This window comes from Pseudomonas sp. NMI760_13, from assembly GCF_021283245.1.
GTDB classification, from domain to species: Bacteria; Pseudomonadota; Gammaproteobacteria; order Pseudomonadales; family Pseudomonadaceae; genus Aquipseudomonas; species Aquipseudomonas peradeniyensis.
Genome location: NZ_JAJSRC010000003.1, coordinates 268,780 through 324,351 on the forward strand (window position 1 = coordinate 268,780; position 55,572 = coordinate 324,351).

A 55,572-nucleotide genomic window follows, 5' to 3' on the forward strand; every position below is an offset into this window, starting at 1 on the left:
GCTGTTGATGGCCGGCGGCCTGGTGTGGCGCTCGGCGCAGTCCATCGTGACGCCCTATGTCATCGAGGTCGATCAAGCCGGGCAGGTGCGCGCCGTGGGAGAGGCCGCCACGCCGTACCGGCCCGGCGACGCGCAGATCGCGCACCACCTGGCGCGCTTCGTGACGCTGGTTCGCTCGCTGTCCATCGACCCCATCGTGGTGCGGCAGAACTGGCTCGATGCCTACGACTACACCACCGACAAGGGCGCGGCGGTGCTCAACGACTACGCCCGCACCAATGACCCATTCGCCCGCATCGGCAAGGAATCGGTAACGGTGCAAATCACCAGCGTGGTTCGCGCGAGCGACACGTCTTTCAACGTGCGCTGGACAGAGCAGCGCTATGTCAACGGTGCGCCCGCCGGCACCGAACGCTGGAACGCCGTGCTTTCGACCGTCCTGCAAACCCCGCGTACTGAACAGCGCCTGCTCAAGAACCCATTGGGTATCTACGTCAACGGCCTGTCATGGAGCCGCGAACTGGATTCTTCCGAAGGAGCCAAACCATGAAACTTCGTTTCCGCCTTTACGTTGTTCCTTTGACGCTGCTGGCCCTCGCGGGCTGCGCCTCGCAGGGGAAGCCGCCGCCATCCATCTCGCTCGACGAGACGGTGCTGGCCCAGCCGTTGCCCGAACCGCCCAAGCCCGTCGAAGTCGTCGCCGTCCCTGAACCGCTGGCGCTGCCGGCGCAGTTGAAGCCCCTGCCGGAACTCGATGAGGCCCCCGTTGCGCCGGAGCCGGCCGACGAAAAGGTGCGCGTTTCCCGTGCCAATGCAGAAGCGCGTATCGCGCCTACCCGTGAGGGCTACGTCAACGCGATTCAGGTGTGGCCGTTCACCGATGGCGCGCTTTATCAGGTCTATGCGTCGCCGGGGCGCGTGACGGTGGTTTCGCTTCAACCGGGCGAGGAACTGGTAACGGTCGCCGCCGGCGATACCGTGCGCTGGATCGTGGGCGACACGTCCAGCGGCGGCGGGGCCGATCTGCGCGTCAATGTGCTGGTCAAGCCTATCCGCTCCGGTCTGAAAACCAATCTCGTCATCACCACCAGTCGGCGCACCTACCTGCTGGAGCTGACCTCGACCGAGAGGGCATGGATGGCGTCGGTGTCCTGGGACTATCCGAAAGACCGAATGCTCGCGTTGCAGCGCCAGGCGCAGGCAGCGCAGGCAACAACGCCTGTCGATACGGGCCTGTCGCTGGACAAGATCCGCTTCCGCTACGCGGTATCGGGCAGCAACCCGCCGTGGAAGCCTCTGCGCGCCTTCGATGATGGAGAGAAGGTCTATATCCAGTTCCCGCCGGGCATCGCCCAGGGCGAGCTGCCGCCGCTGTTTGTCATCGGCGCGCAGGGCGACGGGCAACTGGTGAACTACCGTTTTCGCTCGCCGTACTACGTCGTGGATCGCCTGTTCGGCGCGGCCGAACTGCGGCTGGGCGGCGATGGCGGCGACGTGGTGCGGATCGAGCGCACCGATGGTGTTGCACGGAGGAACTGACCATGAGCCAGGATGACACTCCCGACCTTGCCGCGCCGCAGGCGGACAAGGTGGCGCCGGAGGCAGTGGCGCTGCGCGCCCAGCCGCGTCCAGTCACACGCCTGAACCGGCGCTCGCTGGCCAACCTTGCCGGCGTCCTAGCGGTCGCCGTGCTCGGCGCGCTGATGTGGTCGCTGCAACCTCATCGACGCAGCACAGGCGAGCAGACCGAGCTTTACAACGTCGATCGCGTGTCAAAGTCGGAAGGACTGGATGCGCTGCCGACGGACTATTCCAAGCTGCCGCCGGCGTTGCTGCCTGCCGTTCCCGAACTAGGGCCACCGCTGCCGGGCGATCTTGGCCCGGCTATCGTGAAGTCGCAGCAACCGGCGACGGCTGCCTACGCGGCCCCCGGTCACGACCCGAACGATGCCCTGCGAAAAGAAGCCGAGGCGGCCGCGGCCTCGTCCGTGTTCTTCCGCTCGGGTGGGCAGAATGCGGCGCCGGTAGCGCAGACACAGGTGGCCGCTGCGCCGGGCTTCGCCGCCAATGCGGCGTTTGACCCGCTGGCGGCCGGGCCGGCCTCCACGGCGGCCCAACCTGCTGACCCGACAGCGGTGCAAAACCGGCAAGACCAGAAAGAGGCTTTCATGAAAGCTGGCCCCACTGAAACCCGTAATTCCGGCAATCTGACTCTGCCAATTTCGCCGTATCAGGTTATGGCCGGAACAGTGGTCGCAGGTGCCTTGGTGACGGGCATCAAGTCGGACTTGCCCGGCGACGTGATCGCCACGGTGACGGAGCCGGTCTATGACACAGCCACCGGGCGCTTCCTGCTGATTCCGCAGGGTTCGCGCATCCTGGGCAAATACAACAGCCAGGTCAGCTACGGGCAGAGCCGCGTTCAAGTCGTCTGGAACCGGATCATCCTGCCGGACACGTCTTCGCTCACGCTCGACAACCTGGCCGGCACCGACCCAGCCGGCTATGCCGGGCTGGAGGACGATGTGGACTACCACTGGGGCCGCATCTTTGCCGGTGCGGCACTCACCACGCTGCTGGGCGTCGGTGCCGAGCTGGCCGCGCCGGAGAACCGGCAGGATGGTGATCGCGTCATCATCGCTGGGCGCGACAGCGCGCAGGACAGCATCAATCAGGTCGGCCAGGAGATGACCCGGCGCAACCTCAACATCCAGCCGACCTTAACGCAACGGCCGGGCCTGCCGGTTCGCATCATCGTCAACCGGGATCTGGTGCTGCGGCCGTACCAGCCGCTGTTCTTCAACCGGGGGACTTCACGATGAGCACGACCAAGAAGCTGCGGCTCGGCCCGCTGCCGAAGACCGAGAGCACCAAGCTGACTTTCGTTTGCCCGACCAGCTTGAAAGTCGACCTCGACCGCTACGCCGCGCTACACGCGCAGGCGTATGGCGAGGCCGTTGATGCGGCGACGCTGATCCCGCATATGCTGGAAGCGTTCATGGCGGGGGATCGAGGATTCAGGAAGGGCACGGCGACCCGCAGCACACCACCGAAGCCGCCATGATTGCACCGCATGCTATTCAACGGCATCCATCGAACGCGCAGCCCAGGCTGCGCGTTCTTCATTCTGGATGCCGCCGAGCCTGTTGGGCTATGATGATGCGACAGGCCCGCCGTTCCTCGGCAATCCAGCACTACACAGTGCGATGCGGCTTTCTCTCCCAACGCTCCTATGTCGCTCCTAGCCGACAACGCCGCTCTTCTTCTAAGCGGCCCCGAAAGGAGCTAACCTACTGTCCCATATACGGTTTCAAGTCCTTCTTGATTTGCGCGAAAGAATTGACACCGGCACTTTTTTGGGGGATATCAAAAAAAACCCCGCCGAAGGGCGGGGTTGTCTTGCGATGGAGCGATCAGTTGATCGCGTCCTTGAGCGCCTTGCCCGGCTTGAAGCCAGGAATCTTCGCAGCAGCAATCTGGACAGGATTCCCGGTTTGAGGATTGCGACCCTCGCGCGCAGCGCGCTCCTTTACCAAAAATGAGCCAAAGCCCACCAGCGTCACAGTGTCACCGGCCTTCAGCGCGGAAGTCACGGACTCGATCACCGCATCCAGTGCTTTCCCAGCGACAGCCTTGGTGATGTCCGCGGACTCGGCGATTTGGTTGATAAGTTCTTGTTTATTCACGCATTTCTCCATGTAAATCAGGGGATGAAGTAAGCAGTATAACGGCGGCCTGGTGGCCTCCAAGTGAATCTGGTCTTCTGCAGCGATTGGATTCCATGGACGCGCCGCACAAAAAGAAAACGGCTCGGCAATGCCGAGCCTAAGGGGAAATCAGATCAAGCTTGCGCCCAGCGCGCCGGCCAAGAAGCCTGCTCCAATAAGGGGGAGCATTCCGGCAAGGGCCTTAGAGCCGGCTCTGTGGCACAGGAAACCGCCCACACTGGTGATTGGTACGATCAGGTAGGCAGCGATCATCTGCACTGACAGCATGCGTGTGCCCAAGGTGGCATCGCTCGTGGGGTGACTCCCGAGCATCGATGCCAACGCCAGCGCTCCGATGGCCAGGCAAAGCAAGGTAGCTAGGAAGGCTCGTTCGGTATAGCGGAATGGGCCGACTTCGATTTCTGCAGCGCTTTTGACGGTGGTTTGCATAGCGCGTTCCTCTTGACTCTCACGACAAGGGTAGCAGCCTCTTTCAGCGCTAAACAGCGGAAATCAACTCCTGAATTTGCCCCTCTGCCGCTGTTAGCAAACAGAGCACCTCATCGGAGCAACCATGCGCGCTCAGAGCTTCCATCGCTCTGGAGAAAGCTCTGGCATGCGCGGCACAGAGATCCACTTTGTCGAATGCCTCCTGGATAGCCGTGTCAGTAGCCACTGGCGCCATTGCTACCAGGCCGTTCTCATAGATACGGCTTTCCCAATGGCTCGGCTCGATGCCGGTTGAGCGAAAGTAAATGAAACCGAGCTGATCGCCCAGGGAATAGGCTGCCGCCCCGTAGTGCTCATCGAATGTGGAACGGCCAGTGCCCAACGCTTTGAATTCCATGAATGTCCTCCTGCTGGTGTGGACGGTGACCATAACGGTGCAGTCCTGTGGTTCAAGACTGCGTAGCCGGGGATTTAGCGGAGGCATTTGAGTTGAAGAGGGGAGAGGCCTCGTTAAGCTCGGGCCATCCACCTCTTCACAAGGAATCGCCTATGTCCACCTTACTCACTCAGCAGCAACTGCTTTCCGCGCCGGAGTCGGATTACATGTCCGACCAGCAACTGGCTTTCTTCAAGGAACTTCTTCTCAATCGAAAACTGCATCTACAGGGCCTGCTCGCTCAACGAGCAGAGGCGTTCCGCGATGACTCCGAGGCGCGTCTCCCGGATGCGGCGGATACTGCCTCCGCGGAAGAGCAGCGCGCGATGGAAATGCGGATGCTGAAGCGGGACCAGGCAGAGTTGTTGGACGTGGAGGCTGCACTGAAAAGGATCGAAGAAGGAGATTATGGCTACTGCGCTGAGTTTGGGCAGCCGATTGGGCTCAAGCGCCTTTTGGTCGCGCCGACTGCAAGCCTTTGCATCGATGCTCAAGAGATTCAGGAACGTCGTGCGCAGCGCCAGCGTGTAGCATGACCTCCAGCGAGGGGGCATGCCCCCTCGACTCTCCTTTCGATCTTCCTACTTCCTCACTCCTCAGGTTCTATGATCAGTCAAAATGCAGGCTGAACATCTCTTACCTAGGAGCTGCATCATGGAAGTCGGTCCCCGCATGTACTTTCTCGTTTCAGGGTTGCTTTACCCGGCAGCGCTGGGAGCCGCTCTTGTCTGGACGGTTAGTGCCTTGCATGCCAGGGTATTTCTCGAGAGCGCGTCCCCAAACGGCTGGTCTCTGTGTATGGCTGCCTGGTTCATTGGCTACCACTGCCTGCAATTCAGCAGGCTGATGGTCAGGCACTATGATCTTGGGAAGGGCTACACCAGGCGCGCCTTCGTCTCTGACCTGGTGGACTGCTTGACGCTGCTACTGGGTTTCGCTGGTCTTCGCTTCTTAAACGAGCCGATCCCTTCGGAGCAGGTCTGGGTTGTCTATTTGGCACTGCTTGGAGTTCCCCTCTCTGCTGTTATTGCCCATCCACTTCGCATGATGAAGGGGCCCAGGGGGCTATTGGTCCTTGGCATGCTATTGGTATGCCTTCTTGGAATCGACTACTTCAAACTGGGTTTCCTCTTGCCATTGTTCAAGCCAGAGGTAACCCACTGGGTATTGCTGGTCGCGATGTTTTCCATGCTTTGGGCCTTCTACCACCGCGTATACCGCTTCGAACCTTGACAGCAGGGGTGCCGACCATGCGAGGGCTATCGATCGTACTGGGATTGAGTTTGCTGGTCGGCTGTACTCATGAGCCGCTTTCAGAAGGGTTACCGGTTCAGAATCACCATTGGGGCGATGAGCCGAAGATTCAGTTTCTTGGCGTAGGTGGCTGGCTCATACATTGGCGTGGGGAGGGGCTATTGCTGGCGCCTTCGTACACCAACCCGGCCAGCCTCGGCATTCCTGGGATACCCCCGGCCCGAGTGGTAGCCGACAACGAGAAGGTCGACAGACACATGCCGCCTGCAGCAGACGTGACGATGCTTCTGGTGGGTCATGCGCACTACGATCATCTTCTCGATGTGCCGCGGGTCGTAGATAAGCACTCTCCGAAAGCGGTCGTATACGGGTCTGAAACGGTTAAGCACATTCTTCATGCAGCAAAGAACAGCTCAGGACAGCGGATCTTTGGCGCTGGCGCGGTGGTGGTGCCAAGTCAGCAGCAGATAACCGACCATCGTGATCCCTCCCGACCTGGTACATGGTTTTACTCCGACGGGAAGGTCATCACTGATGGGGACGTAAACGGAGCAAATTCCGTGGGTTCGATCCGTGTGATGCCTATTAGAAGCATGCATGCCGGGCACCTCTTCGGCCATAACTTCATCCCAGGTGAGTACGACTGGGAACTCGACGATTTGCCGACTGGTCTGCTGGACTGGAGACTTGGTGAAGTAACTCTGGCCTGGATGATTGACCTCCTCGGGGAGGATGGTCGGCCGGTTTACCGCATTCACTATCAAGACAGCGCCGCTGAACCTCCATGGGGCTTTCCACCCATAATCTCTGACTCAAAGCGCGTCGACGTCGAGATCCTTTGCGGGGGAGGGTGGAATCAAGTCAGTTACTACCTCACAGGGCTCCTCAGGGTGACCAAACCGCGTCTTGTGCTGTTGGGGCACTGGGAAAACTTCTTTGGCAACGACCTTGGTGAACCTGCTCGAACCATTCCGTTGCTCGGCTACAAAGGGCTCCTCGAACAGCTGAAACCCTACAATGTGGTGGTGCCTGAGCCCTTCTCTGACATCCTGCTCCCCCCGCCGATGGAGTGATTCTGCCCCAGCGGAGGCCTTCAGTTTCATGCGGACTCCTGCAGAGCAGACAGCAAGGGACAAAGCCCCATCGTAGGCCGTGTAAGCAAGGGCACTTTGCACGAAATGTGGGATTTCGCCCTGGTGCCGGCCCTATTTTCCGCCTTCCGCAAGGCGTTGCATCAATGCGCGTGCTTCGCTGTACCCATAAGCCCGCAGGAACCCGTCATAAGTATCAGGAAATGACATGACGCGCCCGGCGTAATACTCCAAGGGCACAGCAATGTCGGCTTCGTGCAGGTAGTCCTGATCAAGGAAGTGCTCGAGCACCAGCATGTGATCGAAGAAGGCCTCAAAGCAGTCACGAATGAACTCCTGCTGCTTGCTGAACCCCATCCCCTTCTCATGCACGACAAGGGCTGGTTTGAGGTCCCTCCAGTGAACGACGTAGGTCTGGCCTTCATGGGTGAAGGTCCGGCCTGACCAGTCCATCATTCGCATCGCAGAGCGGGCGAGTGGATCTGTGAAAATCTCCTTCATCATGTCCCGTGCAGCGGCAAGCTGCTTCTGACGGTGTTCCTTTCGCTTCTCTTGGATCGCATTTCGGGCTGACCTCAAGCCGCTCCAGATACCCCAAATCGCCAGGGCCATGGTGATCAGGGTGCTGATGACTGATACCCAGTCCTTGAGTGTGGTTGGTGAGAATGGGTCGCCCTGGGTAGGGTTCTCTGCCGCCATTGCAGCGGTAGTCATCAGCATCCAAGCCGTAGAGATCAACCAGGCAGCGCTGTGCCTCTTCCTTGTGGCTGTCATCTGGAGGTCCTCTGAGGGATGGTTAACCTCAAAGTAGCTTGATCCGTTTCTACCCGCACGTGACCACTCGGGGAATTCGCCTTTGAATTTGCCCGGCGGTCGTTAGACTGCCTGTTCCCCAAACAGCCGCGACACGAGAGGTAGCTTTTGACCGGCAAGCTTTCCAGTGATCAGTTGCAGCGGATCTACAAACTGCTGACGGAGAAGCGCCCCCGGCTTGATGATCGGATGAGATTAACTCCGGCCGAGCGTGCACTGTTGGAGTGTGGCGGTATTTCGAGATCCGACTTCGATGATTTGATTATCGCGACTGAGTACCGCGGGTTTGCTGCGGCCGGCCGATACGCAGAGGCACTGGCTGCCTACTTCAGAATCCCTAAAGTCAGCTTGTGCCGGAAGCCCAGGCGCCTCGACGACGATGTGTTGTGGTTGGATGGCTATGCCGTTGCCGATGCCGTTGCTCTGCTGATCTTCATGGAACGCCTGGGCTTCGCTGTCTCACCTGGTCAGCTGGTGCAGGCGATAAAGGGCAACCTGGCAGGCAAGCCCATGCTGACGGAGTCGGAGTACCTCATCCTCACCTATGAGGTTTCCCGCGGCTGTACCACGACAGTCCTCCGGTCAGATGTGGAGCGCCAGCCGGCATTTCCAACGACCAAGCGCCACCGGGATGAGTTAGGAAACCGCTTCACATTGGTGCTCCAAGGGGAGGATGTGTTGTCGCTGGAAGTAGCCGGGCCCCGATATCGTGACGTCAACTCGGCACTAAAAACCTGTGCCTACTGCGGTACGACCTACCTGCCCAGCAGTCGTAATGATCGTGAGGCACATCGTCAGGTTCATAGAGAAACACAGCGGTTACTGGACCCGGGCCCGAACAAGCGGTTTGCGGCCAGGCTCAAGTGTGGCGCTGGCGCCGAGCGGGTAGTTGCATCGGTGCCCATGTGGATGCATCAGGAGGTATTGAAGCGCGCCCAGCGTTTCCGCTCGGACTTTGCCTACGACTTTGTCCAGTGGCCCGGAACGATGTCGACTAAAGCAACGGCTGACTGGCACGGCTACCTGATTCCAGCTGGTGCTGACGGCACGATCGCAGGCGCTTGTGCATTCCTTTACGAGACGGAAACGAAACCATCAGGCAGCCCCTGGACTTTATCCTGGATCTGGCTGGCGCCTAAATACAGGCGCGGCGGGCTGTTGCGAGAACGGTGGGGGAGATTTCTTGAGGCCTATGGAGACTTCAGGATCGAGAGTCCGCTGTCTCCTGAAATGGAGGCCTTTGTACGAATTCACGGCACGGACTGGCAGAAGAGCTGCTTGTCGAATCATGGCGAGTGAGCAGAGTGCTCACCGCCTCTAGGAGTTTTTGTGATCAAGACCAATACATCTGCCCCCCAGCTGGACAAGCCGATGATCTTCCCTGCGGAGGACTATGCTCGTGCGTGGGTCGGGTGTCTGGCCGGATTCCTTCCAGGCCTGAAAGATCGAAGTCGTGAAGTGTTCCTGAGGCTGTCAGGGTGGCATCACTGGAACGCAATGGTCGAGGCCTGCAACCCAGAACAGAACTGCGTGTTCATGACTGAGGATTTGAGTCCGGAACTTCGGCTTTCGACTCTTGCAGAACATCGCTCAATCCTGATCCACGAGTTCGGTGTGAAGCCGGCGACCGCCAATTTCTTCCTATGGGCAAATCCCCTGGGCTCATTTGAACTCGTGCCGCTTCGCGCGGCCGTCAAAGAGGCCCTTTATCAGGAGGGTGAGTCGCCTTCCTCGAGGTTGGACAAAATCCTCATCGCTCTGGATCAAGAAAATCGAGCGCTTGTTCCTGGTACTGAAGAAAACTACCGCCGCGGCTGCCACTTCACCAATGAGCGGGTGTACATGGCGATGTTCCAGCATCTCGGCTGGAACCTGGAGCTCAGCGACGGGCGTGACTACGACGTACCATTTGGACTACCTGTCGCACGGTTGGGCTATTTCAGCGACTCCGAACTCGGCTCGGTCCCTGTGTTCATGACTGGCTTGGCGCCTGACCCTGAGCTGAACCCTGATCAGACCAGCTATGCGATTTATGAATGGATCACTTCACCGCAGGGAGCGAAGGCACAAACCGCAGTGGTCTTTTTCAGGGAGCCACAGCTTCGAGTGCTCGATGACGTCGAAACCTCGATCTTCGGCAGCTTCCTTGAAGGGCAGAGCGCATGGCATCTCACCTTGTCGTCTAACTCCAAATCGTTGGGGAGTGTGGTGGTCGACATTGTCTCGGGCCAGACTCTTCCTGTGCCCGAGCAGCGCGACAATGGCTTCGAGTTGGCCATGCGATTTGCCCGTGCAATGGAGCGCTACTGCGACTTTCCTGAATTGCACCTTCCCAACATTGACCGGCCAGTGGTCCTCGCCGGCGGCAGTGGGTGGGGAGTAGTGAAGCTGCCCCAGGCCTGAGGCTCTGCAGAACGAGTGTCTCCCATCAGGTCAGAATGGGAGACATGCACCATAAACGTCACATGACAGCTGGTGCTAAGGGGAAGCTCTGCTCGACCTGCAACCATTCGCCTTTCGGCTGAAATGCCTCAAAGATGGTGCAGAGGGTGTCCATTGGCGGTTGAATGAACCCCGGCCATTCTCGGTGCGGATCGAAGACTGCGATTTCAAACTCGGGGTGTCGAAACGCCACCGCCCAGTGCCATCGTTCCCTTTCTCCGGGACGTATGTCGCGCAATTTGACTATCGCCAGGCCGTGAAGATCGGCCCATCCCCGCCACCGGCGAGTCACTGTCAGAAGTCCTGCCGTGGCCACCGCCATCCTCATCTCGCCCGAACTCGTAGAGAAGGGCGGTCGGCCATGCCTCCTTTTGCCAAGCCCCTGGCTTACGAAATGCTCCCGAGCTCGTTGATATGTCCAGCCGGTAACCATCGCTAAACACGCTACCCCGCAACCATAACGGTCGGTTTGCACGCTCTTCTGTACACCGCATCGGGCTTGCCAGTCGTCTTCAGTCGCTGCCGGCGGATGATGTATGTCTAGGTGATCCATGGATTCAGTCCTCATCCAGTTCAGGACTGATCGTACTGTGAAAGGGCGCTGGCCCAGGCTGGTTTCGCGGTCCGCTTTCCAGCCTCTCCTTCACCAAGGTGGGAAGGATTATCAATAGGTTACGTTGCAAACCCTACCTGGGGCGCAGGGGGCCGCAGCCATGAAGCTCTACCTTGCCTCTAGCTCGCTGTAGAAGCTCTCTGACCTGGTCTTCCGTCGCTGAGCGGTCATCGTCTAGCCACCAGCCATCTTCATCCCTTGTAATCCAAACATCCCCGGCCGACCAGGTCACAGGCCCCCAGTAATCAGAAAGCCTGCACCACACGAAGTCTGCATGCAGTTCGGAAAGTGGATCATCCATAGGTGCCTCGCTGGAAATGCACTGGAGTTGGGTTAGTATCGCAGTGGAGCGCTGGCCAGCGCTCGCACGCCCACCTTGGGCGAAGGCCGGATTAGGCCATGGCTTCAATACTTCTCTTCCTCCAAGCATTGCCCTAGGCAATGTGTCTAGTGGGCGTGGCACAAGATTGCCGCCAAGGAGCATGCTTTGACCATTTCTAACCGTTTCCCCTCCGGCGCATCCCTCGACCAGGTGAAGAAGGATGCCAAAAAGCTGGCCAAGTCAGAGGGGCTCAGTCTCCATGAGGCTCTGGACCAAGCTGCCGCCGCGCATGGCGCTCAGGTCCCCTGGCATCGTATCCAGGAGTTCCTCGCCTGCGATGATGACGAGACTTTGCTGGCCAGGTTTGCTCTCCCGCTGTACGCCGGCGGCGTATTCACTGTATCTCTTACTGAGACACGCCCCATGATTTCGGTAACGGGGCGAACTCGAGCAGGAAAGTCCACCTCAGCATTGCTAATTGCTGATCGTTACCTGTCTTCCTGCCGCGGCCGGGTGCACCTGGTAAGCCTTCTTCACCACCAACCGACATCAGTTGTCGGAGAGGTCTCTGAGTGCGGCTGGCAGGATGTCTGGGATCGAATTTCGCTGAAGTATCCTGGACGTTGCGCTCTTGTCGTTTGCCCAGAACGTATGGCTCAAACACACATGGTGGGGCCTCTTGATTTGAGCCCTACGAAACCTGAAAGGGGAGACCTGGTTGTGCTCGATGAGCGCTACCACTGCGCTAAAGGGCAAAGTCTGATCGACGTGGCAGAGATTGCTCGCATGTGGCGTGTTGGCCTGATCCTATGCAAACAGCCGGGGCCGTGGGAGCACGAGACCATTCCCGATGAACCAGTTGGCGATCCATTTTCCCTGCACATCAAATGCAGCCGCGAACTGCGTTCGGATGATTGCAGACTCCAGCTGGAAGAAATGGTGAATGGACGTCGGGGCGAATGCCTGATCGTGCCAGGCGCTCCCTACGGATCTTCGAAACGGAAGTTCAGGTTCCAACGAAGTGCGCTGGGAGCCCTCAAGAGCCATTTCGCTCGAGAGTGAGGGCGTTAATACGCAAACCCGACATCCACCCTCGCTTGGTTGTCGGGTTTGTTCTGGAGGCTGCCGCCCACACTGGTCAGCTCCGCGTTGAGCTGGCCCGCTTGGGCAAACAAATCGGCCCTTATGACCAGATGATCGCCGGGCACGCCAACTCTCAGGGGCTGATCGTTGTCACCAACAACCGCCGAGAGTTCGACCGCGTACCCGGCTTGAGGATTGGATCGTCCCAATCGCGTAACAGAGGAACACACGATGGCTACTGACTACACACCGCTTTCTCCTCAAAGCCTAGCGACCCTCCCCGGCGTCCAGGAGGTCGACGTTGTTGGAGGTATCTTGGTGGTGCTCTTCACTGATGACTCTTCTATGGCTGTCACCAGTGCAGCACTAGCCGAAGATCTTGGGCTGGAAAAATGGAGCGCACTTTCCGGCGAGGATCAGGTTTTTTCTCTGTCCACTACCGAGATGCTTGACCTCATCACGCGGACTGCTTCAGCAGCATCCTCAAACTGTAAAAGGAACCCACGACGGAACCCGCCGCTATGAATACCGAGCAGCCCACGAACATGCCCGCGCCGAGCACATGCGTCGGGTGCGCATTGCCGAGATAGGCCGCTAGCTGGAGGGCGACGAACTGGACGTCGAGCAACTGGCCGTCCTGGGCGTCGAGTTGCAGCAGTTGAGTGGCGTTTGCCAGGCCTGTGCCGGCGAAGGCGGAGAGCATGACGAACCCGAATGGAGCCGCTGCCCAACCTGCGGTGGAACCGGCCAGGGCAACCCCGTCGACTGGGCATAACGAACTTAAAGGAAATCACCATGAGCAGAAATGAGCTTGAGTGGGGGCAGACTCCATTCGATGAATGCACGCGCGAAGAACTGATCCTGCACTGTGCCCGCCTTTACAGCGCCACGTCCGCCTTGTCATCGGCAGCTCAGATGGTTCAAGACAAGAGCCTATTCTGGACTCAAGGAAGCGGAGCTGAGGCATTGGAGAAAGGCCGACAGGCCCTTGAGGGCGCACGAAATGGTTTCGATGCTGATAACATTTACCGGGCATATTTCCGCTATGCCGGCGATCTTCTGTTCGCAGACGCTTCAGGTCTTCAACTCCGTACAGGATGGGCAGTTTGTCCTGTCTGCGAGCAGATGGCGTCCACCATAGGTGGGAGCAGTTATGCTGGAAAGACGTGTAGTGAAAAACTCCTTGGCAAGTGTTCCGGGATTCTGAGAGATCTGTCCTGGGATGACCTCAAGCCCGTTACTGCAAAGTCATAGGGAAAGTGTCATGACCAGACAGAAGCTTGGCGGGCTTGAGAACGTGGTATCCATCCGTCCTGGTATGGATGAACGCACAACCCTGCGAGATTTTGAAGAGCACCTGAGTTCGATGGAGCAAATTCTCAAGGTGTTCGATGGCAGCGAACCGGAGGCCAATATTCACACTGGACGCTATTTGCTCCGGGAGGCGTTGAAGAACACGCCCATTGTCGCCGCCGAAATTCCCGCCCTCCTGAAAGGTCGACTGGCGAAGCTGTTTCAGGACTTGGGCGCCCTTGACCAGAAGTTTCAAGGTATGTCTGTAGCCCAGGTTCTGGAAGAAGACCCGGCACTCGCGACCTTCCTCCGTGAGCATGGCTTCGGTCCTGAGAACATCTAGGAAATTCCCGGTAAATCTCTAGCCCCCGCATTAGAGGGGCTGAGGCCGCAGAGGACGCCGCATTGGCGTCCACTTCACCGAAAATAGGGAGAGATAAACATGACTCCAAAGGGGAGGTCATTCGTAGGTAACTTTGGTTCTCTTCCTCAGATTCTCCCTCGTGCTCTCCTCGTTGCCGTTGTCCTTGTAATAAATCACTCCATATGGAGGACCGTGCTGGACGAGCACCGGGGCAACACTGACGACTGTCGCCTCACCTTTGCCCAAGACTTCATCAATGAAGTCTTGGGCAGGAACAGCAGGTAAGTCACCCGTGATCGACTGACAGACTCCTTTGGTGATCTTGTTCTTCGACCAGAACATATCTTCTGGTTTGACGAACCCAACAGAAGCCGGGCAATACACCATCCGGCCCCCTGAATAGCCCACTCCATCAACAAACAGATAGCCCGTAGCGCCGAATGATTGTCCAGCGACCAAGGGTTCCTTGTCGGAGAGTGCTGCAGCCGCAGCACTCGCTATGGCCGCGGCCGCAGCAGTGCCGCCGGCATGGGCTACTAACGGAGCGGTGAGAAACACGAATGTGAGGGCCAGTTTGAAGGGGGTACGGAACGGTATGACGCGGAGCATGCTGCTCGATCCTTCTATCGATGTATGCAGTGGGATTCTAACTGGAGGGGAGGGCAGATCCAGCGGAACGGCTACTCCTGCGCTCGTTCCCTATGTTCGGACTGGAAGGCTTAGTTTATTCCGCGCCGGCCAAGAGAAAATCCAACTCCTGGTCGAGATTTCGCCGTACCTCTGCGATGGCATGCAGCAGGTCTACGGTACCCAGCACATCTCCTGCAGCTGAGTGTGCGGGGCCCCGCCAGGTTACGCCGGCCAACGACATTGCTGCTGCAAGTGAGATGGTCCCATATCGGTTGGTTGCCCCATACATGGCCACCGCGAGGCCCATAGCGCAATGCTCCTGACACGTCGCAAGCCAGCTATGGTCATCCTGGAATGCGTTCGCAGTTTGAATCAGCAGGCGTCGATCGAACTCGGAATTGAAGGTCACGATGGGGCGATCGGCAAGGAGAGCTTTGACTTTGCCGGCAACCTCGAACCAGGTCGGAGCATGCTGGAGCTCTTCAGCTCGGATTCGGTGCACATCGGCAGCACCTGGGTCGATTGGAACAGTGGGCCGAAGCCTGGAGTTGAACAGAAGGTTCCCGTCGACGTCGGCGATCGCCAGTTCGATGATTTGGGCCTCGGTACCAAGACCGGTGGTCTCGGCATCAAGCACGAGAGGTGCTGTGGCCAGCCATTGCACCGCGACATGAGAGGCCTTGGCCACCTTGCTTTGCATCCGGCCCTTCAGTGCAAGTATGGCCGCCGCCCGGACTTGCTTGGGGGAGGGGGCAGCAGCCTTGCGCTCCCGCATTGGGAGGCAGTCCGCGATTCGGTACACACCGAAGGTCCCACCATAACCGTTCTTGTAATGCGCCACCGGCGTCGCATCAGGTTTCGGCTTCATCCGGAACTCGTCCCGAAGCCGACCTTTGGAAAAGGACCTGTCGGCCGCTATTGCTTCAGCTCTGAGTACCTCGAGCTGGACTTGATCCATGGCCTCACCTCGTCGGATCTGGGTTACCGACCAAGCACATACGGCTCGAGGAAATCTCTCAGGCCAGTGCGCTCAAGCGTCGAATCATTCACCAGGTCCTCATGGTAACCGGCGAGGACAGCCGTTGCTCGTACCTGGTAGAGGTCGACTATGGATAGGGTTGCTGGGCTCTTAATTTCTCGTAGCCGTAAAGCGCCGATAGCGCCTCAGCTATTCCGCTGGTGCTCACCTGCACTGCGCTACCGAACCACATTTCTGCCTTGAGCTGGCAATACAGCGCGGCTCGTCTTGCCAGACTCTCTCCAGTGATGCTCTGCAGGTACTGTTGCTGCTCACCGACGTCGTACCTGTGACAGATACAAACGATCTCGCGCTCGCTGTCCCCTAGCGGATGAGCCAGTGACTCACTGGAGATTGGCATTTCAAAACCCTCAAGGTCGATTGTTCGGATCACTCATAATCTTTGTTGTCGCCAGGCCGCCGTCGAGCAGCCTTTTTCATGCGCGGTTCAGGGACCGTTCTTAGTCATTCTTGTTTAATAGAATCCCCAACAAGCTCGTAAGTTGTCCATGCGGCATTCAACTGGCGGTCAAGTTTAATAATATCCAACGACTCTAGTGATCCCACTCCGATGACAGTTATCGAATATGGTTCTCTGCCAAGCGACCTCAAAAAGGCGAGTGCAAGCTTTACTTCGCGAACAATAAGCAAGCCTATGTCCTGGAAGTTATCCACGACCAAGGAGTCCCCGCAACACTTGGGCGCTAACAATGAAACCTCATACCCTAGCCGCTTTTGATCGTAGTATCGAACGCCATAAATTTGCATTACCATTTCCGAAATATGCTTTCCTTGAGGTTCAGCATTGAAATCTAAATACCTGAAGTAATCTATCCTTTTTAGGTAATTGACTGCTGAATCTCTAACCGCTTCGTCATCACAGACAAGAAGATAACCGCGACTAGACACCCTCGGTCGCAAAACAGAGCCTTTCGAATCTTCATCTACAAAAATTTTACCAAGATCACTTAGCCTTACTTGCTCCATTGTTTGCCTCCGCGCCAGAGTGGCTTCTTCGTATGCTGTAACGATAGACAGGTTGCTGGAATGCGCTCCCCGCCCAAGCATGAACTAATAAAAAGTGTCGCACCCGGCACCGGTACTCGCAGGCGCATGGCTCATTTCCCAGGCCACTGTGCCCTGGCTTAGGCAACGCCCCCCCAATTCTTGCGACAGTTTTTATTGTTTGACAACGGAGTGGTTCCGCAATAGGACTTCTACCTATAACAACATAACGCACGACGCTACAACCGCCATCCTGAACCTCCTCTGTAAAACCTCACCCTTTAAGGCGGCTTCCCTCGATCGAAGGGCGCTACCTGTCCACCTCCTATAACAACATAACCTAGGAGGTTCAGGCCATTTCTGCGTTCCTCCTGCACCATCTCCACCCGCCTGGACCTCCGCATCGCATAACCCACCCCCATACCTGTCTAACCCTTTCCCTTTTTCTTTCCTTTCTTTTCTTTCCTTTTCCCCATTTCTTTCCACGCGCGGCGTAGGCAACCCGGCACCGGCAGGTAGGCCCTTTAAAGGGTTGGACAGGGTAAGGGGGTATCAGGAGGGGCGCCGCCATCAGGCCCACCGCAGGTTATGTTGTTATAGGTCACTCCGGATTCGACCGAGCTGCCAAGGGCGAGGGTAGTAGGCCAGGTTGGGCTTTTGCAGAGGTGACGCCGGCGCGGAAGGAAAAGGGAGCACCGCCGGGCCGGAGAGCGCCGACGGCTATGTTGTTATAAGTTTGCCTCAGTGCGGCCAGCTCAGCGCTCACTTCCCGCCAACATAAGGCGAGGAGGGAGGCGCGACCGGCAGGTCGACCGGCTTACGGCCGGGGAGTAGGAGCAGGATGGCCAGGATTGCCAGGCCAACGAAGGGGATGAACCACAGCAGAAGCATCCAAGGGGTGACGCCGGCGTCTTTCAGACGCTGAATGGCATTGCCGGCGATGACCAGAAGCGCGAGGAGGATCAGAAGTCTGCCGAGCAACCCGAAGGGGCTCAAAGCGACCAAAACGGATACCAGGAATACGTCGGCAAGCAGGCAGAGCCAGAAGAAAGTCCGACCCTGTCGGTTCTTGAACTTGAAGGCGCCGGTGAAATGCCGGCAGTAGTGGGAGAGAAGATTCACGCGGGCTCCTTTGGACATGTCGAGCCGCTGCTCTGCAGCTCGGACACTCATCCTATCTCAGAGTCCGCATGCTCCCCCGGCAAAACACAGGATGTAACGCCAGGCACCAACTACCAGGGTTTCTGCCACCTCCTTTGGGATGAGCAGATGCCCTAGCATGATGAGGCTGAAGAACAGAGTGAATTTCAGGAAAAATTGGCGTAGGAACACCTGGTCGACCTCGATGTATTGAGGCGAGGGAGTATACCTCCCCAGACGGCCGCAGCCACTGAGGTACCGTTTGGCTTACCGACATTGGGCGGTGCGGTACCCTATAGGGACATCAGCCGCTGTGTGTGAAAATCAGCGGCGACAACCACTACTAGGAGAAATGAGCATGCTGCAGTTCATTCGCCGGATGCTCGGTATGGAACAACTGAACCTCATGGAGGACAATTCGACTGGCTCCCCCAGAGCGATGAGTGATGCTGAACTGCGCGAGTGGGCACAACAGTTGTACGTGAGGTGTAATACCGAAAGACTTTCCAGTTATGGAATCAACCCCTGGACACTGCTACAGGCACAGCTGGATGATCAAGCACTAGCTGAGGTCCGCCGTTGGTCAGGTAGCCCACGCCCGGATATGTCGTAGCTGCAGGCAACTCGAATCTCAGTCCAGCCGACCTCACCTTCTTTACCTGCTAGGCTTGGGAGTTACCTGCAATCTGCAGGCCGATCGGCTTCACGCCATAGCGCTATGGTCGACAGCATGACCTCCACCATCCCCAGAAGTAGCAAGCTCTGGTTCCACGAGTGGCCCTGGATGAGGTTCTCCAGCCAGAAGTTGATGGCGGCCAGGCCCGGAGGCCCAATATCGATTTCGCCAAGCGTCTGATGAAGGCACTCCGACAGATCTGGTGTGTCTGCCGGTGATCCTCGCGGGATGGCCAAGATGTTCAGCCACACATCGTCGTCCAGGGCAAAGACGCGAAACGATCCGTGGTACGGTCCACCGACCAGCTCAGCACAGCAGCGCTCATCACCACCCCCACCGAGCAGGTTCAGCGAATCACAGAACGCATCCTCGCTTTCCGGAAAAAGCACCAAACCCTTTCGCTCCATGCTGCGCTCCAGCAAGGACTCCAGTCGATCCGCGGTCGCGCCATTGATGGCCAGGCTTCCGTTCAGAAAAGGCGGCCATTTCCCTGGCTCCAGAGCAGAGCCGAACAGTTCTTGAGGCGGGAAGGGCAGCCCCCGGACCACCGACCTAAACCAGAGCAGATCTTCTATGTCGTAGAGCCCTGCAGGTTCACGGTCACCGGTCATCATCACGGTGCGAAATGCCTCACGGAGCATCTCAGTTGCAACGGGTTTCTTGGTCACGGAAACCATCCATCCCGTCTGGTATTTGATTTTGAGCTCCTCATGAGGGGCCATCGGTGGTACCGATCGCGCCTGGCGCTTCATCCAATCGGCAATATCCAGCCCCACCAGGTGCTGCGGCCAGTGCGGAAGGTGCACCGGTCTCAGGCGGTGGTTCTGGAAAGCATCCTCTGCATGTCCAGGCCTCGGCGAGTTTTCCCATACCCGGTGATAACCCTCCAAGCCCTGGTTCAAGCGAGCCAATACCGCCTCTTGACTCTCCAGCCGGTGCTCCGTCAACTCCTCCAGGGAAACCATGCTGTGCTTGACCAGGTTCTGTGATTGCCTCCTGGTTGATCCAAATGGGTGCCCATGGCCGATGGCCACTTTCTTGATGACTTTCTCTTTATCCATCTGCCCCAGGACCCGCCGCAACGGGTAATCGTCCAGCAATTCCGATTCCACAAGAAGGTGGCCAGGCATGCCCCCGAGGGTGTGGAACTCTGTCCATGCCAAGTACAAAAAAGACTCGAGTGGGATGGGTTCATCACCGAAGTACAAGCGCTGCCAGTAGATCCCAAGCCCCTCAACGCTGAGCGTTGCGACCACAAGCGGACGTAGTTCGTGCCGCTCCAGATCTTGCGGATTCAATCCATCGGTGCACCGGTACGCCATGCAGTCCTTGCCGATGAATAAATACTTGCTTTGCGCAACTGTTAAGTGTTGGGTAAGCATCGCGATGCTTCCGGCAGTTTTTCGAAAGTGTAGGCCTGTTCCTGGCATGTCGCGGCAATCCGACATCAACAAGGAATCCGCGCCATCAACTTGACTGGGATTTGCTGTTTTCGCTCGATACCGTTGGCCTCGATCGCTCCCCATAGACCCGAGGTAACAATGGTCAAACGCTCATTTGCCACTCTCACTGCCCTGGCGGCTGCACTGACGCTGGCCGGCTGTTCTTCCACCTGCTTCAAAGAATCGCCCGCCCAACAGGTGGCCACGTTCGAGTTCGTGATCAAGGAAATCGATGCCAACAAGCAGGAGCGCGTGCTGCAGCGGCCCCGAATTGCCGCGCAGCTCAATACTCAAGCGGAATGGCGTCAGCTGCATATCGTGAAAGAGGGCGCGCTCGAAAAATCACGCTCGGGATACATCGTGGCCATCCATCCCTATGCCGTCCCAGAGAAGCGGCAGTCCGAAAAGGCGGTGACCTTCGACCTGGTCGTCGACCAGTTCATTCCTGAAATCGGCGCAACTCAACTAGCCACTTCGGGTACTGGGGCGGCCGTAAACGGCGGCGAGTCGACGATCTTCTGGACTGCGGCCGGGAAGAAGTACACCCTCGAAACGCGGCTTGTCAGCCTGGACTAGCAGGCGAACCGCCGGCCCGATCACAGAGTCGCCAAAATGCAAAAAACCGGGTTTCAAGCCCGGTTTCTGCATTTCTTTTGGTTCAAAGTCCGCCAGCGTTTGAATGTCACAGACCTCGCAGTTACCACCTGGGTCAATCGCGAAGTTTGATCCCGTCGCTCCGATGCAGACTATGGCGCCTACGGCGCTCACCCTGCATCTTTTTGGCCATCTTAGGATCGGCCTGGCCGCCCGGCTTAGCACCGGCGTTGACCATCCTGTCGCGCTCCTTGTTGAAGCGGTATCGGTCGATCAGGCGCTGTATCACTGCGCTCTGCTGACGCATGCCGGCGACGGCGCCGTCCAGACTCACCAGACTCATTGCCGCACCTTGGGGCCAGAGGTTGTCGATGAAATCGTCAACCGATCGGCACTTATAGGCAACATGATAGGAGTTATAACCCAAGGCGCGCGCCACCATGCCTTGTACCTCAGTCAGCCTGATCTCAGCCCCATTCCTTCGTGCGAGCTTCAGCAAGCGGGTACTGTAACGCTTGAACTGCCCGATATAGAGGCCGGTTACCTGGGTCAACAGCAAAAGCTGATCGGCCAGGCGGTCGTCCCGTAGGACATACTCCTCCTCGGCTTTCCACCCCTCCAGGTTGTTCGCAGCCAGGAAGGCTTCAAGGTGCTGCCCAAGACTTCGGGTAACATGCCTGGCGGTGATCTGCTTCGGGATCTCCTCAGGAGGGAGTTCCTGGATTTCTGGCATGCTTGTCTCGCTGAACGTGATCAATGGTTTGAACCATGATACCGCCCGCGCGACACTTGACCAGTGTCGGCCACGGCACGACCAGCGAGAGGGCGGTGGCAGTCACCACCAGGCGGCCTGGGTTATCTCCAGAGGTTAAAACGCAAACCCGGCCTGCTGGGGTGTGCTGAGGAAGCGCTCGAGGTCGCCGTTGAATATTTCACTGGCATCGCGGCCGCGGGCTACGATTTGGCCGCGCACTTTCAGGTGCTCGATGTGGACTCGGCCACAGGGATCACACTCCTGGTACGACAACTCGGCTTCCAGCTTATTTACGACAGAGCTTCGGCCTTTGGTGGCGGCCCCGCATCGGCACTGCATCTAAGGACTCCTTCAGGGAGGTTGCTACAGGCCTGATGGTAACGGTTGCACTCCCATTTTCGTGGCCGAAAGTCCTTGCGGGCTCCCAACCTACGGTTTAGGGATTTTCCAAGACCGGTTTCGCTGGTACTCGGGCGATCGGGAAGTAGCATCCAGATTTCGATCCTTGGTATGCGTGCCCTCCGATGTCTGAAAACCTCTTCAAGACCTTTCTAAAACCCTCCCCAGACTCATCGCCTTACAGCCTGACGGAGCTGCAGTCCGGCACGTTCCAAGAGTGGTTTTCTCGGCATGCTTTCGACCTGGTCATCGATTACTCGCAGTTCCTGCTCTACCTGTCCTTCTCGCTCTCGATGATCCTGTTCTTCCGTCGCACGCTTTCGCCCAAACTCATCACTGGCGCCTTCGCTCTTGCTCTTGTGATCTTCCGCTACGGGGAAAACCAAACTCTTGGCCACCTGCTCCTTCCGGAAGGGTCGAATCCGCAGCTCGTTCCAACGTTCCTCGCCGGCATTGCTGCCAGTGGGCTCATCTTGCTGGTCGTCGTGAGACGGTGGCGGACGCTTGATCGGATAATCATGTTGGGAGCCCAGGCCGCCGTGATCGGCACTACGCTGATTTTCCACGTCACCCTAGTCCAAACTGCCCTCCCGGGGTGGAACTGGAACATCGCCTGGCAGCACCGCAACCTGCTCGATCTTCCCAGTGCGGAATTTCAGGACGGGTGCAAGGCAGAGGGGGTGGCGTGTTGGTCAGGCACGTCGTTACGTGCTGAAGACTTTCCGGCGCCGCTCCGGGGCCAGATCTTCGGCACCTATGTCGACCTCTCCACTCGGCCATTTACCGAAATGGGGACCACTGTCGGCATCGACAATGATGAAAAGACAGGAAGCATTGCGGCCGTTCTTCTGTACAGGAAGGCAGGCCTCTACAAGGTAATCGTCGACTACGCCGATGCGGTGGGCGCGCACCGGGTGATCCTGCGACTGTTCTACGTGCTCTGCTCGGTCGCCCACTCGATCTGGATCTACCTGGCCCTTTTCCTGATCGCTTTCCATCACAGACGATTCAGCCGCCGGGGCCATGCGATGCCGTCCGCTGGGAATGTCAGTGCAGCGCAGGTTCCTCCGTTTGAACCAGGCCCTTCCGGCATCCCTAACTGAAGCTGCACCGCGTGGCTTGGCCTACCCTCATCGCACAGCTTCCGCGTCTGCGCTATAGGGTTCGATCGACCAATCCTGAATCAGCCTGTTGAACACGCTCACCCCCTCAAGGATGTTCTTGTCGATCCCATGGCGGGTTTCGTACAGCAGGCGGATTACCGCGATGCACTCCAGGAAGAGGTCATGGTCGATACAACGGAACCTGGTGGGGTCGAAGGGGTATCGGCATCCGTCGTAACACCCCACCAAGAACCGCGCGATATGGCGGCACTGTCCAGAAAAGCCTTGAGCCACAGCGATTAAATGCTGCAGGGACTTCTTCCCGAGGGTCCGAAGGACCTCTGATGTTTCGTCCTCCGACGTCGGTATCTGCATTTGGATGCGGCTCGGTGGCTGCCAACGCTCAGCCATTCCATTGTAAACCGAACTTCCGTTCTCTACGTACTGGTGTACCTCCATCGCGGGGGCGGAGTCCATCAGCAACAGAGCTATGCAGTCTTCCATGACGCTGCGATTAAGCACCCTCAACGAGGCAGGATCGATCGGGAAATCCTGGCCGTTGTAACAGCCCAGCAGCAGCGACCTGACCACCTGGTTCTGGATGCCGTCGCCTTGGGCAATGGGCAAGAGTCGATGCAGGGCTTTCTCTCCTGCATAGCGTATCCGTGTGTATGGACTTTCGAGCTGTTCACCAATATTGGCGGAAGCTTGCTCCGGACCAGGGTCAGTCATCATGAGTCCCTCCTTTTTGCTGACCGGAACAGCCTAATCCAGATCTGAGGTTTGCTCCACGATTTACCGAAACCGCCTACATCGTAGGAATTTCAGCGTGTCGTTTTGACATGGAGTCCAACAAATGTGCTCGTAGCATTGGTGCCTACAACTTCTGCTTAGGAGCAATGAAGATGGGGCGGGAATGCCAGCAGGGCTTCACCTTAATGGAGCTGGCAATAGTGCTTGCGATCACGGCGATGCTCGCCGCCGCAGCAGTGCCAAACTACATGACCAGGGTGAACCAGAAACGCGCGGACACCACAGTCCAAGACACCCAGGCGATCATCGACGCCGCACGGGCCTATCGAAGCGAGAAGGGCACCTGGCCAGGTGATGCTACATGCTCGAATGCTATTCAGGCGCTCGGAGCGACAACCCCGCCAATGCTCGCAGGGGTGTCAAATATCAACCGTTACAACTACCCGATCACAACCTCCTGCACCCAGTACACCTTCAGTGTCGATCAGAACACCACCCAAGACTGGGACGGGGTTGTGGTGAATGGTTTACCGGGTTCTCAAATCATCAACTCATCCACCTACCAGATCCGCACCACTGTTGGGGTTCCAGGGACTGAACCAGCCCTGGACGGGAAGCTCTCGCGCCTGGCCTCGGCGAACGCGGAAATGAACCGCATGCGTACCAACCTGCTGATGGGTAACAACGACATCAACGAGGTCAATGCGGTCAACGCTCAAACCCTCAACGCTGCCGGCGCAGTCAACGCTCAAACGGTCGCTGCTACCGGAAATATCAGCACCGCCGGCTACGTCGAGTTCACCGGCACGGCTGCAGAGGGAGGGGGCTGCGCGAAAGCGGGGCTCGTCGCTACGACATCCACCGGTGCGCAACTCACCTGCCAAGGGGGCAAGTGGGTGAAGTCGGTTATCTGGAGCCCGGCGATCGTAAGCACAGGTCAATCGTGTGCCAGCTTCCCGAAAGGCTCTTTGGCGTTCGACAGTGCGGGGAATCTCTATGTTTGCAAACCTTAAGGCCCTGGCAGTGGCCGGGGCCTTCTTTTTGATGTCCGTAACGACGACTGTCTCAGCGGACTCTTGGAAGCCCATCCGTAGCGGGTCCAGCTCTAGTGGGTGGCAAAAGGTCGTTTGCGATCGATCGGGGAATGGATGGCGGTCCTGCAACATGGGATTGACGATTGTCATCCAGGCAACCCCGGGCTCCCTCGCTGCCCTCGGTGAGAAGGCGACGTTGGTGGCAACAGTCCAGGACTACGATGGGAACAACGCCGGCAGGGGCGTAGTGATCAACTGGACCACCAGCGACGGCGGTCTCAGTGCTGCGACGACGACGACGGATGCGAACGGCCAGACATCGGTCGTTCTCACTTCGTCGAAGACAATTGGCGGGGCCACCGTGAGCGCGACGTCGCCGGCGGAAGGAGGTACAGGGCAGATCACTGTGCCGTTCACCGATAAGTGGGTATCTACCAGTGCGATGTACTCAGCCTGGCAGGACTCTGGAGCCCCGTACAGTTGCAGCGCCTGGTCACCCGACGCGAGCACGATCAATCAGGGAACATCATTCACTCAGTCTGCCGTTTGCTACCAAAACCAGATCGCGTACCAACAAAACCGGGAAGTGAGCCTGGTGACTGGCCAGGTCCGAAACGTTGGGGGGGTGATCCCGCTATATCAAACTGTCCAGGCAGCACGTTCCCAGCAAGCCGTCGGTACCAAACAGAGCACCCCGAGTTGTGCTTGGTCCTCATTCACAAAGAACGGGGTCTACGCCACCGGCTGGGATCATGGCGTGTCGAACACCGGTGGGCCGAAACAGGGGTACCGGCTTTACCTAGGGCAGTACATCGGAGAGGTTGCCAACGCGACTGATAGCTTCGCCTACAACGGCCGAATCTACACTATAGGAAAATTCCGACAGTCCACCTGCCTCGGCAAAAACTGCGCATCGAGTCGTGAGGAATACGAGGCCTGTTCTGTTCCGCAGTAAAGAGTCGAACTCGTGAGTCGGGCAGGACTCAGTTGCAGTCCTGCCGACTCACCCGAACTGACATGATCAGTTGGCCATCCCTTCCAACATAGTTGTACCGATAGGTTCCCCCCATCTCCATGAACGGGGAGACCATGTTCGGCGTCGCGCAGACTTTCGAAATGATCTCTGGGCCGAGTGCCTTTTTTACCGCTGCAGGGTCCAGGTCTCGAGATGCATACCGACGGAATCGATACCAGTATCCCCATTCCCTACCGCTACCAGTCACGTCATAAAATTCTGTTTCTGCGTCGACCATCTTGGGGAGATCTTGCTTTGCGCGAGGGATGCCTCGAGCGAACAGCATTCGGAAGAAGTCATCCTCGGTCATGCCCTTGGCAGCAAGAGCTTGTCGGGTTGCTTCTGCAGATACGCCTCCAACCGCAGTCCCTCCGACGCTGCCAGCAGCAGAGCCCAGTGCCTGTCCTAGCTTCCCAGCGTATGCGGCTTCAGGCGCAAGTAGCGCCACCCCTGCCAGCAGGATGAGTCCCGACCAGCCTGCCCCGAAAATCCCATTCCTTCCGCCCATCCTGCCCACGCTCCCTGTCCAACACATATTGAGGTTTGCTCCACGTTTCGCAGCAATCGATGCACGCTGACTCGAACTGACCGGCGGTAACCCGCAGTCGCGCCTGGGACATTTACCGGCCATATACTGCACGGTAGAGGCCATGGATGGCCCCCCTTCAGCAAAATCCTCCCCGCTGACAGTGACATACCCAGTGCGCGCAGCTTGACGCCAACCCGGGGCTGATCTCTATACTGTACGCATATACAGTTTTGAGACGACCGCCCAGATGGACTGCTTTACGTCTCCCGGCCGGCGGCTGTCCAGTCTCGCCCTGGCGCAGCAGCGCCTGAAGATCACTGGTTTCCAGAGCCCGGCTGAGGATCACTCGCTATTTCCTCCCTCCCTTGACGCCGCGGTGGGATGGGGTGCACCCAACATTTGGCTTTGGCTAGTCGACACCGACGATCTTGTTGGGATCGGAGTGCACCGGAACGATGTACTCGTGGTCGACCGCGCCCTCGAGCCTAGCGCCGGCAATGTAGTAATAGTGGTGGCGAACCATGAGCATCATTTGGCGCTCGTGGAGCGGGTAGCACTGGAACGACTACATCTTGCACGGGTAGGAGCCGACGGCCGCCATCGCGAAATCCTGGCCGACGAAGAGCAGGTGGAACTATGGGGAGTGATCAGCATGCTGCTCAGGAGCATGCTGTGAGCGTCTTTGCCCTGGTCGATTGCAACAGCTTTTACTGCTCATGTGAGCGGATCTTCCGTCCGGACTTGGCACAGAAGGCAGTCGTGGTCCTTTCGAACAACGACGCCTGCATCATCGCACGAAGTCGGGAGGCTAAAGCGTTGGGCCTAAAGATGGGCGACCCATACTTCAAAGTGAAGCGGTTTCTCGACCAGAGGGGAGTGACAGCCTTTTCGAGCAACTATGCGCTATATTAAGTTAGGTGGAATGCTTTTGAGCTAGGCTGAATCCGTTGACGCTCAGGGGGCGCCCATGACCACCACCCCATTGCACAAGCAAGTGTTAAGTCGTTATTCCAGTGTACAAGCTTGGCTGGAGCTCTTGGGTAATCTGGGGCGTGCGCCGGCCACCCTTGACGCCTATGGCCGTGCCCTTGCGCATTACTTATTGCATTGCGAAGGGAGTGGGCTGAAACCCGAATCCGCGACATTCGAACAAGTCACGCTCTACATCCGTGAGCTGCTACCTGGCGCAAAGAGCGCGGTGGCGAATTCAACCTTGCACCAGCGGCTTACTGCTATCCGGTTGTGGTACGACCACCTCGTTTTTCAGGGTCTTTGCGAGCACAACCCCGTGCCCCGCGGACAGCATGGTCGGCTGGCCCAAGTGCCTGGACATGGAGGGTTTGTCAGGGGCTTGCTCCCACGGCTGATTAAGTTGCCAGACATTCCCACCGATGAGCAGTGGCGACACTTTCTCAGTATTGCGGCCAGGTCGTCTATCCGTGATCGACTAATGCTGTCGTTGGCGTATTTCGGGGCTCTTCGCCGTGCCGAGTTGGTGGCCTTGCGTATTGAGGATTTAGACGTTGCACACCGACTGATCTCGGTGCGAGCGGAAACGACCAAAGGCAAACGCAGCCGCGTCGTGTGCTACAGCCCAGACATTGCACCTGTCTTGATAGAGCATCTACATGCTCTTCGCGGCGCTGGCTGGATGCGAGGTTCGTTGTTTCGATCAGCATCAGATCGTAATCGAGGCTCGCCACTGTCCCGTTGGGCGTGGAGTAAAACGGTTGAAGGGTGGGCCAAGGAAGCGAAACTATCGCACCTGAGCACTCATACCTTTCGCCACCTTCGGCTTACCCATCTGGCCCGTGCGGGCTGGAAGCTCCATGAACTGACCACGTATGCTGGACATCGAGACCCCAAAACCACTTTGATTTACCTGCACCTATCTGGCGCGGATTTAACCGCAAAGATGGCGCACTCCGTCGGCAGTCTCGATGCTCGGATGTTCTGTGAACTCTTTGGGTCTGAGGCATTGCTATGAGCACCCCCTCAGTCACCCCTTATGTTCCGTTCGACGCGAGCAAGTACGTACGTCAGAGCGATCTATCGAAAATCGAGCTGAGCATACTTTCGAATCGCTCTCACCGTTCAGACTGGGGCTACCTCCAATCAGAGATACCTGAGCTCATGAGGCCGCTAGCTGATATAGCGGCGCACAGCGGCGTTTCTCAGCGATTAGCCATTTCATCAGTGGCAGTCATTCTCTGGAATGTCAGCAAAACCGGTAAACCCTACTGGTGTTGGTCTGAGTCGCAGTGGTTGACCTTGCTCAGTAATCGAGCAGGATCACGACCATATCTCGCTTCCGTTGCTTACCATCTCGGCGATTTTCGAACCCCGCAGCGTATCGCCAAATTCCGGCAGCCGGCGATATATGCTTCTTTTATCTTCGGCCATGCCGTGTTCAGACATGAGCACGTTCGCTTGAGCCAAGCGTTGAGATCGCTGGGCTACGCTGCTCGCCATCTTGAGCAGTTCCTTTCCAACGTGCTGGGTGCCTTGATGCTGGAAAACGGCGATCCGCGGTTGGAGACATTCACCGAGGAACTGCTACTGAAGGGCCAACAGCATCGAAGCGAAGGTGTCGCGAGATCGGTCGGAAAGGTATCTCACGGCCTCGCTGCCATGGGGATTTTGGCGAAACCTTTACGCATGCGAGGCTATACCTGTTGGCGGGCGAAAAGCATCGAAGGCATCGATCCGACTTGGGCAATGTGGTGCCGTCGATGGCGAGACACTTCCACCTTGCGTCCACGCACACGTGAAAGCAATTACAGTTTTATCTTGAGGACCGGTGTCTGGCTAGCGCGCGAGCAATCAGGAATGGCGGCGCCTACCGATTGGAGCATGTCCACTTGCGCTGCATTTATTGCTGCCGTCGACCGGATGACGGTCGGTGAGTGGGCTTTGGAGTCAGCGAAGGGAACACAGCTAAAGGGGCTTGGTCAGCCTATCGCTGCCAACTCGAAGCGCGGCTTTCTACATGCCTTGCGACGATTTTTTACAGACTTTGAACTCTGGGGATGGGGTCGTTTGAAGTTCAGCCCCCGGCATCACCTCGCCACCCCGCGATCCGTGACATTCAACTCGGGTATCAACCCGCGGGTAATTGATGACTCGACCTGGCTCAAGCTGATTTGGGCGAGTCTAAATCTTGAGCGTAGTGATCTGCTTTCGGAGATTCACTATCCGCTGTCGATGGTTCAAGCCATTGCTGTAGTGTGGACGCACGCTGGTTTGCGCAGCAATGAAATCATGCGCTTGGATAAAAGATGCGCGCATCCTCAGACCAATGATGTGGTACACGAGGATGGGACCATCGTTCCAGCAAAAACTTTATGCTATCTCGATATTCCTGCCAGCAAGACGTTCAAAGCTTTCGTCAAACCTGTAGCGGTGGTCGTGAAGGAGCGCATTGACGCCTGGCTGGAGGACAGGCCTGCTAACCAGGCCGCTTTGCTGGATGAGCGAACCGGGGAAAAAGTTAGCTACCTATTTCAGTTTCGAGGCAAGCGCATAGGCTCCAGTGTCATTAATGGCACCATCATTCCAATGCTATGCGCCAAGGCGGGTGTGCCACTGGAGGACAGTCGCGGGCGAATCACCAGCCACCGGGGACGTGCCTCCGCAGTGACGGCGCTCGCCAGCGTCCCTCAGGGCATGTCGCTGATCGAGCTAATGCAGTGGTCGGGACATAGCTCGCCGAATTCGACTTTGCATTACATTCGAATTCGGCCTACCAAGCTGGCAGCATCCTTCGTTAAAGCCGATCAAATGGCCCATATGGTCTCCGTTTTGATCGATCATGACGTAATTGTTCGCCATTCAGATGCCCCCTACACCTTCTATGACTTGGGCGACTCGTATTGTTCAAATCCCTTCTGGAGCAGCTGCCCACATCGCATGGCCTGTGCGGGGTGTGACTTCAACTTGCCGAAAGCCAGCGCAAGGGCCCAAGCATTGGAAAGCAAATCGTCTATCGGACGGTACTTGGAGGCCGTGCCTTTAACTCCCGACGAGCGAGCCATTGCCGAGGGCGACTTGGAAAAGCTGGAGAGCCTCATTCGAAAGCTGGACAATGTGCCGGCTCTAGACGGCAGGATGCCGAGGAGATCGATGAGAGAAAGAGGAGGCTATAAGTAGAAAAGTTCTTAAGCGACTAGTGGCTCGCTAGACATACCTGTCGCGTTACTCCTAAGTTATGCGACACACTAGATTTTTCGGGGTTTTGCTGGGCTGCGGGTGTCGCAGGAGTGTGCCGCACGTAGATCGAAGTTAAACCTGATGCTAGGCCGGCTCATGCACTAGCCGGATGTCGATTTCTCTGTCGACATACTGCCACTCCACCGAGGCTCGGAGTTCGGCCAGAAGCCTGTTAAAGGCCGTCTCATCAGACGGGGAATATTCGAACCAAGTCAAGAAGTCGAAGGGTTCGTTCTCGCCCAGGTCCCGACAATGGTGGAGGCGGCGGGCCACAGCAGGGAGATATTGGAGCCCGATGTGAATGTGACGGGACTGTTCCTCAAAAATCTTCCGGCGTTCGTCTTGAGACAGTCCCCACCATGAGGGGTTTTTCCGGATAGGGATCAGGGCGGCGCAGGTAGCCTCTGCTCGACCCAAGCTTGGCTGCTTCGCCACGAGACGATCCTTCTCTTCACGCACGACATAGCGCTCGTTACTCGTTATCCCGCGAAGGAGCCATTTGGTGCCCGGAGGCTGCGGCGAAACAGAGCCAGCGGCTACGTTGAGCCGTGGGATTCCAGGGAGAGGGGCTCCTGCCACGGCATTCATCGCAACAACGCGCCAAACCCCCGTTTCTCCACCAGCGAACGTAAATACTCGTGTATTCATCAGGTTCCTCTCAGGCCTTTCGCCTATTTCTCAGATAACGCAAAACCTGCACTGCCCGGCGCAACCACGGAGACAAATATGAAAGGTCCTGGACCAGAGTTCACGGCACCATGTACTTGCCCAGGTTTTGCAATGGCAATATCTCCAGCTTTAAGATGAATTTCTACGCCGTTGCCTTGATAATACTTGGCCTCACCTGAGATAACCGTCCAAGTATCTTGGCCGTGAGGATGGACATGGGCAGCTATTTCCTGCCTAGGGTAGGCGTGCCAAACTACAACGACAGAATCGTTGGTCTCCAGAACAACTGAACGGATCGGTTCGCCGTTAGACGGACGGACATATTCGTCCACCGAAAAAATCCGCGATTCCGTTTCTGCTTTCATGTTCACACTCCATTCCTGCACCGCAAGGTGACGTGCATCTGGCACTAACACCAAGACGAAGCCTTGATCTTGATGGGGGCGGAGAAGCTCGACACGCCGAACGGCATCATGAAGAGCACTTTCATGCGGCACCAACCATTTCTTTTAACGACACGAGGCTCGTATGCACATGACGATATGTACTTGAGCGCCTTTCGGAAAAGCTATGTTATAGGACGGAGACCGTCAATACTCCGTCGTGGGTAGGCATGACAGAACGGTAGGATAACGGCGACGTTTTGGTCATATGTACATGGGAGGGCGGTTCACCGCTCGGCAGGGGTGTTGTCGATGGACAGGTGTCCGCCTTCGATGTAACAGATCAGCTTTGACCGGTTACTAACAGGATGACCGGATGATCCGGTGAGCGACGGCGATCTCCTCAGAAGCTACAGCCATACCGGTTGGGTATGAGAAGCTCCAAGGGCGAGCATGGCCCGGTTCTTATTGACTTTCTATTACACATAAACGCCGACGTGTCGAATCGTGTGATGCGGACCATTAGCACTCTGGTCGCCAGCATCGAGGTCTACTCAGTTGACGAATGTTGGTGTGACCTTACTGGAATGCCCGGCGACCTGGAGCAGTTGGGCCGGGATATTCAGGCACGAGTTCGACAGTGGGTGAATATCCCAGTTGGGGTGGGCATCGGGCCGACAAAGACGTTGGCCAAACTCGCACAGTGGGCAGGGAAGAATTGGCCGGCAACCGGCGGCGTGGTGAACCTGATGGACTCTCAGCGCCAGCAAAAACTCTTGAAACTCGCGCCGGTGGGGGAGGTGTGGGGTGTAGGCCGTAAGCTCTCCAGTCAACTCGAGACTCTAGGGATCAAGACCGCATTCGACCTTGCCAGCGCGGACCCGAGGCACATCGGAAGGATGTTCTCGAAGGTTCTGGAACGAACCGCCCGGGAACTACGCGGGGAGCAGTGGCTGAAAATGCACGATGATCCTGATCCGAAGAAAGAGATCGTGTCGTCCAAGATGTTCGGCCGGCGTGTCTACCTGCTTGAGGAATTGCGCCAGGCAGTGGCCGCGTACACCACTCGCGCAGCGGAAAAGCTTCGGGAGCAGGACTCCGTCTGCAGCGAACTTGTTGTCTCGGTTCAAACCAGCCCGTTTGCCGATCCTGCAGAACGTTACTGGAACGGGGCCAGAATGCTCCTACCAACACCAACTGCAGACACCCGCGACCTAATTCAGGCCGCAAACCAGGGCCTTCACGGGATCTACCGGGACGGATTCGCATATTCGAAATGCACCATACAACTGTGCAGGCTCAGCCAGCTGGAGGGTCTGACTCACGATATGTTCGCCCCGCAACCGCGGCGAAACGTCGACAGCCTCATGGCAACAATGGACCTGGTGAATGAACGATTCGGACGCGGGGCATTGCGGGTAGCATCAATCCCAGTGGAAGCCGGCTGGGCGATGCGGCGCGAGATGCTTTCTCCCTCATACACGACCAGTTGGCGGGAGCTTCCTCGAGCACGATGAAACACCGATCGTCAACGGTATTCCTGCAATTACCCATGAATTGACAATTATCAGCCTAGCTTACGGTGATCCGTAGAATTCTTTACTACGACGCCAGTCAAAGCCGCGCCAAACCTTCTACTCGAGGCGCGAAACCAAATAGGAATGCTCTGATGTTTTTCCCTTCTAGCGCATGACAGAGGGGAAAATCCGATGGCAATCCGATAGTATCCGGTATGAAAAATGCTCAGGAGCCGTCCCCGGTAATGTGGCGCGGCTCTATGCTGCCTGATGAAAACCCAACAATGAGGGCACAAGGATGTGTATGCCCCAACAGACACCAACGCCAATGATTGATCGCTCCCAAGTCGAGCAAAATCGCTACCTCGATTACTGCCTGAAGCACAAGGTAGAGATTTCCATCATTCTGATTTCAGGAACCCACTTCATCGGCTTTGTGCTTGATCATGATCGCAAGGGCCTTCTGCTTGGAGGAAAGCGGGAGGACAAGCCTGCTCGCTACATTTCCAAGGGTTACATCGCATTGATACGGCCCAACAAGGATGAAGAACTTGAGCTGTTCCTGGAATATCGCGGAATGGGAACCTTCCTGCAACGGAAACGGCAAAACCAGGCGCTGAAGAAACTCAAGGCTCGGGGTAGTCAGGGGGGGAAAGCGGGGGGACCAACGCCGAAAAAACTCTCGCTCCGGCCGGCCATCGATTGATGGCCCGCCGGGCGACGTCACCGCTCAATTCGTACTGGCAATCTCCAGGTGCTCTCCGGCGTACGCAATGACGATCTTAGAATCGATGATCTGAAAGTAAATGCGCATGCACACCTGGTTGCCAATGCCAGATCCAACCCGCAGATGACGCTCGAAGTACATCCGCTGGCCTTGGTAGCTGAATTCACGCTGAGCGCGCATCTTGCCGCAATTGCTGGTCGCATCCGACTCCTTGGCGACATAGGCGCCGCCAAGGAGTTCGCGTGACACAGAGTCCGGGTTGCCCGCAGCCAGGGAGTCGAAGTAGGGGTTCACCAGCGTGTCCAGCAGATCCAGCATGCGCTCGGAGTAGGCAAACTTCTCCGACGCCTTCGCCGACTTCCACGCTGACTCCAGAATCTCAACGCGATCACCGGAAGTCACCTGCAGGTACGCAAGGACGTCGACCGGAGTGATGCCCTTGCGAGTTGCAATACGGCGCAGTAGAGATGGCTCGACTTCAGGCGCGAACTGTTGAGTGGGAAGTGGCCGGGCATCCGCAGCCTGGCGAAGGCGATGAGCCTCACTCTTCGCTACCTTCAGCTCCTGCTCGAGATGCTGGTTACGGTCCTCTGCATCAGCGAGCTCACTTCGCAACTCCTTCACCACGTCAGATTCGGGAACAGGCTCCACTACCTGAACGGGCTGCTCTTTGCCTTTAGACTTGGCCTTCTCCTTGAGTTGCTCCGCAGGAGCCGCCAGGCGTTGCCAATCTGCGAAGAACTCTCGCCAGTGCTGAACCTCGGCCGCGTAGGTCTTTATTTCCGATTCGAACCACTCACGACTCGCCAGTATTTGAGTCCGGCCTTGCTCTGCAAGATCAGCCAGCTTGAGCATCTTCGCCGCGGTCAGGTTGTCACCCAGATCCTTGATTTGCGACTGAACCTTCTGGACTGCGTCCATCTGCCTCTCTGCACGCTGTTGGAACGCCAGAGGCTCCTCCTGCAGAAGACTGGTACAGATGGCTTTTCGCAAGATTTGTACTGCCTCCAGGGTTGGAGTCGGCAGTTTCTGAATAGGCTTGTTGAACAGATCACGGGTGAAGACTTTGGCGTCCAACGGAATCTCGGTCGTGGCCGAGTAGGACTCCAGAGAGTCGAGCAAGCTGTTCCAGTTGGGCGAGCCGGTATTACTGACAAAGTCGGAGTAGATTTCGTGTAGCACCTGGGAGTCGGGGCGCGCCGCCAAAAGCGTTCGTTCCAGTTCGAAAACCTTCAGCTCCGAAGACGAAACGCGAGTGAGGCCCGACTCAATTTTGGGAGCCCGCCGTTTGACCTCATTGACACAGGCAATAAAGGTTTCAGTCCCTACCGCCTGCCAAAACTCTCCAGCACCAGCTTCATCAGCCACCTCGACTCCCGCTAGGCCCGCATATCCAATCTGCCGAACCCGTGTCGACGACGTGGCGATCAGACGATCCAGCGGGTCAGGAAGCAGCGACAGAAGTGTCGTGATGGCCATGTCGATGCGGAACCCATCCGTCGACGCGAGATTGGGCCGGTGGAATGCCTTCAGCAGAGCACCAATCGTTAGCAGGGTTACGCAGTTGTGCCGAGAAAAGCCGCCATGGTCATGGAGACGCGATGTCCAAGGCCAGATCGACTCTACGGCCCGGGCAACCTCCGCTGCGCTACCTCCATTACTGAGTGATCGTATCTCTCCCACTTCAGCACCGAGCAAATGCTTGAGGTTGGCCTCCAAGCGGCTAGCGGGGAAAAGATTGGCTGCTTCATCGGCCGGAAATGCGTCCACGATCGCGGTGAAGCACTGCGGAGAAATGAACAACGAGGTCAGCGCGGCGTGGGGCGGTACACGCATCAGCATCCGCGTATCGCCGAGGGCGGAGATCTTCGCTTTGCATATCTGTTCAAATACGCTGGCCACCGCTTTTGCTGAACCATACCAGGCCGTCCAGGCTGCGCCCTGGCTCCTCTGATTCACAAATGTCGCTGGCAGTGGAAGGTTGCCCAGTAAACGCTCACCGTTGATGCCTGGAGAGGCTCCGGCGGCGGTTAGTTGGTCAACGGAAGCTGATGTCGATATTGTCTCATCAGCCCGATTGTGGGGGAGGGTAAGGATGTTCAAGTCGGTATCACTCCGGAGTGCAGGAGCTTTCGGACTATAACGATCGAACTCTGAATTCCCACCCACACTCTGGTCCTGAACGACCTCCACCTGAGCTTCAGTGGGTGCTGTGCACTCGCTCGATTCGGGGGCGGTGACGGCCTCTACAATCGCGAGGCTGTCGACCTGCTCGGTGTTCAGGACTTCTTCGCTCTCGGTGATCTCGTCCTCGTAGATGTCGGTTGCCCGAGGCATGGGGCGGGACAGGAACTGGATCAGTTTGGGGCAAGGCGGCTCTTCAGCGATGAAGACAGGGGACAGCGCCTCATTAACCGGCCGGGCTTTGGAACCCACGAACTCAATGTCGTGTTCGTAGGAGAAGTTCTTGAGGAAACGAAGGCTGACACCAACCAGTTTGCTGACCTCTTTCATGGTCATAGTCTGGGCCAGCTCTTGGACGCGCTCCAGGAACTTGTTCTGGCGCTCCCAGTGCGCTTTCTTGGAAAGCAGGTCGAGTTGCGGCGGTAACTGGAGTTCGTCTGGCTTGAGCAACGGCTTTCGCGGCTCAACGCGCTTGGGTTCCTTAGACAAGCGGATCTCCTCGTACTGCTTGAAGATCGACTTGCTCTCCTCTTTGGTTCGGAGCTCAGGATCTGAGAACTCGATGTTGTTCCGGGCGGCATAATTGCGAAGGAACCCGGCACTAACTCCTAACAGGCGGCTGGCTTCTTTCAGCGCGAATCTGAAGTCGTTCGCATACGAGAGAACCTTGTTCCGAAACTCCTGCTTTGCAGCCTCATCCGCGGCCAGCGCCCTGGCCTGAAGATCATCGACAGAAATCGTCGCACTCGACAGCATGGTACCCCCCTCCAATGGATCAGGGGGGAACACCCAAAAAGGTGCGCTCTACTAAAGCAGAAACCGTCCCTTCGCTCTCGGCGAATGGAGGCGAAGGAACCGAGCCACAGGCTGGTACCGGCTTTAGTAGAGAGCACTGCTCCCCCCTCATTTCAACGGACCCCACGGTTGCGTAATCGCATACGCGCGGAGCTTTATGTGTCTGCTCTGAGACATCGGGCAGTGATATTACTAGGCCATGCCATCTGTGAAAAGCTTCACATCCAAATATCGGGCGCCAATTTTCCGCCGAAAATCGGCCTTTGAAGCCCTGGAGGTTTGATAAACCACTGATTTTTCTTGACCATAACGCCAGATTCATTCCCGAATATGAGAAATGAAAATGCTGGCAAAATGGCGCCAAAAAAAGCGCGTCTTGGCTTGAATCCACAGCTTGCCTCGTTATGCTGGCCATTCACCTCCACTGCTACGATGCCCGAAGTAGAGACTTCGTCAGGTGCAAGGAGGCTGAAAACCATCAGACAAGGAATGAAGTACCTGTGAACAAGAGCACCCTGCGCAAGACTCTGCTGGCGGCATCGATCGCAGCAAGCACTCACGTATACGCTGTCTCGGGCGTAACCGACCTGACCCAGGATGTCAGCGGTGATACCGAAGTCGCCCTGTCGCTCAGCGAACACGGAAACGTCACCCTGACTGGCAATGCTCAGCGCATCGAAGGCGAGGATGGGGTTGGCTTCGAAGGCGTGAAGATCAACGGCAATCTGGTCAACAACGCCAACATCACCGCCCGCGGCTCGGCTGTCGACGGGTTGGACCTGGACATCAGCGACGACCAGAACGCCACTCGAACCGAAGTCACCGGCGACATCATCAACAACGGCAACATCGACCTGACCGGGGCCGGCGCGGTCGGTATCGTGATGGACGGCGTCCGTGCCAACAGCCTGATCAACAACGGCAATATCGACGTCCTGGATGATCCGGACGGCGTAGAAACCGACAAAGCCCGTGGTATCGAGATCGGCAACACGAAGCTGGAAGGCGATGTCATCAACAGCGGCAACATCGTCGCCACTGGTGAAGGCGCGAAGGGTATTACCGCCTTCTCCAACGGCGCTGACCTGAACAACCAGACCAAGATCGGCGCCGATGTTGAAAACAAGGGCAACATCTCGGTGTCCGGCGACAACTCCATCGGCATCGAACTGGACGACGTGCAGTTTGGCCACGACATCCTGAACAACGGCGGCATTTCCGCTGCGGGCGACAATGCGATCGGCATTTCCGTCGACGACACCCACTACAACGCCATCGTCAACACCGGCCTCATCATCGCTCGCGGTGCCGACTCTCGCGGCATCCTGGTGATGGACTCCACCGGCCCCAACTCCGACCTGGGCAACAACGGCATCGTGAACAGCGGCAACATCGTTGCCGACGGCATCGCCATCCAGATCGGCAATCGCCCGGGCAATGGCAGCGGTACGGACCACTTCATCATCACCCAGAACGGCGGCCTGATTCAGGGTGGCGAGAAATCCATCGATGGCAACATGCAGACCATCCTTCGCTTCAACGGCGGTACCATCGCCGGCGACATCGAAGGCCTGGACTCCATGCAGGTCAATGGCAACGCCAACTTCATCGGTGGCGAAATCGAAGCCGATGACGTTCAGATCAAGGGCGGCCAACTGAACCTGTCGAACCTTCACACCGACCTGACCGGCAACCTGAGCATCGCCTCCGGAGCAGCTCTGCAGGTCCGCCTGAGCGACAGCACCAACGTGAACACTCCGGTGGTCAGCGTCGACGGCACCGCCAGTTTCGCTGCCGGCAGCAAGCTAAATGTCACCGCCAACCCGGGCGACTTCACCGGTACCCGCCAGGGCACTGCGTATACCCTGGTATCAGCGGACGACATTCAGAACTCTGGGCTCGAAGTAAAGAGCAGCTCCGCTCTGCTGCAGGTCAAGTCCTACGAAATCGGCGAGCAGCTGGTCACCGCCGTGGTTACCGGCAAAACCGGTGACGCCGCTCAGGACATCCTGAAAGGCCAGGGCTCCAGCCGTAACGCGCTGAACGCCATCACTCCTTTCGTGGACTCGGTCATGGGCAACATGAGCAGCGACGACCAGGTCTTCCAGGCCTTCGCCAACGCTTCTGAAGCTGAACTCGCCAAGCTGGCCGAGCAACTGGCACCCCAGGTGAACGGCGGCGCTACCCAAGCTGCGATGGGTACCCAATCGCTGGTTTCCAACGCCATCAACTCCCGTCTGGGCTCCTCGTCTGGCATGTCCTCCGGCGACGTTCTGCAAGAAACCGGTGTATGGATCAAGGCCCTGCATAGCGATGCCGACCAAAACCGTCGCAATCAGATCGAAGGCTTCAGCGCCGATACTGATGGCATCATCATCGGCGCCGACGGCAAGCTGAACGAGCAGACCACCCTCGGTCTGGCCTACAGCTACGCCACCAGCGATGTCGACTCCGACGACGGCAACAGCACCGATGTGAAGAGCCAGGCTCTGATCGCCTACGGCAGCTGGAAGCAAGGTCCGGTCTTCGTCGACGCCAGCCTGACCTTCGGCAAGAACGACAACGAATCCAAGCGTCACATCGCTGGCACCACCGCGAAGGGCGACTACGATTCCGACCTGTTCGGCCTGAACGTCCTGGGCGGCTACGGCTTCAACGTGGGTGACGGCTACATCGTCGAACCTCGTGCAGCCCTGCGCTACAGCAACCTGAAGATCGACGGCTACACCGAGAAGGGCTCCTCCGCGGCACTGTCGGTAGATGGCCAGCGCATCGAAGTTGCCGAGCTGGGCGCCGGTGTGCGCTTCGCCAAGGACTTCAACGTCGGCAACGGCACTCTGAAGCCGGAAGTCACCCTGATGACCTACCACGACTTCGCCGCCGACCAGGCTGACACCACCAGCGCATTCGTACTGGGTGGCAACGCCTTCGTCAGCAACGCCGCCAAGCCGACTCGCAACAGCTACGAGGCTGGCGTAGGCGCGGAGTACAGCGTCGGTGCCATGACCTTCGGTGCCTCGTACAACTACCTGCGCAAAGCCGACTTCAACGCCGACACCTTCTCGCTGAAAGCTCGCTACGACTTCTAGGACATACCAGGAAGTCGTTCCGCAAATCACAATGGCCCGCCTCGTGCGGGCCATTGTCCATGTGACCGAGGAAAGCCGATGTACATCGCCCTTAACCGCATTATCCTCGCCGCCGGCGCGCTCCTAGCCCTCTCAGGCTGCGCCAACAACGTCAACCTCAAGGAAATCTCGAGCGGGTCCAGTCTGCACCCTGAGGTATTGCTTTCATCCCCCTACAATATCCAGGCCTTAGTGCCCGCCGGTACCAGATACCGCACACTTCGGGTGTACATCGAGGGCGATGGCCATGCCTGGGCCACCCGAACACAACCGAGCACAGATCCTACACCTCACACGTCTCTGATGGCTCAATTCGCGGCTGAAGATCCCGCGCCAGCAGCGTACTTGGCCCGGCCTTGCCAGTTCGTCATCACTGGTGCATGCAAACCAGCGCTCTGGACGTCCGAACGCTTTGGGCGGGCGTCTGTTGATGCCATGAACTCCGCCTTGAACAACCTGAAATCCCGGTACCGGACTGAGTCCTTCGAACTGGTGGGATATTCCGGCGGCGCTGCCATAGCTTTGATCCTAGCCGGCGAGCGTGATGACGTTGGACAAGTTCAAACCATCGCAGGGAATGTCGATCCTGTGACCTGGACGAAGCTCAAGAACATCACCCCTCTGCTCGGATCGCTCTCGCCACTGGAATACTCGGCTCGCCTCGCCGGCATCCCCCAGAGGCACTTGATCGGCCAAAACGACGAGGTGGTGCCTGCTGAAGTCGTACGAGCGTATAGCCTGCAGGTCCAGGCAAAATGCCTGTCCACCGTCGTGGTGCCAAGTGCGTCTCACGACCGCGGCTACGCCGACGCATGGCGTGCGGTAAGGGATCTGCCTTTCAACTGCGACATGAGCGGCAGCCCCCAATCATCCCAGGCTGAATAGCCCTAATTTCTTTGAAGGACGCGGTCATGCAACAGCAGATCATCATCCAGCCAGAAGGCAGCGAACTGATCTACGAGGTTCTCGTCAGCCATGACGGCGGTACCGTCTGGGTCAACTGTTCGGACGGCAACAGCGTTGGTCGCTTTTCCAAGCATGCCGGCATTGACCTTCATCGGACGATCGCAGAGCAGATGGCGGGGGAGGGCCAATGCCTGGACTGCACTCACGAACCGGCCGGGCCCGAAGAATGGGAGCGATTCTGTGGTGGGTTGACACAACACTTCAACGTCACCCTTCCGCCGGATCTCATTCGATTCCCATAACTCCATCGTTCTCAGAAAGGACATTCCTACTGATGTTGAAGAAATTGAAGGATCAAATCGCCGTCCAGTGGGGACGGTTCACCGGTTGGCTCGACGTACTCGAGCGCCGTTGGAAATCGTACTGGTTGAAGAGGGTCGCATCCGCAACAGCATTCGCTATGGTCGCAGGCTTCACCTTGCTGGCCCTATACGGCCCGGCTGTATCCGTGAGCTACCTGGTGACTGCGGCCGGCCTATTACTGGTAGCGCTAAGCCTTCTCGTGCGGTTCAAGTTCTTGCAGGACCTGGCGACATTGTCAGGCGTTGCCCTAGCCGCCTGGTGGTATGTTCAATCCCTGCCTGGCGTCTTCAACCCGGTCCAGCACGTGAGGTTCGACGCAGAACCTCAGACGTCTGGATTTTTCGTCTTGCCGAAGACCAGGCCGCAAGGAAAGTCGCAAATCGATGACTGTGATTTCGACTCAGCAAGCTCCACGCTTACATGCTCGGTGAGGGTTGTGCCAGTTCCACCTGAGAAGACGGTGGAAGCTCCGGATGACAGGTTGTCACTGCAACCGTGAAAGAGAAAACCGCCACAAGGGCGGTTTTTTTACGCAACCTGATCTTCAAGCCAGGGATTACCAGTTTCCAACCAACGGTCACCACATAAGCCATCCGCCGGCACGGGCCACGGCGCCTTTTTCTCCAGATCAGATGGGGATTGCGGCGAGCGGAACAGATCCAGCTGGTCTTCCCCGGCAGTAGTGGCTTGGTGGGCTGCGTTCATCTGATGTGCCTGAAAAATCTTGGTTGAAGCGAGGTGTAGCAGGTTATCACGACGTTACTCGTCGTCTTCCAGACGCTCCGCGATGCCTGGGAAGACCTCACCATGGCCAGGCTCCCACCGCGGCGCACTGAGCGAGGCCGGCTGACCGATGGCGAGCTTGCCAAAATTGAACTTGGGCTGAACGTACCCTTGGGCATTCTGAACACTCTTCCAACCCACATATCTCATCATGCTGATGAGGTCCCAGCCCTCGTCGATCGCCCAGTTGGCAAAGCCATGTCGGAAGGAGTGGCTGGTGTAGCGCTGCTCTACGCCGGCGGCTTCGGCTACTCGCCGCAGGATGGGACCGATAGCGGAACTCGAGAGCCCCTCATCCGCCATCCGCCCCCAGCGAGTGATAGGTCGGAAGACGGGCCCATAGTGAATACCAGAGTCTTCGAGCCAATGCGTGTATGCCCTGACGGGGCAAAGCTCGATGAGGGCCGGCACGATGAATTCCTGGCCAAGTGCATCACGGTCATGCTTGGTTTTTCTAAGGAAAATCCGCATATCCCGGTCTGGAATCACCGTGATGTTGTGTGCTTCGATCCGGCTCAATTCGTCGCTTCGGAAGGCACGCCAGAAGCCGATTAGCACCAGCGCGCGATTGCGTGAAGCGGCCAGCTGCTTGGCGAGATCGCCGGCAGAAATTGCGGCGCGCTCAGCGGTGTCTAGGTAGTCGATCATCTTGCGCAGATTCTCGATCGCGATGGGGAGGGCCTTCTTGGGCGCTTTGTTGAACAACGCCCGGATGCCCTTCATGGTCCGCTTCACCTTACTCTTGGTTGGGTCAGGGAAACCGAACTCTTGGTGCCACTTCGCAATGGCTGCAACTCGCAACTGCAGGGTGTTGACAGAGAGCTCTCCAGCAAAAGTGCGGACGTAGCGATCCACCATCTCCTCGGTGGCAGGAAGCAGCCCCCCATTGCTTTTGAAATGCTCACGAGCCTGCCGGTAGGCCTTGTCGGTGTTCGGGCTACCTGCGGCGCTATCGATGAGGGCTGACTTCAACTCGAAGTCCATGGCCATCACCTTGTTGCCGGCATTGTCGTTGTCGGGTCGCTTACTCATAGTCAAGGTCGCTGAAAGGGTCTAAGCATCCTAACGCAGACCTGTGCGATTTGAACGCTGCCAGTGGTCCCGGCAGCGCCCTCGCGTGTCGAATGTGATTATTGCTTGCTCTGGCCCCACATCCGCTCAACTACATCGTCTTCAAGCTTGTAGCGCCCCTTCGGGCACTCAACGATCCATGGCGACTTTCTGGCCCGGGAGTTGAAACCCACCAGCTTGCAGGGGCCCAGGCTGGTATGCGGTTTAGTTTGGGACACGTCGTATCCGTAGAGGTTGGCTGCTTGTTCGAGTTCAGTTTGGGCTTTGGACTTTGCGCCCTTTACCGTGGCCTCGACCTTGATCGTGCAGGTCCCCTGCGGGTCGTAGGTGATTTTTCCAGCCTCAATGCTGATTTCGGGATGGAGGTTGGCCAGTGCGCTGTTGATCAAGCCACGAAGAACCTTGAGGTTGGTGGTGTTGAAGCCGGAGGTGAAGTCGGTCATTTGGAGCTCCTTCTGAGGTGCTGTTGAAAGGTGACGACCATTCTCCGGCCCCCTCACTGTGCCAGAAGCCAAACCTGGAAGAATCCCAACATCAGTCCTCGTACTCCTGTAGCAAATCACCCAGGCCGTCACTATCCCGAGAAATCTTCACCTCGGCCGTTATCATCACCAGTACCACCAATACTGAGTTCGCCTATGAAACGTGCCATCGTTTTGTCACTCGTACTTACATCGGTAGCCGGCTGTGATGCCCTAACCGAAATGGCTGCCAATGTCAGCCAGGCGTTTATTGCCCAATACCCCGACCTGCAGAAGCCGATCAGCCTGGTGTTCGTTCCGGGTTACAAGGTCATGATCGGCGGCAAGGCCACACCGATCACCGGGGAAGACACTTGCCCACCGCAGGACGGCGTTATGGCCAAATTGTTCGGGCCCAATCCCTATGAGGGCAGCAACAAATGTGTTGAGGTTTCGCCGACAGCGACCGAGGTGCACGTGAAGTTTCCCGACGTAGCTGCAGGCGGGAGCCTGAAGGAGGAGAAGTGGAGCGTCCTGCGCGATGGGGGTCGTGTGGCGCTTCGCCGGCCGAATGGTGACTTTGTGACTCCGGAGAAGTCCTGAAGTGCAGCGTGGCGACAAGCTGAAAAGCTTCAAGACCGAGGTGGTGATTCCGCTGTTGATCCTGGGCTTGATCGCCATCTGGAACATGGATCGGCTTGCGGCAACATTCTTCGAAGCCGAACACGCCACGGTCAGATTGAAAAACTGCGCCAGCGCCGAGTGCGAGTTGCACGGCACTCTCCGGATTGAACCAATGTCCGGTGACTACCTCCTGACCAGCGTTGAGGGAAGGGTCACCCGCTTCCCTCAATCCTCTCTGGCCAGCGCTCGCTGGCCGGCCAAGATTGCCAAGTAGGCAAGCCTACTGATTCATAACGACAGGCTGAAGCATCGTCGGAAGGACGACCGGATCGATCACCTGGGTCAGTAGGTGATCATGCCCCTCCACGTGCCAGTTGGCCCAGATCCGCCCCTTCCCATCAGGCTCCAGGCTGAGCCAGTTTCGTTCTGGTACCAGGTAGTGGCCCTTGAAGCCGATCGGCAGCATGCGGGCGTGAACACCGTACTCAATGACCTCTTCACCTGCCCCGAACTTCTCCATGAAGTAGACGGCAACTGCCGGCGGCGGTGTGTGCACAATCCCCGTAGATACCAGCTGGAAGATGGCTCCAGCACCATTTCCATGCTGTGGCAGCATCGATTCGATTACAGCGGCGGCAGCGACGTGGACATCACCGCTGACGATAGTTACCCGAGTGCCTTTTGCCGAGAAGTTCAGCAAGCGCTTGATCAGTCGCTGCCTTTCGTCACGGTGGGGTTTGCTACGCCAATGATCGCGGAGATCGTCCTCGAGCTCCCACTGCCCGGGCAAAGCATTGAGAGCCACCTCCGCGGCATTCAGGTCAAGGTAGGCGACCGGTAGGCTGGAGTACACGATCAAATGCTTGTGCTTGGAGGTATCGAGCTGATCCAGCCAGGCGAAGATAGCTTCCCAGGTGTACTCCGAGACAATCTGTGTCGGGCTAAGGCCGTCAGGACGTTTTAGGTCAGGGTGACGTTCGCTGCGCAAATCCGGAACCAGAAAAGCAATCTCGCCGAGACCGGAGTAGGCAAGGCTGAAGCCTTTGGCCTGCGGACTCTGGTTAGGTACCGCAGAGGGGTGGACTTCATCCTCAGCCAGCTGCTGCTGAAAGAGCCTGTAGTACCGCGTCGCCAGCCGGAAGAGGTTCTGGTAGACGTCGCACTCATGCAGGTCCTGAGGATATGAGCCCCACCCATCGGTGATGTCGTGGTCGTCCCACATGGCCACGTAGGGGATCGACTGCAGCATCTCGCGCGGGCCGGCCTGATTCCAGCGCTGGACATAGAGTTGGGTGAAGTATTCGTCGACCTGCTTTTCCAGCTTTCGTGACCATTTCGCAGCTACCTGCTTGCTATGCCACAGATCTGCCCAGTCCTTCATCTCTCCGGGTATCACCATCAAGTCATCGGTGTAGACCTGGTCTCCCCCCATGACCAGGACATGGAATTCTTTACCCTTGATCTTGTGACGAGCAGCCATGTCGAACCAGCGTTCGTTCTGCCTATCCTTCACCTTCTTGCGGTACTTGTCAGCAGAGAACCCGTTGCACGAGCCATAGGCAACCCTCGGAGACTCCCCAAGGGCAGGAACGAAGAAGCTCGCCTTGCCTCCTGACACACTGCAGGAGCACTGCTGCGACTTAGCAGCTTTCTGAGACGTTGATAGGTCTACCCTCCAGACATCCTGGGTTGGACTTCCGAATGGGATCGAAGCGATACGGGTGACCTTGTCGACCACGCAGTTTGTGGGCTCAGGCTTCGGTTTGGGGTCACCTTTATCCAGGACAACAAGAGCAGAGACTTGGTACAGATCGTTGTGGATACCGCGGAAATGAAGGATGGGACCGAGTAACAGGCTCATGCGCTGTCCTCCTTGACGTAAAGGTATGAGCCCCGTCCTCGCTGACTTTCAGTCACCCCACAGCGCCGGCCGCAGCTTTCTCGATGGTTGCAATGTGATACTAGCCGGTGCCTGAGAAAATGCTCGATCGCCCGAAGTCTCTATGTGGCGCGGACGTCAAACCCGAGAAACCGCAGAGCCTTGGCCATGCGTCCGTTGATTGGGGGCACCTGTTCTGGCTTCAGCGTTCCGACCAGCTCCAATGCACAGAATCGGCCGAAGGAAGCGAGTTTGTACTTCGGATCGTAAAGTACGGAGCCAATGCGTGCGGCAAACTCCTCGTGGCCATGAATCAGGTAAATCAGGGTGTCCTGAACACGACCGAGGTCCTCCCGGTTCCCTTCCCAAAACTTGGCCGGCAGAGCCTCGGCGCCACCCAATGTGAAACGGAGCTGCTCGGAGAATGCGTGGACACACATCAGTGCTGCAGCGATCTGCTCCTTGCTGCTGGCACGAATCGACTCCGGGCTCTCCATCACCGCGTGCAGTGTTTCCAGCAGTTCGAAGTAGTCCTCTGGAATCCGAGGAGTAGCGGTGGAAAGCCATTCCATTACCAAGGTTTGGATTTGGGTCCTTCGATCTTGAGGCCTGCGGATGGGGGCATCCTGCCACGCAGCATCTCCTGGGGCGTGCTCGAGTCGCACCCAGTTCAAGTAGCGGTTCACCTCCGGTCCCCATGCAAGGCCGTTGAATTCAGGTCGGCGCGTGCCTTGCTCACGAAGGATTGCGGCGACCTCCTCAAACGCCGGCAGGTATTGCTCATAGATAGTCTTCCTCAGATCACTGAGGTAATGCTGCTGAGCGGTCTTATGTCCGCTGCCGGCAAGGACAGTTGGAGGCTCTACATCAGCGAGGCTTTGGAATGGGGTATCCCGACTGTCCATCCGACTGGCCTTCTCCCAGGCATCCTTGAATTTCAGATAGACCTGCCTGGTTAATACCTCGGCACTGTCCCAAAGCACAGCGAACAGCGCCTCGAGGTCTCTGATCCGCTCTTCATCGCCAGGCTGGTCGAGCAGAACGACTGCTTCTCGGTTGCTGACCAGGCCGCCATCCGTGAGGTTTGCTGAGCCCAACATGGCCACGCCATCGAAGAGGAAGATCTTGGCATGGAAGCCATCCGTGAAGTACCGGATGGAGCAGTTGTCGGCTTCGAGTGCTTGGCGCAGGGCGGCGGGATTCGTCGCTGGATTGAGCCCCACCAGGAGATCTATCTTCGCGCCACGTTCCGCAGCCTCCAATATCTCGCCCGGGCGAGTGAAGTAGGGCGCTGCAAGCCGGATATGCGACGCTGTAGAGATAAGCCGCTGGAAAGGCCTGAGGACTTGGTCCTGGCCGGGGCTGTTGGTGAAGATGCTGCTGTCCGCCATGCTGACAACCTGTTCCGTGATCTTCAGGACAGGCTGGCAGCAAGGAGCGGGGACTTCAACTGAGTCGGCGCGCGATTGAGAAGAGGGCGGCCCGTTCCGCATCGAGGTCGGGGCGGTGGAGGAAGGGGAGCCACTCAGCCGCCAGGTCCTCCTCGAGCGCGTTACGAGGGACGCCTGGCCAAAGGTTACCAGGGGGGCTAACCACCGGCACAACAGATCTTCCTTTTGCGTACAGCAAGCCCCAACGGGCAGGAAGATCTTCCGGCCGTATCAACCCCTCCGGGCAGAGGTAGAAACGGTAATTGCCCAAGCCTCCGGAAACCCGCTCCGGCTTCAAGCGATCGGCCCGGAAGTCACTGAGGCTGACCTTCACCTCAATCACTCCGGAACACATGGAGCGGAATCCCAGAACATCGGGCCGCTCACGGCTCCCTGCTGCCCAAATTTCGGTAGTAACCACAGGGAAGCCGTTCTTCTTGAACCACCTGGCCCCCATGGCTGTCAGCTTGTCATGCTCCGGACTCGGCATATTCCCCTCTCTTTTTTTGACCTGATCAATGGGTTCAGGCGTCAACGTCTTGGGCATTCGGCGGCGGCACGGGCAAGGTTAGGATTTGCGCCAGGTCATAGACGTACAACCAGCTTGGAAGCGTGGTCGCCTTCACGGCTGACGAACTGGGCGATCTTGTGCGTCCCCGGGAAGCTCTGGGCAAACAGCGCCCGAAGTGCATCGCGGGATGCCGGGCAGTCGGTCACGCCTTTGCCGTCGTCGTCGTGCAGGACAAAGCCACGGCGCTCCAGGTCGGCCAGCCAGAGCGCCTTGCGCTCGGCGTGGGACAGATGCTCAGCGCCGGCAGTGAGCGGTCGAGCAGAAAGGGACTGCAGGGAAAATCTCACCTGCAAGCTATATTCCCCGAACTGAATTTCGCTGGTATGGCCGAAGCCCTCCAGCCGCCACCAATCGCGCAACTGGCGGGCCAAGTTGCCGAGTGCCGGCTGTATGGCCTCCGCCGGCATCTGCCGGCCCAGCAGCGCCTCCAAGTCGCGAATGCGCATATTGGCCTGACGCAGTTCGCCGAAACGCTGCTCGATAGTCGCTTTCGACTCCGTATCGACGCCGAGCAAGCGGCCTAGGGTGGCCAGCTCAAATTCGGTCGTTTCCATCGCCATGCGCGCCTGGGCACGGGTCAGGCCAGGCACGGTGCTCTGTTCAAGAAGGAACGGCAAAATGGCGAGACTCTGCTGCGCCTTCTTGACTGTGGCCTTGATGGCGGCCCGCTGGTCCTCGCTCAGATCCAGAGGCACCTGTTCGGCGGGGTCGTCAGTATGTTGGGTAAGGCGGTGCACTGGTCGAAACTCCTTTTGGCGCAGCGGTGGGTAAGTGCTCTTTACCCTGATTAATCCGCCTTGTTGGCAGCTGAGTCAGCCTCGGCAGCGTGAAGTCGTCGCTGCTCAGCTTCTTTCAAGTCATTTGATCGACGCATCTCATTAGCGATCCTGTCCAAACTGGAGGACACCCACCCCAGCCCGAGCAACAAAAAGGGCGCAAAAAACAACAAAAACCAGAAATCCAAAATGATTCCTCCTGCAATTAGCCGCGAAAAATAGCCCGCTTCTACGGCCTCAGCCCAGCGATTGCTGGGCTTAAGCGGTACTGCGATCACTTCCCGAGACTTTCGGGGGTGAAGAGCACTTTTCTGTTCTTGTAGAGGCTCTGATACACGTCGGTGGGAAGGGAGGCTATTTCCGGGATTGCCTTGACGTCCTGGATTGCTTTGACCGCGGAGGTGTCAAATGCCTTATTGCCGCTCGACTGATGAACACGGACTTGCTTGATCACGCCCTTCCGATCCATCTCGATTTCGATGGTGACCTGCATGCCATCCTTTGCACTAGCCGGACGGTGCCAGTTGCTACTGATTCGCTCCACCAGCAGGCTATCGACTTTGTCAGGAGTGACCGGCCCATCGACTTTCTGTTCAGTGTCCAGCAGCTCGGCCAGAGCCTTGGTCTTGGGGCCGCTGACTCCGGTACCGACGCTTGGGGTAGTAGTAGATCCTGGGGCAGACTTGGCCTCGCCAGTTGTTGCTCCCAGCGGGCTGGCGTGCACAGACGACGGAGGCTTCCCGTTACCATCTTTGCCAGCTGCCGCAGGGCTGCGAGCAAGCTCGACCACTTCCTTCACCAGCCTAACCACACCCTCGATCTTGGCATCGGCGTCGCCGGCACGCCCCTGTAGATCAGCAATCTCTTGCTTCAGCTGATCGACTTCTCTGGCGTACTGGTCGGCCGTCTTCTTCGCGCCCAGAGCGATGAAAAAGCCGCCCGCGGAAAACGCGAGCACCACGGCACCAACTGCAACGGCCATCAGCGCATTCTGTTTCTCGTTCACACCGATCCCCCTGGGTTTACATCGAAGAAGGGAGGATAACGGGCGCTTCCGATGCTCCAAAGTCAAAGGGTCGCGCGCAAATCCCCGTCCGTTGGATGACGCTGAACAAGAGACCTGATCAGCCGATCGCCATGGCCATCCTCCGATCATGCAAAGAGTCCGCGTCCTCCTGACCAGATTGATTGCCAATCAACTCCCGCCCCCTTGCACTGTCCAAACTAAACCCCCGGCGCAGTTTGATACCAAAGAGGCCCATAGCGTGGGCTAGGGTGTACCAACTGCTGTGCTGCTTGAGGGTCAACGTGTCTCCGTGCACCACCACGGCAGGAATATGCAAAAGACTTAGTTGCAGATACGCCATGTGGACGGCCCTGCAGTCGATATCGACCAGGGTGGCGTGCAGGTGCTGCTGGTAGTTGATGCCCAATTCTCGCAGGCGAAGTGCAAACGCGATGACCATCGCACCAGCCCCACAAGAGGGTTCCGAAAGGGTGATGAACCCTCGCTCCTCGATAAGACTTTGAACATGTCCTGTATCAGCAAGCGTCAGGTCCGTAAGGACCTGGCTGATCGATTCTGGGGTGAAAAACTGTCCACTCCGAGAATTCGAGCCGCCTACCTCCATGAACAGCCTTCCCAAGATATCGCTGGGGTCTTTTTCCAGGGCCTGCTGTAACTCATCGAGCATTGCACGGAATAGGTATTGATCCTTCGGCTTGTACCTTTGGATCAGCCGCATGTACTGGGCTTCCCGGGCCTCCCGGTGGAGCACGTCTACTGCGTTTGAGACCGCCACGGCTGCCATCTCGCAGAAGTCTTGAAAGACCTCGCGGGGTGGGTGGTAGCCCACCGAATGAATGAGCTTGGCCAGGTTGTCGGTGTGCTGCTTTGCGGGTGACATACTGCGCTCCATCAGTTTCTAGATGGGCGCAGTATTCGGTGGGATAGGTTGTGCCAGAACCGGTGCCGCTTGGTATGGTTGGTCAGCTCTTACGGCGGGGCAAAGCCCGAACCTCCGGTCCAATTACGAAATCGTGACCAGGTGGGGCCTGGACATAGTCCGCTTCCGGTTGGATAAGCAAGGGGGCAATGTCGCAGCCCAGCTGCTCGACGTTTCCGAGCTTCTCTAACTCTTCCTTCAACCAAAGAACCTTCGCATCTATCTCGTGATAGGCGACTTCCCACTGCAGGCCGATGTAGCCATTACGTCGCTCCTGCAGTCCTTCCGCGATCCGGTTCAATTGCTTATCGCTCGGCTGCAGCCAGTGAAGGGCCAGAGGATTGGTCAGAAAAACGGTCCCCGGCCTCACATCCAGCGTCAGGAACTGATTGTCGGACCCAACCTGGGAGAACATGTGATCAGCCTGAATCGCCAGGTTGATGAAATACAGCCCCTCCCAGTCTGGATCGGCATGAGGCCATGACTCACAGCATGCCACCCAAAGCGTGGCGGTGGACAGGGGGTAGGGAAGGTCGTTGAGGCCAGCGGTGTGGATCTCGATGATGGGGCTCAATGAGGAGGTGACAACCTGCTCTGGGATGGCAACCGCAATTAGGGACTCTGCATCTACGGCGAAGGTATTCATGAGTCTTCTCGAGCTTGAGGCCGGTAAGGCGAAGTCGGCCAGGTAGAGTTAGGATCAATGGGCCAGGTGCGGTCGGCATACGCCATCGCAGCTTCGCGGGAGCGGAATCGACGGCGCATCACCTTCGAGGGATGACCAATATCCGACTTGTCACCGGTAATGTACGGCGGCCACGCCAGCCAATAGTCGGCTTCTGGCTGATCGTTTTCATCATGCGGCTGGGCCGCACCCGCCATATCCCGGCGCGTCCAGCTGCTCGGCCTGAACTCTCTCCAAGTCGGGGTCTGGCTATCCATAGGTTACTCAACAGGCTCCATCTGCCGGCGAGCTGAGGCAATGCGCGGGAGACGTACTGGCCTGGCAGATAGTTCCTGGAGGTGCGCACCCAGATCGAAGTGGCCCGCCGCGCGCATCAAGGGCACTATCCTCATTGCCCTTGCATCCCCTCGAGGGAGAAATACCGCCCGGCCGTCGAGGTGGCGAGGCAACGGTGTCCAAAGGAAACCGGCCCGGTATTCCCTCATTGCATCGAAGAATCGTTGGAAAGCCTCTGAATCATCATTCAGGGCAAACACCTCATACTCGCCAACCAGCCGAGACACCGCGGCCTGAGAAAGGCGGTGGACGCGCAGAAGGCCTTTCAGAGGAACGGGAACTTCCAACCGGGCAGCCAGGTAGCGGCCAGCCACGAAATGATGGGAACCCCCAGAGTTCATCAAGAAAACTCGGCCGTCCCACTGGTGGCATGCAAAGAAGTCGTCGGTGGAGTCGCGATGAAGGATGCGGATCTCGTACCACCCCAGGCTCTTTTCAAGGTTCGCGTGAGTGATCTCCCCTACGAGATACTGCGTCCTGGCCACAGCCATAGCATCGAGGCTCTCGAAATCTCGAAGCTCCGACTTGGAGGCACAAAGCCCCTGGACATCCTGGATCTCACACTCCCAGGACTCGACGATCTCTGTGTAGCCAACGTTGGCCAGCGCATCGATGGTGTAGTGGTAGCTGCAGAATTCGGTTCCAACAGCCTTCCATCCAAGCAGCTCCCCCGGTGCTCGCCAGTTTCCGGTCAAGTAGCTCCCCTTGCCCCACTCGTGCCACCGAACGACCTCTGATGAGGCAATCGAACAGGGCTGTCCTGGTAAATCGAACCTCAGATCGCGGTTTTGCTGCAGCATATGCCCAAGGGAGGCCGGATGCCCGAGGCAGTCCAAACTGAAGCGAAGGACCTTTGCCCATGTGTCACGCATAACGCCATTCTCCGTTGTGTTGAATCCCAACCATTGTCGGGGCTTAGGAGGCTGCATAGCTGTCAATTCGCCCCAGTTGGAGGGCCGACCCCACGGCGCGCCATCAGTGTTTGAGGATAACGGGCAAGGGGCTAGTCGAAGAACCTTCGTGGGATTCAGCGGCCGAAAGCAGCAGCAATCTGTGGATTGAGCCAGAACCCTGGCCGTCCACGGAACAATTCAGCGCCAGTGCGGATGTGCTGCAGCATCAGTTCGCCCGACATCCAGGTGCGGCCGAGCAACTCGGCTGCCAGGGATGTCATGTTGCGACCGGCCCAGGCATCCACTACAAGATCGCCTTCCTCAGTCAGAAACTGAATCAGGAACTCGGGAATCGAAAAGGGCATCGGAGCACCGTGGGTCGGCAAGCCAAGGGCCTCTGCGGCTTTGCGGTGTTGAGTGCCGTAGGCGCAACGGTGTCCACGGGTGATCACGTTCTTCGGGATCGATCCGGCAGTCTCGTTGCTGAAGCTGCCCGGACGTAGGCGATATGCGCCATCACCGTAGTTCGTGTGGCGTTTCTCGCCACCATTCTGGATCAACCGCAGATGCCGTTCGGAATGCGGCTGGAGGACGCGGTTGTTGTTCGATTTGCATTTCAGCGGGTTCTTTGCGAACCAGAGTACAGGCTCATACCCCACATTGAGTTGCTGACGGGATTTCGAGGCCCACTGAACCGGACCAGGAGCCTTTGCGGGGTTTTCCCAGATGAGCCGGTCCATCAGGTAGAGTCCAAATCGATCACAGACTTCCAGTACCAGGCGCTCCACATAGGTCGAGCGCGCCGGTAGTCCCGGGAGGAAGCAATCCTGCGATACGTTCAAGACGAGACTGCCTTCTTCTGCCAGCGCCTCGACCACAGGCTCGAGCGTGGCGCAGATGAAGTCGACGATTTCCCGCTCATCAGGGTTGCCGTAAGCCCTTTCCTTCCTCAACGGGTACGGCGGAGATTGGAGCGCAAGCACGACCGGTACAGTGAGCCTTTTGAAGATATCCGCGCTTGGCCCCCAGATCGCCAGGCCCAGGTCAGTACGAAAGCCGAGCACCTTCACACCAGACTTCGCTGGATTGAGGTCGCGTTTGGCATCTTCGGTCAAGCGCCACACGCCGCGCTCTCCGTTGACGCGCTCGATGATACCCATCTGTTTCAGTGATTGCTGAGTCCACCGGATAGCGCGGCGAACCAGGCTGTGTTTCTGCCCACTCTCCCCAACAGGCGCAAGCTCGTTCAAGGCTTCCGTAGAAACGCCAAGGTGGTTGGTGACGATCTCGTAGAGCGCGGTGTTCGTCAGGGGCTTGTCGGGGTTGGCCTTGTAGATGCCCGCAATCTGGTCGACGGCGAACAGTTCGCCCTGACCCGGGGCGCTGACTTTGTGTTTGAGTCGGGTGGTGCGCATCGTTTCATTCTCACTCGCGGCCGCAGATTTATCGCGGCGGTTCGATGGAGCTGGCCAACTGGCCAATTGATCACCCGGAGATGATCAGGGCGCTCCGGCTGTGCCAGAACCCGTGCGAATGTGATTCAGGTTCGATGATGTCCTTGAATGGCCTTCATTCGTTCGTAGGTGCGCAGGGCACTGTTCCCCTTACTCCAGTCGATCCCCACCTCATCGTCCATCAGCTGATGGAGTTCCTCCCAATGCGAAACGAGAGCAGCCCATTCGCGTCCGTGGATGGCCATCTCCGAGATTCGCGCCTTCCACTCGGGTACCAGTTCCAGCAGGCGCAGGCATCGACCCAGGTCAGAAGGATCGGACGGTGTGCAGAAGCCATCCTCGGGCAGGACGCCCATCATGCTCGACCAAATCGCTATAGCGGAAAGACCCGTATCTTCCCCTACGATCCACTGGGAAACGCGCTTGAGAAAATCGTTGTTCATTGCAGCTCCAAGACAAAAGAACAGGGCTGCAGATTACTTGGTGGGTAGGCCTGAATCAGTTGAAAGGGGGGGGATGAAATTCAAGTCGGTGCATGCAAAGCCGATCTTGTGAAGACATCAATACGAGAAGCGAGCAGGGCAAGAGAGGGACGAATTCCGCTTATAAGCGGAAGACGACTATAGTCTGAATCCCCAAAATTCCAGCTTTTCGCGTGTCAAGCTGGGACAGCCTTATCCATTTTCGTAATCACAACGTGGCCTTTGGCCGCGCACTTCGAAACCTGCGAAAAACTGCCAACCTCACTCAAGAGCAGCTTGGGTTTGAAGCTGGTCTAGATCGCACCTACATCTCGGTCCTCGAGCGCGGGGAGCGTTCGCCCACGCTTGACACTATCGTTTCCCTTAGCGACGTGTTCGGCTTGAGCGTTCTAGAGCTCGCCAGTCACATCCAAAGTCAGTTGGACGAGATGCATGACAACCAAGACTCTTCGCGAAGCCCTTAATCACTACCGTGAGAAAGTCTCGATTCTCAAGAAGGGCTACAAGCAAGAATGCTATCGCATTCAGCAGATAGCCAACTCGCTCCTGGGTGAGAAAATCGTGCGCGAGATCACATCTGTTGACATGGCACTGTTGCAAATAGTCGGTGGTGATAAACTTATCATCCCCTTTTGCTGATGGAGCTGCACATGAACCCATTCAAAGGCCGGCATTTTCAGCGTGACATCATTCTGTGGGCCGTACGCTGGTACTGCAAATACGGCATCAGTTACCGTGAGCTGCAGGAGATGCTGGCTGAACGCGGAGTGAATGTCGATCACTCCACGATTTACCGCTGGGTTCAGCGTTATGCGCCTGAAATGGAAAAACGGCTGCGCTGGTACTGGCGTAACCCTTCCGATCTTTGCCCGTGGCACATGGATGAAACCTACGTGAAGGTCAATGGCCGCTGGGCGTATCTGTACCGGGCCGTCGACAGCCGGGGCCGCACTGTCGATTTTTATCTCTCCTCCCGTCGTAACAGCAAAGCTGCATACCGGTTTCTGGGTAAAATCCTCAACAACGTGAAGAAGTGGCAGATCCCGCGATTCATCAACACGGATAAAGCGCCCGCCTATGGTCGCGCGCTTGCTCTGCTCAAACGCGAAGGCCGGTGCCCGTCTGACGTTGAACACCGACAGATTAAGTACCGGAACAACGTGATTGAATGCGATCATGGCAAACTGAAACGGATAATCGGCGCCACGCTGGGATTTAAATCCATGAAGACGGCTTACGCCACCATCAAAGGTATTGAGGTGATGCGTGCACTACGCAAAGGCCAGGCCTCAGCATTTTATTATGGTGATCCCCTGGGCGAAATGCGCCTGGTAAGCAGA

The 55,572-nt window shown here is 57.6% G+C and carries 60 protein-coding genes and 2 pseudogenes (2 of these 62 cut by a window edge); 32 read left to right on the forward strand and 30 right to left on the reverse strand.

All coding sequences use genetic code 11. The annotated features are described in order from the left end of the window. The 4 genes in view from trbF to LU671_RS05115 are tightly spaced (at most 2 nt apart) and all read left to right on the forward strand, a layout consistent with a single transcriptional unit that may run on beyond the window. Positions 1-550, forward strand: partial view of a conjugal transfer protein TrbF gene (gene trbF, locus LU671_RS05100; RefSeq protein ID WP_001211312.1) — the 3' portion only. The gene continues 155 nt to the left of window position 1, outside the view; only the last 550 of its 705 coding nucleotides appear in the window; its start codon lies beyond the left edge, outside the window; its stop codon occupies positions 548-550. Continuing rightward, a complete protein-coding gene (trbG, locus tag LU671_RS05105; protein WP_000776560.1) occupies positions 547-1,539 on the forward strand; it encodes a P-type conjugative transfer protein TrbG in 993 nt (330 codons plus the stop codon). Before trbF ends, trbG begins: the two co-directional genes overlap by 4 nt. A gap of 2 nt (positions 1,540-1,541) precedes the next feature. Then, a complete protein-coding gene (locus LU671_RS05110; RefSeq protein WP_232854961.1) occupies positions 1,542-2,822 on the forward strand; it encodes a TrbI/VirB10 family protein in 1,281 nt (426 codons plus the stop codon). After that, positions 2,819-3,064, forward strand: coding sequence for a DUF2274 domain-containing protein (locus LU671_RS05115; protein WP_000108283.1), 246 nt, complete (start codon positions 2,819-2,821; stop codon positions 3,062-3,064). Before LU671_RS05110 ends, LU671_RS05115 begins: the two co-directional genes overlap by 4 nt. A 349-nt stretch (positions 3,065-3,413) precedes the next feature. Here the strand turns inward: LU671_RS05115 and LU671_RS05120 are convergent, their stop codons facing one another. The 3 genes from LU671_RS05120 to LU671_RS05130 form a co-directional block, all read right to left on the reverse strand. Continuing rightward, positions 3,414-3,704, reverse strand: coding sequence for an HU family DNA-binding protein (locus LU671_RS05120; RefSeq protein WP_255251287.1), 291 nt, complete (start codon positions 3,702-3,704; stop codon positions 3,414-3,416). A 132-nt stretch (positions 3,705-3,836) separates the two neighbouring features. Next, entirely contained in the window at positions 3,837-4,157 is a 321-nt protein-coding gene (locus LU671_RS05125) for a hypothetical protein (RefSeq protein WP_010792913.1), read from the reverse strand. 49 nt (positions 4,158-4,206) lie between these two features. Continuing rightward, complete coding sequence (locus LU671_RS05130) at positions 4,207-4,554, reverse strand: hypothetical protein (protein WP_010792914.1); 348 nt, start codon at positions 4,552-4,554, stop codon at positions 4,207-4,209. Between the two features lie 152 nt (positions 4,555-4,706). On the opposite strand from LU671_RS05130, the gene LU671_RS05135 reads away from it, so the two are divergent. The 3 genes from LU671_RS05135 to LU671_RS05145 all read left to right on the forward strand — a co-directional run bounded on the left by LU671_RS05135 (position 4,707) and on the right by LU671_RS05145 (position 6,920). Next, complete coding sequence (locus LU671_RS05135; RefSeq protein ID WP_010792915.1) at positions 4,707-5,129, forward strand: TraR/DksA family transcriptional regulator; 423 nt, start codon at positions 4,707-4,709, stop codon at positions 5,127-5,129. A gap of 118 nt (positions 5,130-5,247) precedes the next feature. Next, positions 5,248-5,826, forward strand: coding sequence for a hypothetical protein (locus LU671_RS05140; protein WP_010792916.1), 579 nt, complete (start codon positions 5,248-5,250; stop codon positions 5,824-5,826). Positions 5,827-5,843: 17 nt separating this feature from the next. Next, entirely contained in the window at positions 5,844-6,920 is a 1,077-nt protein-coding gene (locus tag LU671_RS05145) for a hypothetical protein (protein WP_058199470.1), read from the forward strand. Positions 6,921-7,052: 132 nt separating this feature from the next. Here LU671_RS05145 and LU671_RS05150 read toward each other — a convergent pair whose 3' ends face one another. Further along, a complete protein-coding gene (locus tag LU671_RS05150) occupies positions 7,053-7,652 on the reverse strand; it encodes a hypothetical protein (protein ID WP_223271182.1) in 600 nt (199 codons plus the stop codon). Between the two features lie 207 nt (positions 7,653-7,859). Here LU671_RS05150 and LU671_RS05155 point away from each other — a divergent pair, with 207 nt between their 5' ends. From LU671_RS05155 to LU671_RS05170, 4 genes and pseudogenes are all read left to right on the forward strand, one after another. Further along, complete coding sequence (locus tag LU671_RS05155; RefSeq protein WP_054888510.1) at positions 7,860-9,050, forward strand: hypothetical protein; 1,191 nt, start codon at positions 7,860-7,862, stop codon at positions 9,048-9,050. 30 nt (positions 9,051-9,080) lie between these two features. Continuing rightward, the gene (locus tag LU671_RS05160) at positions 9,081-10,154 is read left to right on the forward strand and encodes a hypothetical protein (RefSeq protein ID WP_010792920.1); all 1,074 of its coding nucleotides are present in this window, start codon (positions 9,081-9,083) and stop codon (positions 10,152-10,154) included. Positions 10,155-11,293: 1,139 nt separating this feature from the next. Beyond that, positions 11,294-12,190, forward strand: a complete 897-nt coding sequence (locus LU671_RS05165; protein ID WP_071557891.1) for a hypothetical protein — start codon at positions 11,294-11,296, stop codon at positions 12,188-12,190. Positions 12,191-12,243: 53 nt separating this feature from the next. Further along, positions 12,244-12,453 (forward strand): annotated as a pseudogene (locus LU671_RS05170) (hypothetical protein); the annotation flags it as partial. 215 nt (positions 12,454-12,668) lie between these two features. Here LU671_RS05170 and LU671_RS05175 read toward each other — a convergent pair. After that, on the reverse strand, positions 12,669-12,914 hold the full coding sequence (locus LU671_RS05175) for a hypothetical protein (RefSeq protein ID WP_010792922.1): 246 nt from the start codon (positions 12,912-12,914) through the stop codon (positions 12,669-12,671). A gap of 92 nt (positions 12,915-13,006) precedes the next feature. Between LU671_RS05175 and LU671_RS05180 the strand changes: the two genes are divergently transcribed. After that, a complete protein-coding gene (locus LU671_RS05180; RefSeq protein WP_071537089.1) occupies positions 13,007-13,465 on the forward strand; it encodes a hypothetical protein in 459 nt (152 codons plus the stop codon). Positions 13,466-13,475: 10 nt separating this feature from the next. Continuing rightward, positions 13,476-13,847, forward strand: a complete 372-nt coding sequence (locus LU671_RS05185; protein WP_010792923.1) for a hypothetical protein — start codon at positions 13,476-13,478, stop codon at positions 13,845-13,847. A gap of 117 nt (positions 13,848-13,964) precedes the next feature. Here the strand turns inward: LU671_RS05185 and LU671_RS05190 are convergent, their stop codons facing one another. From LU671_RS05190 to LU671_RS05210, 5 genes are all read right to left on the reverse strand, one after another. Then, positions 13,965-14,477 (reverse strand): hypothetical protein, encoded by a 513-nt coding sequence (locus tag LU671_RS05190; RefSeq protein ID WP_010792924.1) that lies wholly within the window; start codon positions 14,475-14,477, stop codon positions 13,965-13,967. 115 nt (positions 14,478-14,592) lie between these two features. After that, positions 14,593-15,456, reverse strand: coding sequence for a 3'-5' exonuclease (locus LU671_RS05195; RefSeq protein WP_010792925.1), 864 nt, complete (start codon positions 15,454-15,456; stop codon positions 14,593-14,595). 148 nt (positions 15,457-15,604) lie between these two features. After that, on the reverse strand, positions 15,605-15,910 hold the full coding sequence (locus LU671_RS05200) for a hypothetical protein (protein ID WP_172424843.1): 306 nt from the start codon (positions 15,908-15,910) through the stop codon (positions 15,605-15,607). A gap of 71 nt (positions 15,911-15,981) precedes the next feature. Beyond that, positions 15,982-16,503, reverse strand: a complete 522-nt coding sequence (locus tag LU671_RS05205) for a TniB family NTP-binding protein (RefSeq protein WP_126610436.1) — start codon at positions 16,501-16,503, stop codon at positions 15,982-15,984. 780 nt (positions 16,504-17,283) lie between these two features. Then, the gene (locus LU671_RS05210) at positions 17,284-17,643 is read right to left on the reverse strand and encodes a DUF805 domain-containing protein (protein ID WP_010792928.1); all 360 of its coding nucleotides are present in this window, start codon (positions 17,641-17,643) and stop codon (positions 17,284-17,286) included. Positions 17,644-18,019: 376 nt separating this feature from the next. Here LU671_RS05210 and LU671_RS05215 point away from each other — a divergent pair, with 376 nt between their 5' ends. Continuing rightward, entirely contained in the window at positions 18,020-18,274 is a 255-nt protein-coding gene (locus LU671_RS05215) for a hypothetical protein (protein ID WP_010792929.1), read from the forward strand. Positions 18,275-18,336: 62 nt separating this feature from the next. Here the strand turns inward: LU671_RS05215 and LU671_RS05220 are convergent, their stop codons facing one another. Further along, positions 18,337-19,719, reverse strand: coding sequence for a hypothetical protein (locus tag LU671_RS05220; protein ID WP_010792930.1), 1,383 nt, complete (start codon positions 19,717-19,719; stop codon positions 18,337-18,339). 159 nt (positions 19,720-19,878) lie between these two features. On the opposite strand from LU671_RS05220, the gene LU671_RS05225 reads away from it, so the two are divergent. After that, the gene (locus LU671_RS05225; RefSeq protein ID WP_021018588.1) at positions 19,879-20,355 is read left to right on the forward strand and encodes a hypothetical protein; all 477 of its coding nucleotides are present in this window, start codon (positions 19,879-19,881) and stop codon (positions 20,353-20,355) included. A gap of 133 nt (positions 20,356-20,488) precedes the next feature. On the opposite strand, the gene LU671_RS05230 is transcribed toward LU671_RS05225, so the two are convergent. Then, entirely contained in the window at positions 20,489-21,106 is a 618-nt protein-coding gene (locus LU671_RS05230; RefSeq protein ID WP_010792932.1) for a hypothetical protein, read from the reverse strand. A 545-nt stretch (positions 21,107-21,651) separates the two neighbouring features. Here LU671_RS05230 and LU671_RS05235 point away from each other — a divergent pair. Continuing rightward, a complete protein-coding gene (locus LU671_RS05235) occupies positions 21,652-22,629 on the forward strand; it encodes a hypothetical protein (protein ID WP_010792934.1) in 978 nt (325 codons plus the stop codon). A 27-nt stretch (positions 22,630-22,656) separates the two neighbouring features. Here LU671_RS05235 and LU671_RS05240 read toward each other — a convergent pair whose 3' ends face one another. Next, positions 22,657-23,364 (reverse strand): DUF7673 family protein, encoded by a 708-nt coding sequence (locus LU671_RS05240; protein WP_034036499.1) that lies wholly within the window; start codon positions 23,362-23,364, stop codon positions 22,657-22,659. A gap of 107 nt (positions 23,365-23,471) precedes the next feature. Between LU671_RS05240 and LU671_RS29430 the strand changes: the two genes are divergently transcribed. After that, positions 23,472-24,395: a prepilin-type N-terminal cleavage/methylation domain-containing protein gene (locus LU671_RS29430; protein ID WP_269465862.1), complete on the forward strand. Its 924-nt coding sequence runs from the start codon at positions 23,472-23,474 to the stop codon at positions 24,393-24,395. A gap of 151 nt (positions 24,396-24,546) precedes the next feature. Then, positions 24,547-25,371, forward strand: coding sequence for an Ig-like domain-containing protein (locus LU671_RS05250; protein ID WP_038405176.1), 825 nt, complete (start codon positions 24,547-24,549; stop codon positions 25,369-25,371). 998 nt (positions 25,372-26,369) lie between these two features. On the opposite strand, the gene LU671_RS29435 is transcribed toward LU671_RS05250, so the two are convergent. Further along, positions 26,370-26,492 (reverse strand): hypothetical protein, encoded by a 123-nt coding sequence (locus LU671_RS29435; protein ID WP_255251286.1) that lies wholly within the window; start codon positions 26,490-26,492, stop codon positions 26,370-26,372. 104 nt (positions 26,493-26,596) lie between these two features. Here LU671_RS29435 and LU671_RS05260 point away from each other — a divergent pair. The 3 genes and pseudogenes from LU671_RS05260 to LU671_RS05270 all read left to right on the forward strand — a co-directional run. Then, a pseudogene (locus tag LU671_RS05260) lies at positions 26,597-26,869 on the forward strand (Y-family DNA polymerase); the annotation flags it as partial. A gap of 58 nt (positions 26,870-26,927) precedes the next feature. Next, positions 26,928-27,947 carry a tyrosine-type recombinase/integrase gene (locus tag LU671_RS05265; RefSeq protein ID WP_011914410.1) on the forward strand — a complete coding sequence of 340 codons (1,020 nt, stop codon included), beginning with the start codon at positions 26,928-26,930 and terminating at the stop codon, positions 27,945-27,947. Beyond that, positions 27,944-30,109 (forward strand): tyrosine-type recombinase/integrase, encoded by a 2,166-nt coding sequence (locus LU671_RS05270; protein WP_011914409.1) that lies wholly within the window; start codon positions 27,944-27,946, stop codon positions 30,107-30,109. The genes LU671_RS05265 and LU671_RS05270 overlap by 4 nt, the downstream gene beginning before the upstream one ends. A gap of 144 nt (positions 30,110-30,253) precedes the next feature. Here LU671_RS05270 and LU671_RS05275 read toward each other — a convergent pair whose 3' ends face one another. Together LU671_RS05275 and LU671_RS05280 are read right to left on the reverse strand one after the other, a co-directional pair. Next, positions 30,254-30,817 carry a chlorite dismutase family protein gene (locus LU671_RS05275; protein WP_026084028.1) on the reverse strand — a complete coding sequence of 188 codons (564 nt, stop codon included), beginning with the start codon at positions 30,815-30,817 and terminating at the stop codon, positions 30,254-30,256. A gap of 23 nt (positions 30,818-30,840) precedes the next feature. Further along, entirely contained in the window at positions 30,841-31,203 is a 363-nt protein-coding gene (locus LU671_RS05280; RefSeq protein ID WP_071534424.1) for a cupin domain-containing protein, read from the reverse strand. A gap of 449 nt (positions 31,204-31,652) precedes the next feature. On the opposite strand from LU671_RS05280, the gene LU671_RS05285 reads away from it, so the two are divergent. Beyond that, positions 31,653-32,738, forward strand: a complete 1,086-nt coding sequence (locus LU671_RS05285; RefSeq protein ID WP_134592818.1) for a DUF4113 domain-containing protein — start codon at positions 31,653-31,655, stop codon at positions 32,736-32,738. 304 nt (positions 32,739-33,042) lie between these two features. Continuing rightward, positions 33,043-33,444: a hypothetical protein gene (locus LU671_RS05290; RefSeq protein ID WP_172405642.1), complete on the forward strand. Its 402-nt coding sequence runs from the start codon at positions 33,043-33,045 to the stop codon at positions 33,442-33,444. Between the two features lie 24 nt (positions 33,445-33,468). On the opposite strand, the gene LU671_RS05295 is transcribed toward LU671_RS05290, so the two are convergent. Next, a complete protein-coding gene (locus LU671_RS05295; RefSeq protein ID WP_087785407.1) occupies positions 33,469-36,405 on the reverse strand; it encodes a hypothetical protein in 2,937 nt (978 codons plus the stop codon). A gap of 539 nt (positions 36,406-36,944) precedes the next feature. Between LU671_RS05295 and LU671_RS05300 the strand changes: the two genes are divergently transcribed. From LU671_RS05300 to LU671_RS05315, 4 genes are all read left to right on the forward strand, one after another. Continuing rightward, positions 36,945-39,533: an autotransporter family protein gene (locus LU671_RS05300; protein WP_021018613.1), complete on the forward strand. Its 2,589-nt coding sequence runs from the start codon at positions 36,945-36,947 to the stop codon at positions 39,531-39,533. A gap of 78 nt (positions 39,534-39,611) precedes the next feature. Next, the gene (locus LU671_RS05305) at positions 39,612-40,457 is read left to right on the forward strand and encodes an alpha/beta hydrolase (RefSeq protein WP_010792944.1); all 846 of its coding nucleotides are present in this window, start codon (positions 39,612-39,614) and stop codon (positions 40,455-40,457) included. Between the two features lie 26 nt (positions 40,458-40,483). Next, the gene (locus LU671_RS05310) at positions 40,484-40,780 is read left to right on the forward strand and encodes a hypothetical protein (RefSeq protein WP_021018614.1); all 297 of its coding nucleotides are present in this window, start codon (positions 40,484-40,486) and stop codon (positions 40,778-40,780) included. Positions 40,781-40,812: 32 nt separating this feature from the next. Continuing rightward, entirely contained in the window at positions 40,813-41,340 is a 528-nt protein-coding gene (locus LU671_RS05315; protein WP_021018615.1) for a hypothetical protein, read from the forward strand. A 260-nt stretch (positions 41,341-41,600) separates the two neighbouring features. On the opposite strand, the gene LU671_RS05320 is transcribed toward LU671_RS05315, so the two are convergent. Then, positions 41,601-42,656 (reverse strand): site-specific integrase, encoded by a 1,056-nt coding sequence (locus LU671_RS05320; RefSeq protein WP_010792946.1) that lies wholly within the window; start codon positions 42,654-42,656, stop codon positions 41,601-41,603. A gap of 98 nt (positions 42,657-42,754) precedes the next feature. Then, positions 42,755-43,138: a hypothetical protein gene (locus LU671_RS05325; protein WP_010792947.1), complete on the reverse strand. Its 384-nt coding sequence runs from the start codon at positions 43,136-43,138 to the stop codon at positions 42,755-42,757. Between the two features lie 195 nt (positions 43,139-43,333). Here LU671_RS05325 and LU671_RS05330 point away from each other — a divergent pair, with 195 nt between their 5' ends. Then, complete coding sequence (locus LU671_RS05330) at positions 43,334-43,759, forward strand: hypothetical protein (RefSeq protein WP_021018618.1); 426 nt, start codon at positions 43,334-43,336, stop codon at positions 43,757-43,759. A gap of 1 nt (position 43,760) precedes the next feature. Next, a complete protein-coding gene (locus LU671_RS05335; protein WP_010792949.1) occupies positions 43,761-44,054 on the forward strand; it encodes a hypothetical protein in 294 nt (97 codons plus the stop codon). Positions 44,055-44,060: 6 nt separating this feature from the next. On the opposite strand, the gene LU671_RS05340 is transcribed toward LU671_RS05335, so the two are convergent. From LU671_RS05340 to LU671_RS05390, 11 genes are all read right to left on the reverse strand, one after another. Then, positions 44,061-45,641: an alkaline phosphatase D family protein gene (locus LU671_RS05340; protein WP_087785410.1), complete on the reverse strand. Its 1,581-nt coding sequence runs from the start codon at positions 45,639-45,641 to the stop codon at positions 44,061-44,063. Between the two features lie 140 nt (positions 45,642-45,781). Beyond that, positions 45,782-47,050, reverse strand: coding sequence for a phospholipase D family protein (locus LU671_RS05345; protein ID WP_010792951.1), 1,269 nt, complete (start codon positions 47,048-47,050; stop codon positions 45,782-45,784). Between the two features lie 55 nt (positions 47,051-47,105). Continuing rightward, entirely contained in the window at positions 47,106-47,636 is a 531-nt protein-coding gene (locus tag LU671_RS05350; protein ID WP_225317946.1) for a hypothetical protein, read from the reverse strand. Positions 47,637-47,674: 38 nt separating this feature from the next. After that, positions 47,675-48,397 (reverse strand): hypothetical protein, encoded by a 723-nt coding sequence (locus tag LU671_RS05355; RefSeq protein ID WP_044060675.1) that lies wholly within the window; start codon positions 48,395-48,397, stop codon positions 47,675-47,677. Between the two features lie 50 nt (positions 48,398-48,447). After that, the gene (locus LU671_RS05360; RefSeq protein WP_125862946.1) at positions 48,448-48,714 is read right to left on the reverse strand and encodes a hypothetical protein; all 267 of its coding nucleotides are present in this window, start codon (positions 48,712-48,714) and stop codon (positions 48,448-48,450) included. After that, positions 48,711-49,442 carry an energy transducer TonB gene (locus LU671_RS05365; protein ID WP_021018620.1) on the reverse strand — a complete coding sequence of 244 codons (732 nt, stop codon included), beginning with the start codon at positions 49,440-49,442 and terminating at the stop codon, positions 48,711-48,713. The genes LU671_RS05360 and LU671_RS05365 overlap by 4 nt, the downstream gene beginning before the upstream one ends. 118 nt (positions 49,443-49,560) lie before the next feature. Continuing rightward, complete coding sequence (locus tag LU671_RS05370) at positions 49,561-50,343, reverse strand: N-6 DNA methylase (RefSeq protein WP_010792955.1); 783 nt, start codon at positions 50,341-50,343, stop codon at positions 49,561-49,563. Between the two features lie 82 nt (positions 50,344-50,425). After that, positions 50,426-51,028 (reverse strand): hypothetical protein, encoded by a 603-nt coding sequence (locus LU671_RS05375; protein WP_021018621.1) that lies wholly within the window; start codon positions 51,026-51,028, stop codon positions 50,426-50,428. A gap of 299 nt (positions 51,029-51,327) precedes the next feature. Then, positions 51,328-52,098 (reverse strand): DUF6685 family protein, encoded by a 771-nt coding sequence (locus LU671_RS05380; protein ID WP_202034894.1) that lies wholly within the window; start codon positions 52,096-52,098, stop codon positions 51,328-51,330. 332 nt (positions 52,099-52,430) lie between these two features. Then, entirely contained in the window at positions 52,431-53,711 is a 1,281-nt protein-coding gene (locus LU671_RS05385) for a site-specific DNA-methyltransferase (RefSeq protein WP_021018624.1), read from the reverse strand. Positions 53,712-53,836: 125 nt separating this feature from the next. Further along, positions 53,837-54,193, reverse strand: coding sequence for a hypothetical protein (locus tag LU671_RS05390; protein WP_021018625.1), 357 nt, complete (start codon positions 54,191-54,193; stop codon positions 53,837-53,839). 254 nt (positions 54,194-54,447) lie between these two features. On the opposite strand from LU671_RS05390, the gene LU671_RS05395 reads away from it, so the two are divergent. The 3 genes in view from LU671_RS05395 to LU671_RS05405 are tightly spaced (at most 11 nt apart) and all read left to right on the forward strand, a layout consistent with a single transcriptional unit that may run on beyond the window. Then, complete coding sequence (locus LU671_RS05395) at positions 54,448-54,696, forward strand: helix-turn-helix domain-containing protein (RefSeq protein ID WP_071537108.1); 249 nt, start codon at positions 54,448-54,450, stop codon at positions 54,694-54,696. Continuing rightward, the gene (locus LU671_RS05400) at positions 54,665-54,871 is read left to right on the forward strand and encodes a hypothetical protein (RefSeq protein WP_180215255.1); all 207 of its coding nucleotides are present in this window, start codon (positions 54,665-54,667) and stop codon (positions 54,869-54,871) included. Before LU671_RS05395 ends, LU671_RS05400 begins: the two co-directional genes overlap by 32 nt. 11 nt (positions 54,872-54,882) lie before the next feature. Continuing rightward, a protein-coding gene (locus LU671_RS05405) for an IS6-like element IS26 family transposase (RefSeq protein WP_001067855.1) crosses the window boundary here: on the forward strand, positions 54,883-55,572 show its 5' portion. It continues 15 nt past the right edge of the window; only the first 690 of its 705 coding nucleotides appear in the window; its start codon is at positions 54,883-54,885; its stop codon lies off the right edge, out of view.

Excerpts from the sequence above, each read along its gene's own strand:
- trbG (WP_000776560.1), top strand. The coding sequence starts at position 547 with ATGAAACTTCGTTTCCGCCTTTACGTTGTTCCTTTGACGCTGCTGGCC.
- LU671_RS05110 (WP_232854961.1), top strand. The coding sequence starts at position 1,542 with ATGAGCCAGGATGACACTCCCGACCTTGCCGCGCCGCAGGCGGACAAG.
- LU671_RS05115 (WP_000108283.1), top strand. The coding sequence starts at position 2,819 with ATGAGCACGACCAAGAAGCTGCGGCTCGGCCCGCTGCCGAAGACCGAG.
- LU671_RS05125 (WP_010792913.1), bottom strand. The coding sequence starts at position 4,157 with ATGCAAACCACCGTCAAAAGCGCTGCAGAAATCGAAGTCGGCCCATTC.
- LU671_RS05130 (WP_010792914.1), bottom strand. The coding sequence starts at position 4,554 with ATGGAATTCAAAGCGTTGGGCACTGGCCGTTCCACATTCGATGAGCAC.
- LU671_RS05135 (WP_010792915.1), top strand. The coding sequence starts at position 4,707 with ATGTCCACCTTACTCACTCAGCAGCAACTGCTTTCCGCGCCGGAGTCG.
- LU671_RS05140 (WP_010792916.1), top strand. The coding sequence starts at position 5,248 with ATGGAAGTCGGTCCCCGCATGTACTTTCTCGTTTCAGGGTTGCTTTAC.
- LU671_RS05145 (WP_058199470.1), top strand. The coding sequence starts at position 5,844 with ATGCGAGGGCTATCGATCGTACTGGGATTGAGTTTGCTGGTCGGCTGT.
- LU671_RS05150 (WP_223271182.1), bottom strand. The coding sequence starts at position 7,652 with ATGACTACCGCTGCAATGGCGGCAGAGAACCCTACCCAGGGCGACCCA.
- LU671_RS05175 (WP_010792922.1), bottom strand. The coding sequence starts at position 12,914 with ATGCTCTCCGCCTTCGCCGGCACAGGCCTGGCAAACGCCACTCAACTG.
- LU671_RS05180 (WP_071537089.1), top strand. The coding sequence starts at position 13,007 with ATGAGCAGAAATGAGCTTGAGTGGGGGCAGACTCCATTCGATGAATGC.
- LU671_RS05185 (WP_010792923.1), top strand. The coding sequence starts at position 13,476 with ATGACCAGACAGAAGCTTGGCGGGCTTGAGAACGTGGTATCCATCCGT.
- LU671_RS05190 (WP_010792924.1), bottom strand. The coding sequence starts at position 14,477 with ATGCTCCGCGTCATACCGTTCCGTACCCCCTTCAAACTGGCCCTCACA.
- LU671_RS05195 (WP_010792925.1), bottom strand. The coding sequence starts at position 15,456 with ATGGATCAAGTCCAGCTCGAGGTACTCAGAGCTGAAGCAATAGCGGCC.
- LU671_RS05205 (WP_126610436.1), bottom strand. The coding sequence starts at position 16,503 with ATGGAGCAAGTAAGGCTAAGTGATCTTGGTAAAATTTTTGTAGATGAA.
- LU671_RS05215 (WP_010792929.1), top strand. The coding sequence starts at position 18,020 with ATGCTGCAGTTCATTCGCCGGATGCTCGGTATGGAACAACTGAACCTC.
- LU671_RS05220 (WP_010792930.1), bottom strand. The coding sequence starts at position 19,719 with ATGCTTACCCAACACTTAACAGTTGCGCAAAGCAAGTATTTATTCATC.
- LU671_RS05225 (WP_021018588.1), top strand. The coding sequence starts at position 19,879 with ATGGTCAAACGCTCATTTGCCACTCTCACTGCCCTGGCGGCTGCACTG.
- LU671_RS05230 (WP_010792932.1), bottom strand. The coding sequence starts at position 21,106 with ATGCCAGAAATCCAGGAACTCCCTCCTGAGGAGATCCCGAAGCAGATC.
- LU671_RS05235 (WP_010792934.1), top strand. The coding sequence starts at position 21,652 with ATGTCTGAAAACCTCTTCAAGACCTTTCTAAAACCCTCCCCAGACTCA.
- LU671_RS05240 (WP_034036499.1), bottom strand. The coding sequence starts at position 23,364 with ATGATGACTGACCCTGGTCCGGAGCAAGCTTCCGCCAATATTGGTGAA.
- LU671_RS29430 (WP_269465862.1), top strand. The coding sequence starts at position 23,472 with ATGGAGTCCAACAAATGTGCTCGTAGCATTGGTGCCTACAACTTCTGC.
- LU671_RS05250 (WP_038405176.1), top strand. The coding sequence starts at position 24,547 with ATGGGATTGACGATTGTCATCCAGGCAACCCCGGGCTCCCTCGCTGCC.
- LU671_RS29435 (WP_255251286.1), bottom strand. The coding sequence starts at position 26,492 with ATGATGCTCATGGTTCGCCACCACTATTACTACATTGCCGGCGCTAGG.
- LU671_RS05265 (WP_011914410.1), top strand. The coding sequence starts at position 26,928 with ATGACCACCACCCCATTGCACAAGCAAGTGTTAAGTCGTTATTCCAGT.
- LU671_RS05270 (WP_011914409.1), top strand. The coding sequence starts at position 27,944 with ATGAGCACCCCCTCAGTCACCCCTTATGTTCCGTTCGACGCGAGCAAG.
- LU671_RS05275 (WP_026084028.1), bottom strand. The coding sequence starts at position 30,817 with ATGAATACACGAGTATTTACGTTCGCTGGTGGAGAAACGGGGGTTTGG.
- LU671_RS05280 (WP_071534424.1), bottom strand. The coding sequence starts at position 31,203 with ATGAAAGCAGAAACGGAATCGCGGATTTTTTCGGTGGACGAATATGTC.
- LU671_RS05285 (WP_134592818.1), top strand. The coding sequence starts at position 31,653 with ATGAGAAGCTCCAAGGGCGAGCATGGCCCGGTTCTTATTGACTTTCTA.
- LU671_RS05290 (WP_172405642.1), top strand. The coding sequence starts at position 33,043 with ATGCCCCAACAGACACCAACGCCAATGATTGATCGCTCCCAAGTCGAG.
- LU671_RS05295 (WP_087785407.1), bottom strand. The coding sequence starts at position 36,405 with ATGCTGTCGAGTGCGACGATTTCTGTCGATGATCTTCAGGCCAGGGCG.
- LU671_RS05305 (WP_010792944.1), top strand. The coding sequence starts at position 39,612 with ATGTACATCGCCCTTAACCGCATTATCCTCGCCGCCGGCGCGCTCCTA.
- LU671_RS05310 (WP_021018614.1), top strand. The coding sequence starts at position 40,484 with ATGCAACAGCAGATCATCATCCAGCCAGAAGGCAGCGAACTGATCTAC.
- LU671_RS05315 (WP_021018615.1), top strand. The coding sequence starts at position 40,813 with ATGTTGAAGAAATTGAAGGATCAAATCGCCGTCCAGTGGGGACGGTTC.
- LU671_RS05320 (WP_010792946.1), bottom strand. The coding sequence starts at position 42,656 with ATGAGTAAGCGACCCGACAACGACAATGCCGGCAACAAGGTGATGGCC.
- LU671_RS05325 (WP_010792947.1), bottom strand. The coding sequence starts at position 43,138 with ATGACCGACTTCACCTCCGGCTTCAACACCACCAACCTCAAGGTTCTT.
- LU671_RS05330 (WP_021018618.1), top strand. The coding sequence starts at position 43,334 with ATGAAACGTGCCATCGTTTTGTCACTCGTACTTACATCGGTAGCCGGC.
- LU671_RS05340 (WP_087785410.1), bottom strand. The coding sequence starts at position 45,641 with ATGAGCCTGTTACTCGGTCCCATCCTTCATTTCCGCGGTATCCACAAC.
- LU671_RS05345 (WP_010792951.1), bottom strand. The coding sequence starts at position 47,050 with ATGGCGGACAGCAGCATCTTCACCAACAGCCCCGGCCAGGACCAAGTC.
- LU671_RS05350 (WP_225317946.1), bottom strand. The coding sequence starts at position 47,636 with ATGCCCAAGACGTTGACGCCTGAACCCATTGATCAGGTCAAAAAAAGA.
- LU671_RS05370 (WP_010792955.1), bottom strand. The coding sequence starts at position 50,343 with ATGTCACCCGCAAAGCAGCACACCGACAACCTGGCCAAGCTCATTCAT.
- LU671_RS05375 (WP_021018621.1), bottom strand. The coding sequence starts at position 51,028 with ATGAATACCTTCGCCGTAGATGCAGAGTCCCTAATTGCGGTTGCCATC.
- LU671_RS05385 (WP_021018624.1), bottom strand. The coding sequence starts at position 53,711 with ATGCGCACCACCCGACTCAAACACAAAGTCAGCGCCCCGGGTCAGGGC.
- LU671_RS05390 (WP_021018625.1), bottom strand. The coding sequence starts at position 54,193 with ATGAACAACGATTTTCTCAAGCGCGTTTCCCAGTGGATCGTAGGGGAA.
- LU671_RS05400 (WP_180215255.1), top strand. The coding sequence starts at position 54,665 with ATGACAACCAAGACTCTTCGCGAAGCCCTTAATCACTACCGTGAGAAA.